This window comes from Burkholderia sp. NLJ2 (assembly GCF_049487195.1).
Taxonomy (GTDB): Bacteria; Pseudomonadota; Gammaproteobacteria; order Burkholderiales; family Burkholderiaceae; genus Burkholderia; species Burkholderia pyrrocinia.
In genome coordinates this window covers 229,473-287,143 of sequence record NZ_CP137808.1, presented here as the reverse complement: position 1 = coordinate 287,143, position 57,671 = coordinate 229,473, and the positions used below count along the sequence as shown (strand labels likewise).

The following is a 57,671-nucleotide window of genomic DNA, read 5'->3' as shown; positions in this document are numbered from 1 at the left end:
TGCAGACGATTGCGTTGTGGCGCATCGCCTTCATGTGATCGTGGCCGATCACGTGGAAGTTGCCGGTGGCCGTCACGAAGATGTCGGCCTTGTCGGCCGCGTATTCCATCGTCACGACGCGGTAGCCTTCCATCGCCGCCTGCAGCGCGCAGATCGGATCGATTTCGGTCACCCACACGGTCGCGCCAAGGCCGCGCAGCGACTGCGCGCAGCCCTTGCCCACGTCGCCGTAGCCGGCGACGACCGCGACCTTGCCCGCGATCATCACGTCGGTCGCACGCTTGATGCCGTCGACGAGCGATTCACGGCAGCCGTACAGGTTGTCGAACTTCGACTTCGTGACCGAATCGTTCACGTTGAACGCCGGGAACGGCAGGCGGCCGTCCTTTTCCATCTGGTACAGGCGGTGCACGCCGGTCGTGGTTTCTTCGGTCACGCCCTTGATGTGCGCGAGACGCGTCGAGTACCAGGTCGCGTCGATGTCGAGGTGCTTCGCGATCGACTTGTACAGCGCGACTTCTTCCTCGTTGGTCGGCTTCGCGATCACCGAACGGTCCTTCTCGGCCTTCGCGCCGAGGATCAGCAGCAGCGTTGCGTCGCCGCCGTCGTCCAGGATCATGTTCGCGAATTCGCCGTTCGGCCATTCGAAGATGCGGTGCGAGAATTCCCAGTATTCGTCGAGCGATTCGCCCTTGAATGCGAACACCGGCGTGCCGGCTTCGACGATCGCGGCCGCGGCGTGGTCCTGCGTCGAGAAGATGTTGCACGATGCCCAACGGACGTCCGCGCCGAGCGCCTTCAGCGTCTCGATCAGCACGCCGGTCTGGATCGTCATGTGCAGCGAACCTGCGATGCGCGCGCCCTTCAGCGGCTGCTGCGCCTTGTATTCGTCGCGGATTTGCACGAGGCCCGGCATTTCGGTCTCGGCGATGTTCAGTTCCTTGCGGCCCCAGCCGGCCAGCGCCATGTCGGCGACGACGTAATCCTTGGAAGCTTGCGAATCGATAATGGCGTTCATCACGCCCTCCTTTCTAAAAAAGTTCTAGATTGGTGACGTGAGCGCCGTTCAGGAAGCGGGGCCGGCGCGACGGTCGCGAAACGCGCGCCGCACGGCTGCTTGGTGAAGCCTTCCGAGCCTGGCGGACGCAGGATGGTCCGTCGCAACGCTCCTCGGAAAACGGGAGGGATTGTAGCAAATCGGCGCGCAAAATGCGCAAGCGGACGAAGCGCGCGGCGTCGGCGCGCGTTGTCGTCGAGAAAGGGTCAGGACTCCGCGCCGACCCACGCCTGTTCGCGCAGCCGCGCGCGCAGGCGCGCGACGGCCTGGCTGTGCAGCTGGCACACGCGCGATTCGCTCACTTCGAGCACCGCGCCGATCTCGCGCAGATTCAGACCCCGTTCGTAGTACAGCGACATCAGCAGCTTCTCGCGCTCCGGCAGCCGCTCGATCGCCTCGACGAGCGCCTCGCGCAGGTGCTCGTCGAGCAGCGACGACAGCGGATCGGCGTGATCGACGCGATAGCGGTCGAGGAACGGCTCGTCGTCGGCCGCGCGGTCGAAATCCTCGTAATAGATGAGCTGGCTGCCGTGCAGGTCCTGCAGCATCCCCTGGTATTCGTCGAGCGGCATGTTCAGGTGCTGCGCGATCTCGGTCTCGCTCGCCGAGCGGCCGAGATGCTGCTCGACCTGGTGCACCGCGTGCTCGACCTCGCGCGACGTCTTGCGCAGGCTGCGCGGCAGCCAGTCGTTGCTGCGCAATTCGTCGAGCATCGCGCCGCGGATGCGCTGCGTCGCGTAGGTCTCGAACTGCGCGCCCTGGTCTTCCTTGTAGCGGCCGGCCGCGTCCATCAGGCCGATCATGCCGGCCTGGATCAGGTCGTCGAGGTCGACGCTCGCCGGCATCTTCGCGACGAGCTGCAGCCCGAGGCGACGCACGAGCGGCGCATATTGCGCGAGCACGTCGGACTGGGACATCTTTCCTTGAGCGTTGTACATCATGGCTCTCTCCTTCCGGTAGCGCTCACGCGGCGTGTGCCGCGCCCGCCTCATACGACGGCTTGCCGCCCGCATGGACGGCGCGGCCCGCGCCCGAACGCGGGCGCATCGGCCAGTACAGCAGGTCGGCGGCAATCTGCCGGTAGTCGCGTGCGGCCGACGACGACGGGAACGCGTCGACCACCACATGCGTCAGCTCGCGCGCGTGCTCGACGAGCGGATCGGCACTCACGCAGCCCGCGTCGGCGATCGACACCGTCAGGTAGCGGCTCGCGACGCCCGCGAGGTTGTCGAAGGCCGTCTTCGCGTCCGCATGGCTGCCGACGTGATTGGTCAGCACGCGGAACTGCGCGAACGCATGCGCGAAATGCAGCCGCTTCATGCACGCGTACGCCTCGGTGATCGCCTGCGCGGCCACCCGCGTGACGACCAGCACGTCGTGCGCTTCGCGCGCGAGCGCCGAGAACGAGCCGTCGGCGCCGAGCTGCGCGTCGACGAGGACGATGTCGGCCGGGCCGTCGATGAAGTCGCTCAGTTGCGCGTCGCTGTAGCCGGCCCGCGCGAGCCGCGCGGCCGCGCACAGGCCGAAGCCGGCAGTCACCCGCGTGCGTTCGCCGTCGCGCAGCCACGCGCCCGCGAGCGTCGCGCTGGCCGAATGCACGTCGGCGCGCTCGTCGACGACGAGCACATCCTTGCCGAGCGACGCGAGCGCCGCCGCCAGGTTTACGATGGTGGACGTGCAACCGACACCCGCCGGCCCGCCCGTCACCGCGACGATGCGCGACGCGCGCCCGGCCAGCAGGCGCCTCAGCCCTTCGGCCTGATCGATGATTTGTTTATCCAAATCGCACCTCGTGCAGCTCGGCAGTGGAACGTGCGGTCAGGGCGGAAAGCAGCGTCGGCATGTCTTCGTCTTGCGGCACGAAGGGCGAGCCGTCGCGCGGCACACAAAATGCGCTCTTCAGCAGGAATTTGGTCGATGCGACATACAGGTTCTCCGGCACCTTCTGGCCGGTCGACACGTAGTGGATCGGCAGCTTGTAGCGGATCACCGTGTCGAGCACGCCGCCGAGGTGGGTCGCCTCGTCGAGCTTCGTGAGGATGCAGCCGGCCAGGTCCGGATGCTCGCCCGCGCTGCGGTACGCCTGCACGACCTCGTTGAGGGTGTCGCCGTGGCTCGTCGCGTTGAGCAGCAGCAGGCGCTGCACCGGCGCGTTCGCGCCGTGCAGCATCGCGATCTGGTCGGACACCGCGCGGTCGCGCTGGCTCATGCCGATCGTGTCGATCAGCACGATGTGCTTGTTGCGCAGCTCGGACAGCGCGAGCGCGAGATCGCCCGCATCCTTCACCGCGTGCACCGGCACGCCGAGGATCTTGCCGAAGATGCGCAGCTGCTCGTGGCCGCCGATCCGGTAGCTGTCGGTGGTCAGCAGCGCGACCTTGCTCGCGCCGAAGCGCATCACGCAGCGCGCGGCCAGCTTCGCGGTGGTGGTCGTCTTGCCGACGCCGGTCGGCCCCATCAGCGCGAACACGCCGCCGCGCTCCATCAGCGCGTCCTCGCTGTCGAGCACCGGCAGGTTCGCCGCGAGCACCGACTGCGCCCATTCGGCGGCTTGTTCGAAGGTCTGCGTGCCGTCGCCGGACGGCAGGTTGTCGACCAGCATCCGCACGAGCTGCGCGGAAAGACCGGCCGCGAACAGGTGCTTCGTCAGCGCGCCATGCACGGCGCTGCGACGCTGGCGGTCGTGCCACATCAGGCTGTCGAACTGCTCTTCCATCATGCCGCGCAGTTCGCCAAGTTCCTGCATCACCGTATCGTTGACGATCCGCTCGATGCGCGACTTCACCGCATCGGCCACCGCGGCGGCCGAGTCGGCGGACAGGCGCGTGCGCTCCGAGGCTTTCGCCGCGTTCACGGCGCTCGTGTCGGGCATGCGCGGCGCGGCTGCCGGCATCCGGCGTTCGGCATCGCGCACGATGTCGCGTGCCCAGTCGGGCGACGGCGCACTCGCGGCGCCCTGCGGTGCGGGCGCGCCGGCTTGCGGTGCGGCAGGCGTCGCCTGCGCACGCGCGATCAGCGCGTCGCGCTGCTGCGTCAGGCGCTTCGCGTGCTCGACAAGCCACGGTGCGGGTTCGGAAGTCGGGGCCGGCCATCCGGCGGCCGGCGCTCCGGGGGCCGGCCAACCGGTCGCGGGCGAACCGGCAACGGGCATCCCGGTGGCCGGTGCGGCGCTCGACGGCGAACCCGCAGCCTGGGCATCCGCATCGATCGTCGAAGGTTGCGCCGCCGTTTCATCCGCTTCGGCGCTGGCGCCGAACACGGACGAGAACACGTCCGGCAGCCCGCCTTCGCCCGCCGCATACGGATTGACGCTCGGGCGCGCGAACGTGGCGCCCGGGCGCGACACGATGCCCGGCACCGCGGCGGCCGGCACGGATTCCGGCACGCGCGGCGCGGCGATCCGCGGCCGTGCGGCGGCCGGCGGCGTCACCGCGGCGAGGTCCGAATCGGCGAGTGCGACGATTTCGACGCTGCCGTCATCGAGCGTGCGGTTCGACAGTACGACCGCGTCGGCACCCAGCGCCTCGCGCACGAGACGAAGCGCGTCGCGGCTCGTTGCGCCGGTGAATTTGCGAATGTTCAAGCGGAACCCCCGATGACGTTAACGACTTTGATCGTGCGTGTGTCCGGCACTTCGGCATACGACAGCACTTTCAATTGCGGCAGGCTGCGGCGCAGGAAACGCGCGAGCATCGCGCGCAGCGCGTGCTGCACCAGCAGCACGGGCGGCAGCCCGAGATTCTGTTGACGCAGCATCGCTTGTTGCGTGCCGGTCAGAAGGTTGTGCGCGAGGCCGGGTTCGAGGCCCGGGTTCGCGCCGGTGGCGAGCGCCTGCGACAGCACGCGCTCGAGATTCGAGTCGAGGCCCATCACCTGCATCTCGCCCGCGCCCGGATACCACTGCTGCGTGATCGCACGGCCGAGCGAGAGCCGCACCGCGGCGGTGATCTCGAACGCGTCGCCGCGGCCCGCATGTTCGGACACGGCCTCGAGGATCGTGCGCATGTCGCGGATCGGCACGCCTTCCTCGAGCAGGTTCTGCAGCACCTTCTGCAGCGTCGTCAGCGAGATCGTCTTCGGCACGAGGTCCTCGACGAGCGACGGCGCGTCCTTGCCGGTGCGCTCGACGAGCGCCTGCACTTCCTGGCGGCCAAGCAGCTCGGCCGCGTGCTGGACGACGAGATGGTTCAGGTGCGTCGCGACGACCGTGCTCGCGTCGACCACCGTGTAGCCGTACACCTGCGCCTGTTCGCGCAGCGCGATGTCGATCCACACGGCCGGCAGCCCGAACGCGGGATCCTGCGTCAGGGCGCCCGGCAGCGCGGCCGTCACCTGGCCGGGGTTGATCGCGAGCCACTGGCCCGGGAACACTTCGCCGACGCCGATCTCGACGCCCTTCAGCGCGATCCGGTACGCGTTCGGCCGCAGTTCGAGGTTGTCGCGGATATGGATCACCGGCGGCAGGAAGCCGATTTCCTGCGCGAATTTCTTGCGGATGCTCTTGATGCGCTTGAGCAGCTCGCCGTCGCTGTTCTTGTCGACGAGCGGGATCAGCCGGTAGCCGACTTCGAGGCCGAGCGGGTCGATCAGCTGCACGTCGTCCCAGGTCGCTTCGTGGCTGTCGGACGGCAGCACGGCGGGCGGCGCGATGTCGGTCACGTCGCCGGCCGCCTTGCGGGCCGCCGCGCGCTTCGTCTGCGTGCGGGCCAGCCAGATCGCGCCGCCGCCGAGCGCGAGGAACGCGAAGTGCGGCATCCCCGGGATCAGCCCCATGATCACGATGATCACGCCGGTGATCGTCAGCACGCGCGGGTTCGTGAACAACTGGCCGGTGATCTGCGTGCCGATGTCCTCGTCGGTCGCGACGCGCGACACGATCACGCCGGCCGCGGTCGAGATCACGAGCGACGGGATCTGCGCGACGAGGCCGTCGCCGATCGTCAGCAGCGTGTAGTTCGTGCCGGCCGCCGCGAAGCTCATGTCGTGCTGCACCATCCCGACGATCAGCCCGCCGATCACGTTGATCGCCATGATGATCAGGCCGGCGATCGCGTCGCCGCGCACGAACTTCGACGCGCCGTCCATCGACCCGTAGAACTCGGCTTCCTGCGACACGGCCAGGCGGCGCTTGCGCGCCTGTTCCTCGTTGATGAGGCCGGCGTTCAGGTCGGCGTCGATCGCCATCTGCTTGCCAGGCATCGCGTCGAGCGTGAAGCGTGCGGACACTTCGGCGATCCGCCCCGCGCCCTTCGTGATCACCATGAAGTTGATGATCATCAGGATCACGAACACGACGATACCGACCGCGAAGTTGCCGCCGACGAGGAAGTGGCCGAACGCCTCGATCACCTGGCCGGCCGCGTCGGGGCCCGTATGGCCCTCGAGCAGCACGACGCGCGTCGACGCGACGTTCAGCGACAGGCGCAAGAGCGTCGAGAACAGCAGCACGCTCGGGAACGCCGCGAAATCGAGCGGCTTCATCGTGTACATGCTGACGAGCAGCACCATCACCGACAGCGCGATGTTGAACGTGAACAGCAGATCCAGCAGCATCGGCGGCAGCGGCAGGATCATCATCCCCAGGATCATGCAGATCAGGACGGGGCCCGCGAGCGAGCGCAGGTTGGCGCCCGCGAGCAGGTTCGTGCGCTTCGAGAGCAGGCCGGTCGGGGTGCTCATGCCGAGGCTCCTTGCTTGCCTTGCTTGCCGAGCGTGTCTTCGGCTTCCTCGCGTTCATCGTCGGCGGACACCGACGTGCCCTTGTCGAGTTCGGCCGGCACGTCGAGATCGACCGGCACCGCGGGGAACGCGCCGCCTTCCGAACGGAAGCGCTTGAGCTGGTAGACCCACGCGAGCACTTCGGCGACGGCCGAATACAGCGAACCGGGAATCTCGCGTTCGAGTTCGACGTTGTGATACAGCGCACGCGCGAGCGGCGGCGCCTCGAGCAGCGGCACGTTGTGCTCGGCCGCGAGTTCGCGGATGCGCATGGCGACGAGGTTCACGCCCTTCGCGACGACCTTCGGCGCGCGCATGTCGCCGTCCGTGTATTGCAGCGCGACGGCGAAGTGCGTCGGGTTCGTGACGACCACGTCGGCCTTCGGCACGGCCGCCATCATCCGGCGGCGCGCGATCGCGCGCTGCTGCTGGCGGATCCGCCCCTTCACGTGCGGATCGCCTTCGTTCTCGCGATGCTCGCGCTTCACTTCTTCCTTCGTCATGCGCAACTTCTTGTTGTACTGCCAGATTTGGTAAGGCACATCGAGCGCGGCGACCACCAGCATCCCGGCGACCGTCGTGCCGCAGCACACGGCGACGAGATGCAGCGCGTCGGGGAGCGCCGTGCCGAGCGGCTGCGTCGCGAGGCTGAGCAACTCGTCCTTGCTGCGCCAGATCGCGATGCCGCCGATTCCGCCGACGACCAGCGTCTTCGCGAGCGACATGCCGAGCTGGATCGGCCCCTGGATCGAGAAGATCCGGCCGAGGCCCGAGATCGGGTTCAGGCGGTCGAACTTCAGTTCGAACGTTTTCTGCGAGATCAGCCAGCCGCCGAGCGCCATCGGCGCGAGCAGCGCGGCGAGGCCGGTGAGCACGAGGATCGGCAGCAGCGCGGCGAAGCCTTCGAGGCTCGCGCTGCCGGCCGCCGACAGCATCCGGTTCGTGTCGAACGCGGTCGCGCGGTCGAACGTGAACGCGCCGCGCAGCATCGCCTGCAGATGCGCACCCGACGGGCCCGCGAGCAGCCACGCACCGTAAAACCCGGCCGCGAGCAGCGCGAACGAAGCCAGTTCGCGCGAACGCGCGACCTGCCCCTCCTCGCGCGCCTTCTCGCGGCGCCTGGGAGTGGCGGCTTCGGTCTTGTCGAGATCGCTCTCGTCTGCCACGGGGCCTCCAGTCGGGTACGGCGGAATGCCGCTTTCCAGTGACACCGATTATTCATGGAGGCGTCAAACGCCGATCGGTCGAGCAAAGCCGGGAAAGGGGGGTATTTCGGGGAATCGGGCGAGCCGGCGCAAACGGGGCTGGAAGGGGGACGGAGCGGCGCGCGACGTGGTGCGATGCGGCGAAAAAAACGCGGCGTCCGACGCAACGATGAAGCGCGGTTCCCGGGCGGGACGGTGACGGCGTGAAGCGGTGAACGGTGAGGCGGATGAACGGGAAAAGCGGGGAAGTCAGGCCCCGACGCGACGGCGTCGCGCGTCGGGGCAGGCGGCGCTCAGACCGCCGGGATCGGATCCGCACCGAAGCGGTTCGGGCCTTCGGTGCCACGCGAGCACATCCACACGAGCAGCAGGATCGCGCCGACGATCGGAATGAGCGCGAGCAGCAGGAACCAGCCCGAGCGGCCCGTATCGTGCAGGCGGCGCACGCTGACCGCGATGCCCGGAATGATCAGCGCCAGCGAAACCAGGAAGATCACGCCCAGCAGCAGCAGCGTGACCAGGCCCGCATCGCGGCCGACCGCGCCGATCACCTGGGAGGCGACCGAAAGAATGCAACTCAGCAGCGCGAAATACCAGTATTCGGCACGACGTGCACGACCGCCGAATTTCGCGTATTGATTGAGTACGGAACGAACAGCCTCGGAAAAATTCATCTTTATTACCCTCCTGTTTTATATTGTCGACCCCGGAAACAACGCACGCATTATAGGTTTTAGTTTCAACAGGCTCCATCTCTTTTCATATGCCGGGCAATGCACACACCCGTCGCACCGGCGCTGGAATGGCTGTCATGGCTTGTTGCGGCGCCACAGACTTGCATGCCACGTCATTTTAATAATCTTTAAGACCTGACAGAAACCACAGCCTCAGATAATCCAGCATTTGATTACAACCAAATGAATCCGGGCTCGATCGATAATCGCTCCAGTCGCGTGGCATTCGATTTACCGGCCGGCCGGCATGACGCGGGCGCACCCGTCCCACCAGCCGACGCGGCACGCATCGAAAGCACCGCGTACGGGCCCGGCCACCGCTTCCTCGACCCTACGACGGCGGTACGCGCCGGGGCCGGCCTCCGGCCTGGGCCCTAACCGGCCGCCGCCCGCTGCAGCGCGCCGAGATCGAGCTTCTTCATCGTCATCACCTGCGCCATCACGCGCTCGGCGCGCGCCGGATCGCCCGTCATCAGCTCGGACATCTGCACGGGCACGACCTGCCACGACACGCCGAAGCGGTCGCGCAGCCAGCCGCACTGCTGCGCACGCTCGTCGCCGCCTTCGGACAGGCGCGCCCAGTAGCGGTCGATCTCGTCCTGGTCGCGGCAATTGACGACGAACGACACGGCCGGCGTCATCTGGAACACGGGGCCGCCGTTCAGCGCGACGAACGCCTGCCCGTCGAGCTCGAACGCGACCGTCATCACCGCGCCCTCGGCCTGCCCGGATGCGTGCGCGCCGGCCTTGCCGTAGCGCGCGACGTGCACGATGCGCGCGTTGTCGAACACCGACACATAGAAACCGGCGGCCGCCTCGGCGTCGCGGTCGAACCACAGGAACGGCGTGATGCGTTGGATACCCGGGCTCATGGCGCTGTCTCCTCGATGTCGTGCCGGCACCGGTGCCGGTCTTACATCGTAGGCGCTGCGCGCGCGCCCGGCGGCGATCCGATCCGTAGTGCGCGCGCGGCCTCCGGATAAAAAAAGGGGGCGATCGCTCGCCCCCTCTTTGCTGCCCGCGGCCGTGCCGCGTCAGAACGCGACGAAAGGCGCCGCGCCGCCGCTCGAGCGCTTGTCCATCCCGAAGTAGATCGCCTTGCCGTAGAAGTGCGGCATGCCGATGTCGAGCCATCCGGACGAACCGAACGGGCCCGCGATGTCGTTGAACGCGAACGTCGACGCATTCGAGAACAGCGTATCCGCGTTCGCGACGGGCATCGACACGGTGCCGCTCGCGCTGTTCTGGCCGGTCAGCGTCGCCGTATAGGTGGTCGTCGAGGACGGGCAGTAGAACTGCGTGTTCCTCGAACAGACCGTCTGCGCCGAATCGTTGAAGAAATACGCGTTCGAACCGGTATCGAAGAACGCCGTCACCGTACTGCCGAGGAACGACGCGCTGACATCGCCCGTCGTGGTCGACGTCATGACGGTCGACGCACCGAGCGCGTTGTTGCTCTGCGTGCCGATCCCGAACGTCAGCGTCCCCGTCGCGCTGGCCTGCCCGCTGCTCGAGATGTTCGGCATCTGCACGATCACGCCGTTGTTGTCGGTCGCGAAACGATGAACCGGATTGGCCACCTGCTGCGCGACCGGCACGAGCGCAACCGCGCAGCTCGCATTGCCGTTCGGGCATGCGTAGTAGTTGTTGCTCGACGACGTCGACGTCGCGCAGGTCGTACCGCAGTCGACCGGCGCCGGCCCGATGCCGAGGATCCCGTTCGCACCGAGCGCGCTCGCCGAGTTGGCCGACGCACCGCCGTTCGTGCACGAGCTCGGCACGCTCGTCGTGCCAAGGTCGCCGATGATCTGCACGGGCAGCGAGCTCGCCTGTTCGGTACCGATCGACAGATCGACCGTGCGCACCGAGCCCCACGTGAAGCTCGACACGAACTTGCCGCACTCGGCGACCGGCGCGCCGCCGCTCGTCACTTGCGGCAGGCTGCCGAGCACGCCCGACACCGCGCTGCCGACGAGCCGCAGCCCGTAGGACGCGGTATCGACGAGCACGTTGGTGACCACCTGGCAGGTCGACGTGCCCGGCGCGCAGACCTTCACGCTGACGGTCGGGATGTTGATCACGTTCGCGGCGCCGGTGCCGACCGTGATGACGGCCGTGTTCGCGGTATTGCCGTCCGACACGGTCGAACCGTTCCCGTTGCCGTTGCCGCCGCCGCTGTTGCCGGAGCTGCCGCCGCCGCCGTCGCCGCCGCCGCATGCCGTCACGAGCACGGCCGTCGCGGCCACGAGGCCCAGCACGCCGAGCCCGCGCTTGAATGTACGAGGAATTCTCAAGATCGCTCTCCCGCTGTCACTGGATGTCGTTGCCGGCGAGGCCGGCAGGCAGCGCCGCCGGCAGCCACGCCTGGCCCGAGAAGGCGCCCATGTGGCCGCCCGTCCGGATCACGAGGCCGCTCGTCGCGACGGACACGGGCGCGCGCCACCCGCGCGCCGCGTGCGCCGCCTGGACGCCGGCGGTGTACTGCGGGAAATAGCTGCCGAGCAGCGACGCGAGATCCGGCATCGTCGGCCCGCGCCATGCGAGGCCGAACACGCTGCCGGCGGCCGACGTGTATTCGTGGATGACGGTGCCCGATCCGAGCGTGATCTCGCGGACGGTATAGGCGGCCGTGCTCGTCTGCACGCCGTCGGCCGAACGCATCGCGCGCTGCATCGCGCGCACGGTTGCGGCCTGATCGTCCGCCGGCGGCGACATCGGCGCACCGCCCAGTTCCGCGTGTGCGTGGACGGTCCACAGCACACCCATTGCAGCCGCCGCGTGCGCGACGGCCCAGCCCAAGCGTTCCAGCTTCACGTTCCCTCCCACGGGACTGGCTTCGTTGCCGGAGGCGCAGCCATCGTGCCCGCGCCGCCAGTCAACTTATGAAATTCGTATGAGTGACGCTCCGTTGCTGCTGACGCGTAGTATGCCTGCTGAGTGTGTCCGGATGTCAATTCGACACAGCCCGTATAGGGTCGTGCGTGCGGGGCGAGCGGGGGTAAACGTGGCGGGAACGGCGCGACGCATGCATCGGGCGGCCCCGCGAAACGGGGCGCGCCGACGCACTGCGGCAAGATCAGAAGCCCAGGCTCGCGAGCAGGTCGTCGACCTGCCCCTGGTCCTGGACCACGTCGGATTTGCCTTCCGGCGCGATCTGCGGGCCGTTCAGCAGCGACTCGGGGCTGCCGGTCGCGCTCATCTGCTCGGCCGCGAGCGCGGCCGCGGTGGCCGCGAACTGCTCGCGCCGCTCGGGCGCGATGTTCTCGACGAGCACGGTGAGGAGCTGCTGCTCGATCAGGTAGACCATGTCCATGATCTTCTTGATCACCTGCCCGGTCAGGTCCTGGAAATCCTGCGCGAGCATGATCTCGAGCAGTTGTGCGCTGGTCGCCGACGTCGACTCGGGCAGCGCGCGCAGGAATGCGCGCGTATCGTCCATCAGCTCGCGCACTTCCGCGTGCTCGATCGGTGCCGCGTACCATTGCGCCCAGCGCGCGTCGAGCGCCTCGGCCTCGTTCTGGACCCGCTCCTGCACGGGCTTCGCGACCTCGATCGCGTTCAGCACGCGCACGGCGGCCTGCTCGGTCATCGTCGCGACGTAGCGCAGCCGGTCGCGCGCATCGGGCACGGCTTCCGCCGCGCGCTCGACATGCTTGTCGAGCCCGAGCTCGCGCATCGAATCGCGCAGCGCGCGCGTGACCTGGCCGATGCGCGCGAGAATGCGGTCGCTCGCGAAATCGGCGCCTTCGGGGTGGCTGTCGGCGCTGAACCCCGCGCCGGCGAGCGCCGCATGGATCGGCTCGTTCACGTCAGCTCCCGGTCTTCGCCATCTTGTCGATGATCTTGTTCAGCTTCTCGTCGAGCGTCGCGGCCGTGAACGGTTTCACGACGTAGCCGCTCGCGCCCGCCTGCGCGGCCGCGATGATGTTCTCCTTCTTCGACTCGGCCGTGACCATCAGCACCGGCAGGTGCGTGAGCGTCGCGTCCGCGCGGATTTCCTTCAGCATCGCGAGGCCGTCGAGGTTCGGCATGTTCCAGTCGGAGATGACGAATTCGAAACCGCCGCCGCGCAGCCGCGCGAGACCGGCCGCGCCGTCCTCGGCCTCGTCGACGTTCGTGTAGCCCAGTTCCTTGAGCAGGTTGCGGACGATCCGGCGCATCGTCGGGAAATCGTCCACCACCAGGATTTTCATGCTCTTGTCCATCGTCGTTCCTTTCCAGATTCGTTTCCGTCGGGACGCGTATCGTGGCACGCGCCCCGTGACATTCCATTCAAACGCGCTGCACGCGGTCGCCCATCGTCGCCAGTCGCGCCATCACGCGGCGGCTCATCTCAGCGAGCGGCGCGATCTCGTCGGCGCCGCCGAGCGCGATCGCCTCGCGCGGCATCCCGAACACGATGCAGCTCGCCTCATCCTGCGCGAAAGTGTGCGCGCCCGCACGTTTCATTTCCAGCAGGCCGGCCGCGCCGTCGCGACCCATCCCGGTGAGGATCACGCCGATCGCGTTCTTGCCCGCGTGCGTCGCCGCCGAGCGGAACAGCACGTCGACCGACGGGCGGTGACGGTTCACCGGCGGCTCGTCCGACAGTTGTGCAATATAGTTCGCGCCGCTTCTCGCGAGCAACAGGTGCGCGTGGCCCGGCGCGATGTACGCATGCCCCGGCAGCACGCGCTCGCCGTGCTCCGCTTCCTTCACCGCGATCCGGCACAGGCCGTTCAGCCGCTGCGCGAACGATTTCGTGAAGCCGGGCGGCATGTGCTGCGCGATCAGCACGGCCGGCGCATCCGGCGGCAGCGGCGTCAGCACCTCGCGGATCGCCTCGGTGCCGCCCGTCGACGCGCCGATGATGATCAGCTTCTCGGTACTGACGAGCGGGTTGTTGACCATCGGCGCGGCCGCGGGGCTGTCCGCCGCGCGCGCGACGGCCTGCGGCTGCGGCGCCTGGCGCACGCGCGCGCGCGACGCCGCGCGGATCTTGTCGGCGAGCTTTTCCGCGTAGTCGAGCATCCCGTCGCGAATCCCGACGCGCGGCTTCGTGACGAAATCCACCGCGCCCAGTTCGAGCGCGCGCAGCGTGATCTCCGAGCCGCGCTCGGTCAGCGACGACACCATCACGACCGGCATCGGCCGCAAGCGCATCAGCTTCTCGAGGAAGTCGAGCCCGTCCATGCGCGGCATTTCGACGTCGAGCGTAAGCACGTCGGGGTTGTGCTGCTTGATGAGATCGCGCGCGACGAGCGGATCGGGCGCGGTCGCGCACACCGTCATGTCGGGCTGGCTGTTGATGATCTCCGTCATCAGGCTGCGAATCAGCGCCGAATCGTCGACGCACAATACTTTGATCTTCTGCACTGCGGTCATGCCTCCTGCTTTTTCGATAGATTCGTCGCGTACGGGCTCCCGGCATAAGGGCTCCCGGCGGACGGGTTCGCTGCCCGCACGCCGCCCGCACTGCCCGCGCTGCCGGTGCCGCCCGGGCTCGCGCCGCGCGCGCCGAACAGCTCGATGCGCGGGCGTGCCGGCTGCGGCGCGGCCGGCCGCTTCGCCGCGAACAGCTCGACATGCGGGCGCGGCCGCGCGGCGCCGGCACGATCGGCCTCGCGCGCGAGCGCGGCTTCGCGCTCGGTGACGCCCGGCACCTGCAGCCGCAGCTTCTTCACCATTGCGCGCCCCGTGTGCGGCATGAATGCGACCTTGCGCGGATGGACATCCTGCAAGTCTTCCGCCGTGATGCGGATGCGTTCGAGCGCGAGGTAGCGGCGCACGAAATCCGCGTTGCGATCGCCGATGTTGATGGTCGTCATCCCGGCCAGCACGGCCGCGCCGCCGAACACCTTCGCCTCGAGGCGCTCGCGGCGCCCGCCGGCCTTGATCAGCTCGTTGATCAGCACTTCCATCGCGTACGCGCCGTAGCGCATCGATTCCGACGCGGCCGCGCCCGCATCGGCGCCGTCGTCGGGCAGCATGAAGTGGTTCATCCCGCCGATGCCCGCGTACGGGTCGTGCAGGCACGCGGCGACGCACGAGCCGAGCACGGTCATCAGCACCATGTCCTCGGACGTCGTGTAGAACTCGTTCGGCAACAGCTTCACGCCGGGACGGCCGAAGTGGTTGTCGAAATAGCGATTGGTCGCGATCGGCAGTGCGCTCATCCCCGATCTCCATAGGCGGGCGCGGCTTCCGCGGCCCGTGCACGCACGGGCGACGGCATGGCCGCCGCCGCGGGCGCCTGCGCGCCGTGCGGCCGCGCACCCGGTGCGGCGTCGCGTGTCAGTTCGTACACCGTCTGCCCGCGCAGCCGGAACGCCTGCGTGACATACGTGAAGTTTTCCGAATGGCCGGCGAACAGCAGCCCGCCCGGCTTCACGAGCGGCGCGAAGCGCGACAGCACCTGCCCCTGCGTCGGCTTGTCGAAATAGATCATCACGTTGCGGCAGAAGATCGCGTCGAACGGCTTCGCGATCCCGTAGTCCGCATCGGTCAGGTTCAACTGCTCGAAGCGGATCATCGCGCGCAGCTCGGGGCGCACCTTCACGCGGCCGGCCTGCGCGCCCGTGCCCTTCAGGAAGAAGCGCTTCAGCCGCTCGGGCGACAGGTGCTTGACCTGGTCGTACGTGTAGATGCCGGCTTCCGCCTTCGCGAGCACCTGCGTATCGAGATCGGTCGCGAGGATCGACGCGCCGCGCGCCGCCGATTCGCCGAGCGCCTCGATCAGCGTGATCGCGATCGAGTACGGCTCCTCGCCGGTCGACGCCGCCGAGCACCAGACCGACACCGGCGCCGGCCGCCCCTTCACGAACTCGGACAGGATCGGGAAGTGGTGCGACTCACGGAAGAACGCGGTCAGGTTGGTCGTCAGCGAGTTGGTGAACGCTTCCCACTCGAGCGGATCGTCTTCCTGCTCGAGCAGGTCGAGGTAGTCGCGGAACGTGTCGAGGCCGCGCGCGCGCAGCCGCCGCGCGAGACGGCTGTACGCCATGTCGCGCTTGTGCTCGGACAGCGAGATCCCCGCGCGTTGGTGGATCAGCGCGCGGATGCGTGCGAAATCCGCGCCTGTGAACGCGAAGTCGCGCCCCGGCTCGCCCGCGCGAGGCGAGGCATCCGGTGCATCGGGTCGAAACGGCGCGCGCGCGTTCGGCATGGCTTAGAAGGTCTCCCAGTCGTCGTCGGACGTGCCGGCCGCGGCCAGCGCCGGCTTCTCGCCGTTCAGCGCGGGGCGCACGAGCGCGGGCTTCGCGGCCGGCTTGTCCGCCGGGGCGGCGGCCGACTTCGCGAGACGCGGCCCGTAGCCGCCGGCAGCGCCGCCGCGGGATGCGGGTGCGTCCTTCGGCGTGCGCGCGCCCGAGTCCGCTGCGCGCTTCGGCTGGCTCGCGCCCGTCGCAGCCGACGTGGCCGCATGCGACGCCGATGCGCCGCGCCGTGCCGGTTGTGCGGCAGCCTGCGGCGCCGGCAGCGCGGCGACCGGCGCAGCGTCGCGACGCGGTTCCGACGGCAGTGCCGGCACGGCCGCCGCTTCATGCGCGCCCGGCCGCGCGGCGCCGCGCGCCGGCGCGAGCACGATGCCGCCCGCCACGCGCCAGCTCGACACGATCGTCTTCATCTGGCGCGTCTGCTCCTCGAGCGACGCGGCCGCGGCCGCCGCCTGCTCGACGAGCGCCGCGTTCTGCTGCGTGACCGAATCCATCTGGCCGACCGCGCGGTTGACCTGCTCGATGCCGGTCGACTGCTCTTCCGACGCGGCGCTGATCTCGCCCATGATGTCGGTCACGCGGCGCACGGCCTGCACGATCTCGTCCATCGTCGAGCCCGCGCGCGCGACGAGCGCCGACCCGCTGTCGACCTTGTCGGCCGAATCGCCGATCAGCTGCTTGATTTCCTTCGCGGCGCTCGCGCTGCGCTGCGCGAGCGAGCGCACCTCGCCCGCGACCACCGCGAAGCCGCGGCCTTGCTCGCCCGCCCGCGCGGCTTCGACCGCCGCGTTCAGCGCGAGGATGTTGGTCTGGAACGCGATGCCTTCGATCGTGCCGATGATGTCGACGACCTTGCCCGAGCTCGCCGCGATGTCCTGCATCGTCGACACGACCTGGCCGACCACCTCGCCGCCCTGCGTCGCGATGTCCGACGCGTTCACCGCGAGCTGGCTCGCCTGCCGCGCGTTCTCCGCGTTCTGCCGCACGGTGCCCGTCAGCTGCTCCATGCTCGACGCGGTTTCCTGCAGCGACGCGGCCTGCTCCTCGGTGCGCTGCGACAGGTCGATGTTGCCGGTCGCGATCTCGCGCGCGCCGACGTCGATCGATTCGGTGCCGCGATGCACGGCCTGCACCATCGTCGTGACGGCGTCCTGCATCCGCTTGATGCCGCCGAACAGGCGGCCGATCTCGTTCGTGCTGAACACGTTCACCGGTTGCGTGAGGTCGCCGCCGGCGATCCGCTCGAAGTGCGCGATCGCGTCCTCGAGCGGCTGCACGATCAGCCCGCGCATCGCGAAGCGGATCGCGATCACGACGACGAACGCGATCGCGATGCCGGCCGCGATCAGCGCGACCATCAGCGAGATCTGCGACTGCGTCGCGGCCTGGCGATCTTCCGCGCGCTTCTGCAGCGACGCGACCACGGCCGACGCGGCCTGGTCGTACGCGACGAACATCGGGCTGATCTTGGTGTCGGCGACCGCGTGGTACGCGGCCATGTCGCCGGCGCGCGCGGCCGCGAACTCGGGCTCGACGCCTTCCTTCACGATCGTCGCATAGCGTGCGGTGAGCTCGTCGACGAGCGCCTGCTCGACCCCGAGCTTCGCGGTCGACTGGAACGCCTGCCAGTTCTGGTTCGACTTCGCGTACAGCTCCTGCGCGCGGTCGAGCACCTTGCCCGCGTCGGCCGTGTTGCCGGCTTCGGTCAGCGAACGGAAGCGGTCGAGCGACACGCGCGTGCGCAGCAGGTACGACGACGTGTCGTCGAGCGTATGGATCGCCGGCAGGTCGACGTGCGCGATCTCGTCGAGCGAGCGGCTCGCGTGATTGAGCGCGTAGAGGCCGAGCCCGCCGACCGCGGCGGCCAGGCACACGAGGATGAGTCCGACCGCCGTCAGCGTCGTGCGGATCGACCAGTTATGCAACATTGCAGATTCTCCCGAAATTCCTGCGCGCGCGGCGCGCTTACCCGCCGAGTGTTTCGATCAGCGCCATTTCACGGCTCGACATCAGCTTCTCGATGTCCATCAGGATCAGCATCCGGCCGTCGACCGTGCCGAGGCCCGTCAGGTACTCGGTCGTCAGCGTCGCGCCGAATTCCGGCGCCGGCATGATCTGGTCGGTCTGCAGCGTCAGCACGTCCGACACGCCGTCGACCACCATCCCGACCACGCGGTGCGCGACGTTCAGGATGATCACGACGGTCTGGTGGTCGTACTCGACGCGGCCGAGATGGAACTTGATCCGCATGTCGACGATCGGCACGATGATCCCGCGCAGGTTGATCACGCCCTTGATGAACTCCGGCGCGTTCGCGATACGCGTGACGCTGTCGTAACCGCGGATCTCCTGCACCTTCAGGATGTCGATCCCGTATTCCTCGTCGCCGAGCGTGAACACGAGGAATTCCTGGCCCGTCGCGTCGCCTTGCGCCGCGTCGCGGCGGCTCGTCGCCGCGTTCGCCGCGGCCGTATTGATCATTTGGACTTCAGCAGACACGTTTGCCCCCAATCGGTTGATGGCGAGAGTCAGAACATCGCGAGCTCGGCGCCGGCACGGGCGCCGTGCATCGCACGGGTTTCTCGGTTCAGTGCCGCGACGTCGACGATCAGCGCGACGCTGCCGTCGCCGAGGATGGTCGCCGCCGAGATGCCATGCACCTTGCGGTAGTTGGTTTCGAGGTTCTTCACGACCACCTGCTGCTGGCCGACCAGTTCGTCGATCAGCATCGCGAAGCGGCGTCCCTCGGTTTCCATGATCGTGACGATCCCCTGCGTCGGGTCGGTGCGCGCGTCGTCGACCGAGAACACCTCGTGCAGCGCGACCAGCGGCAGGTATTCGCCGCGCACGCGCACCACGCGCTCGCCGTTGCCGACCGTGTAGATGTCGTCGTTCGACGGCTGCAGCGACTCCATCACGAAGTTCAGCGGCAGGATGAAGATCTCGTTGCCGACCTTCACCGACATCCCGTCGAGGATCGCGAGCGTGAGCGGCAGCACGATCCGCGTGGTCGTGCCGCGGCCGGCCTGCGACGTGATCTCGACGTGGCCGCCCATCGACTGGATGTTGCGCTTCACGACGTCCATCCCGACGCCGCGGCCCGACACGTCGGTCACCGTCTCGGCGGTCGAGAAGCCCGGCGCGAAGATCAGCTGCCAGACTTCGTCGTCGCTGATGTTGTCGGACACCGGCATGCCCTGTTTCGCGGCCTTCGCGAGGATCCGCTCGCGGTTCAGGCCCGCGCCGTCGTCGCTGACCTCGATCACGATGTTGCCGCCGTGATGCGCGGCCGACAGCACGAGCTGGCCGACCCCGTCCTTGCCGGCCGCGACGCGTTTGTCGACGGTTTCGATCCCGTGGTCGAGACTGTTGCGCACGAGGTGCGTGAGCGGGTCGATGATCCGCTCGATCAGGCTCTTGTCGAGCTCGGTCGCCTGGCCGAACGTGACGAGCTCGACCTGCTTGCCGAGCTTGCCGGCGAGGTCGCGCACGAGCCGCGGGAAGCGGCTGAACACGTAGTCCATCGGCATCATGCGGATCGACATCACGGCTTCCTGCAGGTCGCGCGCGTTGCGCTCGAGCTGCGCCATCCCGTTGAACAGGCGATCGTGCAGCGCCGGGTCGAACGCGCTCGCGGTTTCCGCGAGCATCGCCTGCGTGATCACAAGCTCGCCGACGAGGTTGATCAGCTGGTCGACCTTCTCGACGCCGACGCGGATCGAGCTGCCTTCCGCGCCCGATGCGGCCGCGGCGGCCGGGCGCGCACGCTTGTCGTCGTGATGCGCGGCGGCCGGTGCCGCGTGTTCGGCTTGCGGCTGCTGGGGTTGCTGCTGCGGCTGGGTTGCTGCGGCGGCGACCGGTTCGACGGCTGCGGGAGCCGGTGCGGCCGGTTGCGGCGCGGCGGCCTGCGGCGTGAATACCTCGACCCGCGCGGGTTGCGCGGCGGCGGCCGGTTCGGCCGCCGGTGCAGCAGCGTCCTGCGCGGCAGCCGGCGCGGCCGGCGCCGTGCCGTGCGCGACGCGGATCTGGCTTTCGTCGATCACGAAGCAGCACACGGCGACGATGTCGTCGGACGGCACGTCCGATTCGAGCCACAGCGTCAGGTCGTCGCCCGCTTCCTCGCGACCGACGATCCGGCCGAGGTTGCCGAGTTCTTCGGTCAGCAGCTCCCGGTCCTTCGCGTCGACGCCCGCGAGCGTGATCTTCAGGTGCGGGCCGCCAACGCCTGCGTCGGCCGCCGGATGCGCGGCCGCGACGGCCTGCTCGACCACGTGATCGGGCGCGCGATCGCCGCTGGCGGCGGGTTCCGCGGCCGGGGCAACCGGCACGGCGGCAGCGGCGACCGGCGCGGCAGGCGCCGGTGCGGCCGCAGCGGCCGCCGGCGTGCCCGCGCCGCTCTCGGCCTTCAGCCGTTCGAGCTTCGCGCAGATCGTCGCGGCGGCGGCCGCGTCCGGTTCGGCGCTCGCGCGGTAGTCGACGAGCTGGTCGGACAGCACGTCCTTGGTCTCGAGGAACGCGTCGACCATGTCCTTGGTCAGCGTCAGTTCATGGTTGCGCGCGCGGTCGAGCAGCGATTCGAGGATGTGCGTCGTATCGGTCAGCGCGGAAAAGCCGAACGTCGCCGCGCCGCCCTTGATCGAATGCGCGGCGCGGAAGATCGCGGCCAGGTCTTCGGGGTCGGGCGAGTCGACGTCGAGGTTCAGCAGAAGCTGCTCCATCTGCGCGAGCAGCTCGTCCGCTTCGTCGAAAAAGGTCTGGTAGAACTGCGTGATGTCGAGAGTCATGCCCGGTCACCGGTTGGATTCGTCGCGTTCATGTCAGGAGGCAGCCGGTTCGGACAGCGTCGCGACCAGGTCGACCAGCACGACCGGGTCGATCGGCTTCTCGATCCAGCCGGTCGCGCCCGCGTCGCGCGCGGCGTCCTTGAAGGCATCGCTGCCTTCGGTCGTCAGCACGAGGATCGGCGTGTCCGCATACGCGGTCAGCTTGCGCAGCGCGGCGATCACCTCGAGCCCGCTCTTGCGCGGCATGTTCTGGTCGGTCAGCACCAGGTCGTACGGCGCGGTCGCGGCCAATTCGAAGCCGGCTTCGCCGTCCGGCGCCACCGTCACGTCGTAGCCGGCCTGCGCAAGCGTTGCCTGCAGCAGCGCACGCATGGTCGCGGAGTCGTCGATGGCGAGAATGGTTCGGATCATGTCTGTCTCGGAATCGTGGAAACGTCAGGGTTTCGGCGCCACGGCGGCGGCGCTCGCAACCACCGGACGCGCGGCCGGCGCCGGGCCGGCGAGCTGCTGCGCGAGCAGCTTCGAGCCCGCCGCGTCGGCCGACAGCGTCGTGGTCGTCGCGTCGTCGCGCATCAGCGCTTCTTCGGATTTGCGGTTCAGCACGATCACGCTGATCCGGCGGTTTTCCGGATCGAGCGGGTCGGCCTTGTTCAGGTTCTGCGTCGACGCGAGACCGAGCACGCGCAGCACTTTCGCCTCGTCCATCCCGCCGGCGATCAGCTCGCGGCGCGACGCGTTCGCGCGGTCGGCCGACAGTTCCCAGTTGCTGTAGCCGCCCTCGCCGCCCGCGTACGCCACGGCGTCGGTATGGCCCTGGACGATGATCCGGTTCGGCACGTCGTTCAGCGTCTTGCCGATCTCGCGCAGGATGTCGCGCATGTACGGCTCGACGTGGTCGCTCGACATCGCGAACATCGGCCGCTTCTGCGTATCGACGATCTCGATGCGCAGCCCCATCAGCGTCGAATCGATGCGGATCTGCTGCTTGAACTGGCGCAGCGTCGGGTTGGCCTCGATCGCGGCCATCAGCTTGATCTGCAGGTCGTGCAGGCGCGCCTGCTCGCGCCGCTCGACCGCGCCCTGCGCCTGCGCTTGCGCCTGCTCGTCGACCGGCTTCGCGACGCGCTCGGCGAGCGACGTCGTGCCGTCGGTGCGGCGCAGCGTGCCGGCGTCGGCGCTCGACAGGTCGCGGCCGCCGCCGTTGATGATGCTGGAGTCCTGCGAGCTGCGGTCGCCGCTGCCGAACAGCGCGGCCTTCAGCGGCGTGTTGAAGTATTCGGCGATCCCCTTCAACTGCACCGGCGTGACCGAGCTCAGCAGCCACATCAGCAGGAAGAACGCCATCATCGCGGTCATGAAGTCCGCATACGCGAGCTTCCATGCGCCGCCGTGGTGGCCCTTCTTCGCCGGGGCCACCCGCTTGACGACGATCGCGCGATCCTTGCTCTTGCTCATCGGTCGCTCCGCGTCACTTTGCCTTCACGCGGCGCACGTGCTCTTCGAGCTCGGAAAACGACGGCCGCTCGGTCGAGAACAGCACCTTGCGGCCGAACTCGACCGCAATCGCCGGCGCATAGCCGTTCAGCGTCGCGAGGATCGTCACCTTGATGCACTGGAACATCTTGGTCGACTCGGCGACGCGCTGCTCCGCGAGGCTCGCGAGCGGCCCGATCAGCCCGTACGACAGCAGGATCCCGAGGAACGTGCCGACCAGCGCCTGCGCGATCATCGCGCCGAGCACCGCGGGCGGCTTGTCGGCGGACGCCATCGTGTGCACGACGCCCATCACGGCCGCGACGATGCCGAACGCCGGCATCGCGTCGCCGACGCGCATCAGCGCGTGCGCGGGGCCTTCGCCTTCCGCGTGGTGCGTCTCGATCTCCTCGTCCATCAGGCTCTCGATCTCGAACGCGTTCATGTTGCCGCCCACCATCAGGCGCAGGTAGTCGGTCAGGAATTCGACGATGTGGTGATCGGCGAGGATCTTCGGGTATTGCGTGAAGATCGGGCTCTTTTCCGGATCGTCGATGTCGGCCTCGAGCGTCAGCGTGCCTTCCTTGCGCGCCTTCGCGAGCAGCACGTACAGGAGCGCCATCAGCTCCATATAGACGTCCTTCGTGTATTTCGAGCCCTTGAACAGCGTCGGCAGCACGCGCAGCGTGGCCTTGATGGTCTTGCCGCCGTTGCCGAGGATGAATGCGCCGACGCCGGCACCCACGATCATCAGGATCTCGACGGGCTGGATCAATGCGCCCAGATGCCCGCCTGCCAGCGCATAACCGCCGAAGACGGACAACAGCGTCACGAGTGTTCCCACGATAATCAGCACTGCCTGTCCCTCATGAAAGACCGGCGGGAAGATCGCCGTTAAACAGGTTTACGGCAGTCGGCAGGAAAACTTTCGTGGCCGCCCGGCGGCGGCCCGACGGTGTTTACCGGCAAGCGGCAGACGGTTCGCGCGGCCCGCGGCAGCCGCTCGCGCCCCGCCCGGCCCGCCCCTCAGGCCGCGGCGCCGGCCAGTTCGGCGCGCGCGGCGGCGGCCTTGCGGGTCTTGCCCGCACGTGACGGCGGCTGGCACAGGCCGCAGACGAAACCTTGATGCGGATCATGCGCATGCGCGACGAAGTGGCCGCCACAGCGCGTGCACGGGGTCATCTGCAGCATCCCCGAATCGAAGAAGCGCACGAGCGTCCACGCGCGCGTGAGGCTCAGCGCGGCCTCGTCGCCGGACAGGTTCACGTGCTCCTGATAGAGCCGGTACGCCTTCACGATCGACTGGATCGGCTCGCAGCGGCCGTGGTCCTGCATGAACCGGTAGATGTTGTAGAACAGCGACGAGTGGATGTTCGGCTGCCACGTCATGAACCAGTCGGTCGAGAACGGCAGCATCCCCTTCGGCGGCGACACGCCCTTCAGTTCCTTGTACAGCTTGATCAGACGGTCCCGCGACAGGCTCGTCTCCGCCTCCAGCAACTGCAGCCGGGCGCCCAGTTCGATCAGTTCGATGGCGAGGGTGATTTCCTTCACCTCGATCACGACACTTTTGCTTGCCATGGTGAAAACAGTCCGCTTGACGTGATTCGGATGAATGGCCAATACGCTGCCGGCCGGCGCGGCACGCCGGGACAAACGCAAGGCGGGATGGATCAGCGGACGCCTTCGACCTGTTGCCCGGCCATCAGGATGGCCGAGTGGGCATGCGCGACGACATCGCTACGGCCCTTGTCGGCGAGCGACGACAGCAGCGCGTGATCGTCGAAGCGGAAGCGGCACAGCATCTGGTTCGACGCGGCGAGCTTCACGGTCTGGGCGAGCGTGAGGTTCGCGAGCACATCGGCCAGTTCCTGGGAAATTCCCATGCGGAACATGCCCATCGCCCTGTCTTCCCGCAGCAGGCGCTGCGCGAGGAGGAGGTACGACAGGTTGACCTCTTTGATCTCACTGAGCATTTCGCTGGTAGCGCTCATGATTCCCCCGTTAAAAGGCGTTGCTTTGGCCATTCGTGTTATGACAACGTTTGCTCGATCAGGGCGCGCTGGGCGCTCAGTCGGCTCGTTTATAGTCTTACAGGGCGAATTTTGGCCAAACGGCATTTATGTCGGTATCAGCGAAGTGGCGTATGCCATGCAGGATTTGTCTGTAAACCGTGTAGGAATTTTTCCGACAAGGCGAATTGAAAGGGAGCGATCGGGAAAGCGGTGACAGCGCGGATTCGGCTGAGATGGGCCCGGCAGCGGCCTTGATGCGGCGAAAAAGGCGGCCGGCAAGGCTGCCGGCATTCGGGTCGGTAAAAATTATAGTGGTTTTTCACGATGGCGCAACAATAGATGCGTCTATCTCGATTTATGTATCCGCACCCTTTTTCTCGGGGTTTTCGCGTATTTCATCGTGTAACAAGCCTTAAGTGTTTGAAAAAACACTCGAACCCCTCGGGGCGATATCGATAATGGACTCCAATGGGCGGCGGCGCGAGCCGTGCCGGCCCGCCCCGCAGCTCGCCGTCCGGCGCCCCGCGCACCGCGCCCAGGGCCCGGCCACGTACCGCCAACAGCATGTGTCGGCGAGTTCCGCAACCTTGTACGGGATCCGTATCGGCGCCAAAGCGGCCCCGCGGATCGACACAGGAGATCACCCATGCGAATTGCCCAGATCGCGCCGCTTTACGAAGCCGTCCCGCCGAAACTCTACGGCGGTACCGAGCGTGTCGTGTCCTACCTCACCGAGGCGCTCGTCGAACTCGGCCACGACGTGACGCTGTTCGCCAGCGGCGACTCCGTCACGTCGGCCCGTCTCGAGGCGGCCTGGCCGCGCGCACTGCGGCTCGACCCGTCTATCCGCGATTCGATGGCGCCCCACATGCGGCTCCTCGAACAGGTCGCCCGCGTCGCGCACGAATTCGACGTGCTGCACTTCCACCTCGACTACCTGCCGTTCCCGCTGATGTCGCGCCTCGACACGCCATACGTGACGACGCTGCACGGCCGCCTCGACCTGCCGGAGCTGCAGCCGGTGTTCGACGCGTTCCCGGACGCGCCGGTCGTGTCGATCTCGAACAACCAGCGCAAGCCGCTGCCGCAGGCCGCATGGGCCGGCACCGTGTACCACGGGCTGCCCGACACGCTGCTCACGCCGCAGCCGGGCGTGAAGCCCGAATACCTCGCATTTCTCGGCCGGATCTGCCCCGAAAAGCGCGTCGACACGGCGATCCGGATCGCCGCGCAAAGCGGACTGCCGCTGAAGATCGCCGCGAAGGTCGACAAGGCCGACGCCGACTACTTCAAGGAAGTGATCGAGCCGCTGCTCGGCCAGGCGCACGTCGAATTCATCGGCGAGATCAACGAAGCGCAGAAGCCCGCGTTCCTGTCCGGCGCGAAAGCGCTGCTGTTCCCGATCGACTGGCCGGAGCCGTTCGGCCTCGTGATGATCGAGGCGATGGCGTGCGGCACGCCGGTCGTCGCGTTCAACCGCGGCTCGGTGCCGGAAGTGATCGAGGACGGCGTGACCGGCTTCATCGTCGAGGACGTGCAGGGCGCGGTCGGCGCGCTGCACCGGATCGACAGCCTGTCGCGCACCGCGATCCGCGAACGTTTCGATACGCGTTTCAGCTCGAAGGCGATGGCGCAGCGTTATGTCGAGACCTACGAATCGCTTTGCGCGACGACCAGGCAACCGGCATTGCGCCGGGTCGCGGGCGCCTGACGCGGAAATCCGCGCCGAAATATTCCGTAAAATCCGCGCCGAAATCGGCGCGCAAACCGCAAAACAAAAGAGCCGCATCGACGATGCGGCTCTTTCTATTTGGCTTTCAGTCATTCGATCAGGAAACGATCGCGGTTTTTCCCGACGATCCAATTCGGCGGTTTGCCACGCCCGCTCCAGGTCGCGCCGGACTTCGGATCGCGGTATTTCGGGGGCAGCGGCGCCTTCTTCGGCGGGCGGCCGCGCCGCGCTCGCTCCGCGAAGCCCAGATCCTGGGCCGTCAGGCCGTATTCGGCAATCATTCGCTGGACGTCGGCAATCACCGCCGCCACTTCCTGGCGACGCACGTCGTCCGCCTGCGCCTGCAGATCGGCGATCTGCGCCTTGAGTTTCGCGTATTGAGACATTTTTCGACTCCCCTTTTCGATGATGCGGCCCCGGCGAATCCGGCCGGGACACAAACATCCGTTACGTCATCCGCACTGCCGCCCTGCCCTTCGAAATAAATGCTGTCATCTTTAACCGATTCGACTATATCGAGAATGCGGACTTATTCTAATAAAAGGCATTCGTCAGCCATTCAAATTTAACAATCGTTGACCCTCCCGAACCCGATTCATTTCCTATAATCCAGACCAATTCCGGGTGACGGAATAAATCCGTTGCGTCGCCCGGTCGTTTTCAACGCACTTGTACAAGGTCCTTACATGAAGCTTTCCCAGCGTCTCGCTGCAGAGGTATTCGGCACGTTCTGGCTGGTGCTCGGCGGGTGCGGAAGCGCCGTGCTGGCCGCCGCCTTTCCGGGCCTCGGCATCGGCTTTGCCGGTGTCGCACTCGCCTTTGGCCTGACCGTGCTGACGATGGCATTCGCAATCGGCCACATCTCGGGTTGCCACCTGAATCCGGCGGTGAGCGTCGGCCTGACGGTCGCCGGCCGGTTCCCGGCACGCGATCTCGCGCCGTACATCGTCGCGCAGGTTGTCGGCGCAACGCTCGGCGCGTTCGTGCTGTACCTGATCGCGACCGGCAAGCCGGGCTTCGACGTGGTCGGCAGCGGTTTTGCGACGAACGGCTTCGGCGAGCGCTCGCCCGGCCACTACGCGCTCGGCGCGGCGTTCATCTGCGAAGTCGTGATGACGGGCTTCTTCCTGTTCGTGATCCTCGGCGCAACCGACAAGCGCGCGCCGGCCGGCTTCGCGCCGATCGCGATCGGCCTGTGCCTGACGCTGATTCACCTGATCTCGATTCCGGTCACCAACACGTCGGTGAACCCGGCGCGCTCGACCGGCCCGGCGCTGTTCGTCGGCGGCGAGGCGATCGGCCAGCTGTGGCTGTTCTGGGTCGCGCCGATCATCGGCGCGGTACTCGCAGGGATCATCTACCCGCTGGTCGCGGGGCGTGACAACGCCGTCGACCAACTGCCGGCATCGGCTCGCACAAGCGAATAAAACACTACGGGGTCAAGCGAGCAGAGCAGCGAGCCTCACGCTGTCGAAGAAGACGAGGCAGGTAATTTCGACGGGCGCCATTGGCGCCCGTTTTTCATTGCCGCCCGGAAAGCGCATCCGGGCTGGTCGCTCAGGAAGCGGCGACGTTGCCCTCGAGCGAGAACAGCGTGCGCAGGTGGCGGGCGACGCCCGCGTCGAAGTTGTTGCCGATCCGCGGGATGTGCGGCAGCCGCGCGACCAGGTCGGGGTTCGCGTTGTTCATCATGAACGCGTGACCGGCGGTTTCGAGCAGGTCGATGTCGTTCATGTTGTCGCCGAACGCGATGCAGTGGCCGGTATCGACGCCCAGCCGTGCGAGCACCGTGCGCAGCGCGCGGCCCTTCGACACATTCGCGGTCATCACTTCGAGACAGTCGGGCAGCGAGTACGTGACGTACAGCGCATCGCCGAACCGCACCCGCATCTGCTCGGCGAGCACCGCGAGATCGGCCGGCTCGCCGATATACAGCACCTTCGCGATATCCGCGCCGTCGTGCTCGGGCATGTCGATCACGTCGTACCGGAAGCCCGAATCCTGGTGGAACTCGAGCAGGTGCGGCGCATCGCGGTCGATCAGCCAGCCCTGGTCGGTAAACAGGTTGACGATCACGCGGCCGTGCGCGCCGACGATGTCCGGCTGCACGAGGCCGCGGACGATCGCGGGATCGATGTCCTGCGCGTGGATCGTCGTGTCGTCCGGTGCATGCACGCGCGCCCCGTTCGACGTGATCAGGTACGGCCGGATGCCGAGCACGTCGCGAATGCCCGCGACATCCGCGTAATGGCGCCCCGTGGCGATCACGAACTGCAGGCCGTCGCGCTCGAGCCGGCGGACGGTGTCGATCGTGTACGGGTCGAGCTGGTGGTCGCTGTTCAGCAGGGTACCGTCGAGATCGGTGGCGATGACTTTGTACATGGGACGGAAGAATGGCGCTCAGGGCTCTGCGGAACGGCCATTCTAACGTCGTGCCCGGCTGCGCGCCGGACGGTTCCCCGTCAAGCGCCGCCTTCGGCGCTGCCGCGGCGCGCCTTCAACCCGCTTCAGACACGTTCAGCCACAATCACGCTCCTTCCGCCGCCCGCAGCGCCTGCAGCGCGAGCCGCAACGCGCCGTGCGCGGAATCGTCGAGCGGCGCGCGCAGCCGCGCGGCGTGACGCGCCGGCACGGCCGGCGCCAGCGCGTCGGCAAGCCCGCCGCACAGTGCGACCGGCAGCGCGTGCTGCGGATCGAGCGCATCGATCATCTTGCCGATTTCGTCGCCGGCCTGCGCGATCAGCGCGCCCGCGACCGGATGCGAGCGATGCGCGAACACGATCGGCGCGAGCCGCGCGTAGATCGTCTGGTTCGCATCGCACGACCACTGGACGAGCGCATCGCGATCCTGCGCGCCCGTTTCCGCGAGTAGCGCTTCGGCGAACGCGTCGCGCGGCACGCGGCCGTCGAGCGCTTGTTGCGCGTATGCAAGCGCACGCACGCCGAGCCACGCGCCGCTAGCCTCGTCGCCGGACGGAAAGCCGAAACCGCCTGCGATCCGGCACGCGCCGGCAGCATCGAGCGCCGCTGCGATGCTGCCGGTACCGAGCGCGACGATGAGCCCCGGCGCGCCGCCGTGCGCGCCGACGACCGTCGTATACGCGTCGCTCTCGATCGCGAGCGCGCCGAGCGGCGCCTGCGCGCGGAACGCGGCGAGCCACGCCGCATTGTTGACGCCCGCGAGCCCGCAGCCGAGCGCGCACTGCGACCACTCGAACGCGAAACCGGCCTGCGTGAACGCGTCCGCGCAGGCCGCGCCGATCGACGCCCACGCGCGCTCGATGCCGAGACCGAGCCCCGACGGGCCGCCGCGCCCCTGCGCGAGCTCCCGCCCGTGCCGGTCGGCCAGCACCGCACGCGTGCCCGTGCCGCCGCCGTCGATGCCGATCGCAAAAAGTAATGCCGCCATGCCTTCATCCCGCTGATTCGAACAGGCGCCAAGCTTAACCGGATCGGCGCCGCGCGCCCATCTGCCGTTCGGCCGGCTATCCCGCGAAAAGGGCTTCCGCTATGCTGGCGCGATCGAATCGACACTGAAAACGAGGCAGACGATGTCGCAGCGGTGCAACTGGGTGAAGACGGAAGCGGACGCTCACTATCACGATACCGAGTGGGGCGTGCCGTCGCACGACGATCGCCACCTGTTCGAAATGCTGATCCTGGAAGGCGCGCAGGCCGGGCTGTCGTGGTCGACGATCCTGAACAAGCGTGCCGGCTATCGCGAAGCGTTCGCCGATTTCGACGTCGACGCCGTCGCGCGCTTCACGCCGAAGCGCATCGAGAAACTGCTGGAGAACCCCGGCATCGTGCGCAACCGCGCGAAGGTCGAATCGGCGGTGACCAACGCGCGCGCCGTGCAGCGCATCCGCGACGAGCACGGGTCGCTGGCCGCATTCCTGTGGTCGTTCGTCGGCAACACGCCGGTCCAGAACGCATGGCAGTCTTACCGCGACGCCCCCGCGTCCACCGAGCAGTCCGACGCGCTCAGCAAGGCGCTGAAGGCGTACGGCTGCAAGTTCGTCGGCTCGACGATCTGCTATGCGCTGATGCAGGCGACCGGCATGGTCAACGATCACGAGGTCGGCTGTCCGTGCCACGCGCAATGTGCGGCGCTCGGCGGCAAGCAGCCGGCACGCCGGCGCAAGGCGGGCTGACGGGCGCCAACCGTCGCCCGGAGCCTGCAACGGCTCCGCCCCGCCCGCTCACCGCGCCGCGCGTGACGACGCCGGCACGACCGACCGCGCGCTCCGCGCGGCCCGCACGCGCGCACTGCGCTTTTTCACCCAGATGCAGATGCCCGTGACACTCAGCATCGCGATGACGATGCCGAGCGCGCTCACCGCGACGCGGCCCGCGATGCCGGCGATCCGCCCCGAATGCAGCGGAAACTGCGCCTGCATGAACAGGTCGCCGGCCGAGCCGCAGCCCGGCACCTGGGCGGCGACGGGCTTGCCGGTCACCGCGTCCCAGTAAAGCCACGCATTGCCGAGCCCGACGTCGCCGTGGTCGTTGCCGGGCGTGAAGAACCCGACCGCGTAGACGTTCATCGCCGGCGCGAACAGCAGCGCGCCGGGCGGCGCGGCGATCCCCGCATCGCGTCCGGCCGAACGCGCGATCCCGACGATCCGCTCGCGCGGCAGCACCTTGCTGCCCGCCGGTGCGGGCGGGAAGTGCTCGGGATTCGTATAGGGCGTCTCGGCAAGCGGCGAGAACAGCGACACGAGCGGTCGCACGAGCGGATTGCCGAGATTCATCGAGATCGACGTGACCGCGACGACGAGCAGCAGCCCCCACACCCACGCGCCGCCCGAGCGGTGCAGGTCGAACACGAGCGGATAGCCACCGCGCCGCACGCGGAACGCGAACGACTTGCGCCAGCTTTTCAGGTTCGGAAACGCGAGCACGAGCGCGATCAGGCTGTCGATCGCCCACACGATCCCGACGACGCCCATCACCCAGAACCCGAAGTTGATCCCGCCGTACATGGGCAGGAACAGCGAGTAGTGCAACCGGTAAACGAACGGCATCAGGTCGAGCCGCGCAAGCGACGGCGCGCCCCATTCGCGGCGGCCCTGCACCGCACCGGTCGCGGGATCGACGGCGATCTGGTTGAAGTCGAGCGCGGGCGGCTGGCCGGCGGCCGCAACGGCGCGCGGCATCACGCCCGCCTGCAGCGTGCGCCCCGGCTCGACCGCGAGCGGCAGATAGGTCACCTGCACGCGCGGGTCGGCGGCCTCGATGCGTCCCGCGAGCGCGAGCGGATCGAGCGGCGCCGCGTCGCTGCGCGCGACGTAGAAATCCGGGTTCAGCGCCGCGTCGAGTTCGTGGTCCCACGCGATCAGCGCGCCGGTGAGCCCCGCGACGAACAGGAACAGCGCAATGGCGAGCCCGAACCAGCGGTGCAGGCGGACGAGAAGCGGTCGCAGGAACGCATTCATCGCGTGCACAGCGAAAGGAAAGCGGGCCGGCACGAACGGCGGCCCCGATTCGACGGGATACAGGTCATGGGATGTCGGGTGCCGCGCGAGCCGTCCCGCCGTCGCGCGGCAAGGCCGGATGTCCTTGCGCGCGCCATGGAATGGTTGCGCGCGTGGCGGGTTTCGATACGATGCGCGGCATTTTAACGCAATGCGAATGATTCTTACTTGCGTTTTTTGCGCACCCGTCGTGACCGTCAGCCTCGCCGCCACTCTCCTGTCCGCCCACGCGGCGTGGTCGCCGCCCTCGCCTGATCGCGAAAATCGACTTCTGAACGTTCCGACGATGTACCGACGGCCAAAAACCGCCGGCCATCAGCCGGAACAGCCGCGCCGCGCAGCGCGGCTTCGGGCCTTTCCCGGCCCCAAAAGCAAAACGGCGGAGCGGCCTCTTTCGAGGCACACTCCGCCGTTTCGCGGCAAACCCTAAGACGCTCTTAGTGGAGCTTCTTCGGCAGCATCTGGCTGCGCAGGCGCTTGTGCAGGCGCTTGACGGCTGCTGCCTTCTTGCGCTTGCGGACTGCGGTCGGCTTTTCGTAAGACTGGCGTTCGCGCAGTTCAGCGATCAGGCCATTTTTTTCGATAGCGCGACGAAAGCGGCGAATCGCCACTTCGAACGGCTCGTTTTCTTTCAGAAGAATCGTCGTCATGTCGTTCCTAAATTGCTTAAACGGTCAAAAACGTAGCGGCCAAGCGCCACGCACCGGCCAACCGAGCGTCCCCCAAACAGGCGAAACGAGCGGAAATACGGCCTCGGAGGCCGGAAAAGAGAGGCGGAAAGCACCGCGAGTACGCTTCACAACCGCGTGCAGCGCCGCGTTTGACTGCCAGCAAACATGCCGAAAACGGCAAAGGCGTGACAGAAATCTCAATTCAGCCCGCCATCATAGCAGGGAATCACAGACAAAACCATCCTTTTGTCGATCGCGTGTGCACAGCCTTGCCACTCCGTCGACAGGCCGGTCTCTGCCTCCAGTTGATCGGGCAGCTGGCCGGCCCTATCCGAAATGACAAAGAACGATAAAAAATCGGGCCGAATCTCAACTCGGCCCTCAAGTTTTGTTTTGGTACGCCGAAATCCTGCTCTGAGGCGGCCAGCAATGAACGAGTGCTTCCGCCGACGCCAAAAACGGCAAATCGGCTTCCCAGGGCTTTCGGCTTAAACAGGAGATTTTTCCATGCTCGGAATCAATAGCAACATCAACTCGCTGGTTGCACAGCAGAACCTCAACGGCTCGCAAAACGCACTGTCGCAAGCCATTACGCGTCTGTCGTCGGGCAAGCGTATCAACAGCGCAGCCGACGACGCAGCCGGCCTCGCGATTTCGACGCGGATGCAAACGCAGATCAACGGCCTGAACCAGGGCGTGTCGAACGCGAACGACGGCGTGTCGATGATTCAAACGGCATCGAGCGCTCTGTCGTCGCTGACGAACAGCCTGCAGCGTATCCGCACGCTGGCCGTCCAGGCGTCGACGGGCACGATGTCCACGACCGACCAGGCAGCACTGCAACAGGAAGTCGCGCAGCAGATCCAGGAAGTGAACCGTATCGCGTCGCAAACGACGTACAACGGCACGAACATCCTGAACGGCAACGCGGGCATCGTGTCGTTCCAGGTTGGCGCGAACGTCGGCCAGACGATCTCGCTGGACCTGAGCCAAAGCATGTCGGCCGCGAAGATCGGCGGCGGCCTGGTGCAGACGGGTCAGACGGTCGGCACGGTGACGGGCCTGAGCCTCGACACCGCCGGCAAGTACACGTCGTCGGGCGCAGCGATTACCGCGATCAACGTGATGTCGGACGGTCAAGGTGGCTACACGTTCACCGACCAGAACGGCGGGGCCATCGCGCAAACCGTTGCCCAGTCTGTGTTCGGCGCAAGCGCAACGACCGGCTCGGGCACGGCAGTCGGCGCTCTGTCGATCCAAACGAGCGCAACCAGCTCGAGCATGTCGGCAGCGGCGCTCACCGCGATCACGAACGCCGTTGCGCAGATCAACGCCGTCAACAAGCCGGCAACCGTGTCGGGCCTCGACATCAGCACGGTCAGCGGTGCAAACGTCGCGATGGTATCGATCGACAACGCGCTGCAAACGGTGAACAACGTTCAGGCACAACTGGGCGCGGCACAAAACCGCTTCACGGCAATCGCCACGTCGCAGCAGGCAGAATCGACCGACCTGTCGTCGGCACAGTCGCAAATCACCGACGCGAACTTCGCGCAGGAAACCGCGAACATGTCGAAGAACCAGGTGCTGCAGCAAGCAGGCATCTCGGTGCTCGCACAGGCGAACTCGCTGCCGCAGCAGGTCCTGAAGCTCCTGCAGTAATCGCGTAGCAACCGACGGCCGGGCCCCGCGTAACGCGCGGCCCGGCCGCAAGCACTTGGCACGCGGGGCCCTGCCCCGCGGCCAGGTCTTCACCCAACATTCCACGGATCATCCGCCGCACGGAGCAATACGATGTCGACGATCAATTCCGCCGTCACTTCCGCCAACAACTCGGCCAACAGCCAGCTGCAGCAGGCTGCGCAATCGATCATCAGCGGTTCGACCGGCAACTCGTCGATGGACGTCAACTCGCTCGTGACGGCGCTCGTCAATGCCAAGACCGCCGGTCAGGCCGCCGCGCTCAACGCGCAGCAGAACAGCGACAGCACCCAGATTTCCGCGTACGGCGCCCTTTCGGCCGCGCTGAGCGCACTGCAGGCCAGCGTCACGACGTTGTCGAACGGCTCGCTGCAGAACACCTTCACCGCGACCGCGAGCGGCACCGGCCTCACCGCGACCGCGGGCGTCGGCGCCGTCGCCGGCAGCTATTCCGTCGGCGTCACGCAGATCGCGACGTCGCAGTCGCTGTCGTCGGCCGCGTTCGGTTCGTCGACGGCGCTCGGCACCGGCACGATGACGCTGTCGCTCGGCAGCAAGTCATTCACGGTCAACGTCAACAGCACGAACAACACGCTGTCCGGCATCGCCGCCGCGATCAACAGCACGGCCGGCAACCCGGGCATCGTCGCGTCGGTCGTCAACGGCAGCGACGGCGCGCACCTCGTGCTCAGCTCGACGCCGACCGGCGCGGCGAACACGATCAGCGTCGCGCTCAGCAACGTGTCCGGCGACAACGGCCTGTCCAGCCTCGGCGTCACGTCGACGGCCAGCACGACGGGCGGCCAGTCGACGTTCACGTCCGCGAACGGCAGTGCCGCGTGGAAGCAGAGCACGGTCGCACAGGACGCGGCGTACACGATCAACGGCATCGCCGGCATGAGCGCGAGCAACACCGTGTCGAGCGCGATCACCGGCATCACGCTGAACCTGACCTCGGCCGCGGTCAACGCAAGCCAGACCCAGACGCTGACGGTCGCCACCGACACGAAAACCCAGGCCGCCGCGGTCAACAACTTCGTGACGCTCTACAACACGCTCGTCACGACGATGGGCTCGCTGTCGAGCTTCACGGCCGGCGCGTCGTCGCAAGGCGCGCTGCTCGGCGATTCAACGCTGAACACGATCAAGAACTCGCTCGCGTCGATCGTCGCGAGCGGCGTGAACAACAACGGCTCGACGATCAACCTCGCGTCGATCGGTGTCACGCTGCAGGCCGACGGCACGCTGAAGACCGACAGCACGGCGCTCAACACCGCGCTGCAGACCAACCCGTCGGGCATTGCGTCGCTGTTCAACTCGACGAACGGAATCGGCCAGCAGTTGACGACGAACATCACGAACTACACGAAGACGAACGGGCTGATCGCCACGCGCACGACGGCGCTCGGCAACGACCAGAAGAGCGTCACGACGCAGCAGACGAACCTGTCGAACTACGCGGCACAGCTGACCAGCCAGTACCAGGCGCAGTTCACCGCGCTCAACAAGGTGATGGCGACGATGAACAGCAACTCGCAGTACCTGACGCAGCTGTTCGGCGGCGCGAACAGCGCCGGCGCGATGTCGAACAACAAGGGCTGACCGCCAGCCGGACAGGAGCGCCACGATGGAACAGACCGAATTGATCGCGCAGCTCGACGCGCTCACGGACGCAATCGAACATGCGGCCGCGATGGCCGACTGGATCGAGGCGGTGCGCCTCGTCGATGCGCGCTGGTCGCTCGTCGTATTGCTCGCGGCCGACCAGCCGCCCGCCGGCATCGCCGCGATCCGCCGCATGCAGACCAGCAACGACCGCATCTTCGCCGGCGCGCAACGCGCGCAGCAGGAATTGACCGACGAATACCAGGCTGCGATGGGCCGTGTGCAGGCGGTCGGCCAGTACCAGAGCGTCGCGAGCCGCTGAGACGCACCCGGCAGCGCGCCAGGCCGCGCGCGCCAACCCGACAACAAGAACTACGCGCTGATGTGAGGGCGTGCTCGTTCGCCTCCGCCCGCCTCGTGCGGGCGTTTTTTTTGCACGCCGCCGGTGCGTCTCCCGTGCCGCGGCGGCCCGTTCAATCGGCCAAACTGACCGGGCTTTTACCGTCATCTCGCGGCATCGGCGCAGCGGCGCGCTACCCATAATGGTATCGACCGACTTTCCGCAGATTCCATCATGCTCTCGCTCGACCTGTCCGCCTCCGCCACGCTTACGCCCGAACAGCAGCTTGCGCAGGACATCGCGCTCGTCCTGGACAACGCGCTCGAGCGCCAGCGCGCCGGTGCTTTCGACGACGCCCGGGCGCTGTACGAGGCCATCCTCGACGCAGTGCCCACGCATGGGGACGCGCACTACAACCTCGCGGTCCTGCTGGTCGATACGGGCCGCCCGGCCGACGCGATACCGCATTTCGAAGCCGCCATCGGCTCGAATCCGGCCAACGGCTACTACTGGGTCAGCTACATCCACGCGCTGCATCGCAGCGGACAAACGGCCGCTGCATGGATCGCCGTCGAGATCGCGCAACAGCGCGGCGTGCACGGCCCCGCACTGGACGGCCTGATCGCGCAGTTGGCATCGCCCGACATCGTGCTCGCGACTGCAGCGGTCACCGTCGCCCCAAGCGGCATCGACGCGGCGATCGTCCTTGAAACCGCGGCCGGCCCGGCCGGGCGGAACGACGCCGGCAAGCCTGTCCGCCGCCCCAGCCAGACGCTGCTGCAAAAGCACGCGGCGCTGTTCGACAAGAACAAGCACGCGGAAGCCACCGCGCTTGCGCGGAAACTGGTCGCCGACTACCCGGAAGACGGCGCATGCTGGCGCGCGCTGTCCGCATCGCATCACCGGGAAGGCCGCTTCGCGGAGATGATCGAGGCCGGCTTTCGCACGGTCGAATTGCTGCCGAACGAAGTGCTCGTGCGCATCCTGCTCGCCGATACATTGCGGGCGATGAACCGTCTCGCGGAAGCCGACGAACAGTGTCAGCGCCTGTTCGAGCTCCAGCCGGATCACCCTGAGGCAATGCGGGTCCGCGCTCTCGTGCTGTTCGCGATGCGCCGCACGGACGAAGCGATCGCGGCCTGCCGGCGCGCAGTCGAACTCGCACCCGGCGCGGCCGCCCCGATGAGCACGCTCGGCTTCGTGCTGCTCGAACTGGGCGCCACGCAGGAAGCGGTGGGCTGGCTGAAGCGCTCGATCGAAATCAACCCGACCGACAGCGTCACCCACAGCAGCATGCTGTTCTGTATCGCGCACAGCAGCGAATTCGATCCGCAGGCGCTCGTTGCGGAACACCGCAAGTTCGGCGAGCGCTACGACAATCACAAACGCAAGCGTGCGGCCATGTTCTCGAACCCGCGCGACCCGGCGCGCAAGCTGCAGGTCGGCTTCGTGTCGGGCGACCTGTTCAGCCACGCGGTTTCCTCCTACGCGGTGCCCGTGATCGAGCAGCTCGCGGCCGATTCCGGCATCGCGATGCACTTCTATCACAATCACTTCGAGGAAGATCAGACGTCCGAGCGCTTCAAGGCCCACGCCACGACCTGGCGCAACGTCGCCGGCATGAGCGACCAGGCCTTCCTCGAACGCGTGCGCAACGACCGCATCGACATCGTGATCGACCTGTCGGGCCATACCGGCCGCAACCGGCTCGTCGCGCTGGCGCAACGCGCGGCGCCGGTGCAGGCGTCGTGGATCGGCTATCCGGCCACGACCGGCCTCGGCAAGATGGACTACTACCTGACGGACCGCTTCGTCGCGCCGCACGGCGCATTCGACGACCAGTTCGTCGAGCAGATCGTGCGGCTGCCCGCGATCGCGCCGTTCATGCCGCCGCCGAACTGCCCGCCCGTCAACGTGCTGCCGGCGCTGCACAACGGCTATACGACCTATGCCAGCTTCAACCGCCTGAACAAGCTGAGCCAGCACGTGATCGAGGTCTGGGCGCGCGTGCTGCATGCGGATCCGACTGCGCGCATGGCGCTCGGCGCGGTCGGCAACGACCGCGACCAGGACGCGCTGACCGCATGGTTCGCCGCCGCGGGCATCGATGTCGGCCGCCTGACGTTCCACCGCCGTTCGAACATTCCGGTCTACATGCAGCAGCACCACGGCGTCGATCTCTGCCTCGACACGTTCCCGTACACCGGCTCGACGACCACGCTGAACGGGCTGTGGATGGGCGTGCCGACCGTGACGCTCCCCGGCGCGACGATGGCCGGGCGCGGCAGCGCGGGCTGGCTGCAGCACGTCGGGCTCGACGAATACATCGCGACGGACGAAGACGATTTCGTCGCGAAGGCGCTGGCGCTCGGCCGCGACACCGCCGCGCTGCAGACGCTGCGCGCAGGCCTGCGCGCGCGCTGCTTGCAATCCGCCGCGTTCCGACCGGCCATCGTCGCGGCCGGGCTGTCGTCCGCGCTGCGCACGATGTGGGCCCGCTGGTGCGCGGGCGAACCCGTCACCGCATTCGACACGCCGCTGTTCGACGACACGGCCACCGCACAGGCCGCGGCCGAGGCCTGAACGCCACGCGCTATCGAAAAAGAGAGACCGCCATGACCGCCAGCCTGCCCGCGTCGTCCGTCGCGCAACTGCCGCACGAACGCATCTACGTCACGCAGCCGCACCTGCCGCCGCTCGAAGAATTCCTGCCGTACCTCGAGAAGATCTGGGAGAGCCGCACGCTGACCAACGGCGGCCCGTTCCATCAGCAGTTCGAGCGCGCGCTGTGCGAGTACCTCGGCGTGCCGTACCTGTCGCTGTTCGCGAACGGCACGCTCGCGCTCGTCACCGCGCTGCAGGCGCTGCGCATCACCGGCGAGGTGATCACGACGCCGTACTCGTTCGTCGCGACCGCGCATTCGCTGCTGTGGAACGGCATCAAGCCGGTATTCGTCGACGTCGCGCCCGGCACGCTCAATCTCGACCCCGCGCGCATCGAGGCGGCAATCACGCCGCAGACCACCGCGATCATGCCCGTGCACTGCTACGGCAATCCGTGCGACGTCGACGCGATCCAGAAGATCGCCGACAACTACAACCTGCGCGTGATCTACGATGCGGCGCACGCGTTCGGCGTACAGAACGCCGACGGCAGCGTGCTCGCGCACGGCGACATGTCGGTGCTGAGCTTCCACGCGACGAAGGTGTTCAATACGTTCGAGGGCGGCGCGATCATCTGCCCGGACGCGAAGACCAAACAGCGGATCGACCATCTGAAGAACTTCGGTTTCGTCGACGAAGTCACGGTCGTCGCGCCCGGCATCAACGGCAAGATGAGCGAGATCAACGCCGCATTCGGGATGCTGCAATTGCAGCACATCGACGGCGCGCTCGCGCGCCGCCGCGAAATCGACACGCTGTACCGCACACTGCTGAGCGACGTGCGCGGCATCCGCTGCGTGCCGCTCGGCGGCCAGACCGTCGCGAACCACGCGTATTTCGCGATCCTCGTTGACGAAGACTATCCGCTCGACCGCGATGCGCTGTACCGGAAGCTGCGCGACTACGACGTGTATGCGCGCCGCTACTTCCATCCGCTGATTTCGGAATTCCCGATGTACCGTGGGCTGCCGTCCGCAAACCGCGACAACCTGCCCGTCGCTACCGAGGCCGCGCGCAAGGTGCTGTGCCTGCCGATCTACCCGGCGCTCACCGACGACATGGTTCGCCGCATCGTCGGACTGATCGCCGCCTGACGCGCGGCGCTTACAGGTAGCGCTCGCCGGCCGCGCGCGCTCGGATCCGGCGCGCCGGGTTGCCGTACACGACCGTGTACGGCTCGACGTCGTGCAGCACGACCGCGCCCGCGCCCACGACGCCGTGCTCGCCGACCGCGATCCGGTGCCGCAACATTGCGCCGAGGCCGATCGCCGCGCCGCGGCCGATCCGGCAGTTACCGCCCGTGACGACGCCTGGCGCGAGGCTCGAGAAATCCTCCATCGCGCCGTCGTGATCGAGCGACGCATTCGTGTTGACGATGCACCCGTCGCCGATCGTGCAGCACGGGTTGATCACCGCGCCGGCCATCACGACCGTACCCGCGCCGATCGTCGACGCCTTGCCGATGCGTGCTGCCGGATGCACCGCCGACACGCTCGGCAGGCACGGCACGAGCGCCGCGAGAGCGGCCGTCACGTTCTCGCGCGCGTGGTTGTCGCCGATGGCGACCAGCAGCCCGGCGATTCCGTGCGCATCGACCAGATCCGGCAGGTCGCGTTCGGCGCCCAGCACCGCGTAGCCGAGCGTCTCCTCGCCGCGGGGCCGGAACGAATCGATCAGCCCGGCGATCCGGTACCGGCCGACCTGTTCGACGATGTCGATCACGACCTTGGCGTGACCGGACGAGCCGACGATGACGATGTTTTCCACGAGGGCCTCGATTGATCTGATCAGCAGGTAAGGCATGGCCGCGTTCCGCGCAGTATGCCGCGTCGTCGCGCCCATTCGGCACGCGCCATTACGTTAGGACGATAGGCGCCATTTCGTCCGCCGTCGCGCAACGGGCTGCAAAATACGCGGCAAACGCCTCGCGCAAGCGCTCGGCCATCTGGATCCAGTTCTCGTCGCGCCCTCTGCGGAACAGCCGCACCGTGCCGGGATACCACGGCGAATCGTCGCGGTCGTGCATCCAGCGCCAGTCGACGTCCTGATTCGGCAGCAGCACCCAGCAACGCTTGCCGAGCGATGCGGCCAGATGCGCGATCGACGTGTCGACGCACACCACGAGATCGAGCTGCGCGACGATCGCGGCCGTATCCGCGAAATCGTCGATCTCCGAACCGAGATGCAGCAACGGCAGACCGCCCGGCGGATCGCGCGCCTCGTCCTCGCCCTGCCCCTTCTGCAGGCTCACGAAATTCACGCCCGGCACGCTCCACAGCGGCGTCAGCAACGCGAGCGACGGCAGCGAGCGGTGTGCATCGTTGCGATGCTTCGGGTTGCCTTTCCACACGAGCCCGACACGCGGGCCGGCCGGCAGCGCGTCGAGGCGCGTGCGCCAGCGCGCGACGCGGGCGGGATCGGGTGAGAGCTGCGCCGGCGGCGGGATCGTGTCGAGCGTCGTGCCGGCATGCATCGGTGCGCTCAGCAGGCTCGTCCAGTAATCGAATTGCGCCGCACGCGCCGTGGCCACGTCGTGATCGAGCACTTCGTCGACGCCGTCGAGCGTCTCCATCAGCCGATGCAGCGCGGGCTGGCACGCAAAGACCACGCGCGCCGCATGCCGCGCGCGAAACTCCGCGAAATAGCGGCTGAACTGCAGCATGTCGCCGAGGCCGTCTTCCTGCCAGACGAGCAGCGTCTTGCCGGCAAGCGGCTCGCCTTGCCACTGCGCACACCGCAGCACCTCGCGCGTCCGGCGATGTACGAACGCCGACTGCGCGTAGCGCGATTCGTAACGGCGCCAGCCTTCGTCGAACCGGCCAACGGCGAGCAGCAGCGTCGCCAGCCCGAAACGGGCATCGCCATGGTCGGGTCGCAGTTCGAGCGCGCGGCGGTACGCGCGTTCGGCGTCGTCGTGGCGGCCGGCATGCGCGAACGTCGCGCCCAGGTTGGCGTGCACTTCGGCCATCTGCGGCGCGAGCGCGAGCGCGTCGGCGAACGCAGCCGCCGCTTCGTCGTGACGGCCCTGCGCGCGCAGCACGCAGCCGAGATTGTTGTGCGCTTGCGGCAGTCCGGGACGGCAGCGGATCGCATCGCGATAGGCCGCTTCCGCTTCGGGCAGGCGATCGAGATTCTGCAGCGCGATGCCGAGGTTGTAATGCGCCTCCGGGTGGTCCGGGCACAGCGCGAGGGTCTGCCGACTGGCCGCTTCCGCTTCCGGCAGCCGCTGCATGTCGATGAGGATCGCGCCGAGATTCGCGTGCGCGAGCGCGTGGTCGGCGCGCACCGCGATCGCGAGCCGGTATGCGAGCTCCGCCTCGGCCGGCCGGCCGAGAACGCGCAGCACGTTGCCGAGATCGGTCAGCACGTCCGGCGACTGCGGCTCGATCATCAGCGCCTGTCCGAACGCCTGTTCGGCATCGTCGAACCGGCCGAGCATGTCGAGCACCTTGCCGAGCCGGTGATGGTGCGACGCCCGCAACGGCGTGACGGACGCAAGTTGCCGGCGGAAGATCGCCTCGGCGTCGGGCAGGCGGCCCTGCGACACGAGCAGCGCGCCAAGGCCGTCGTACGGCGGCTCGAACGCCGGCATCGCGTCGGTCGCGCGCCGCCACCAGGCTTCCGCGTCGGCCAGCCGGTTCAGGCCGAGCGCGCAGACGGCCGCGACGTGCAGCGCCGCACCGGCCGGCTCAGGCGCGTCGAGCAGCGGCGCGACAAGCGACAGCGCGTCGGCGAACTGTCCGTTCTGGCACAGGGCCGCGGCATGTTGAACGGGCGCGGATTCGTCGGAAGCAGGCGTCATGTCATGCGGCGATGCGTGGCCCGCATCGCGAACGAACGGTCAGATGGGGGTCGGTGCAGCGGCCGGGTGCCCGGACGTACTTACCGCACGGTCCTTGGCCTCCTTGAGCGCCGCGAGGGTGTCGAGCGCACGCCCTTCGTCGGCAGTGAGATCGACAAGAAATGCGTCGTTGTTCTGCTTGATCCAGTCGAGCGGCATATCCCACCACGCGAGCTGCAGCAATTGTTCGCGCACTTTCTCCGTGAAGCGGAAGCGAACCAGACGGGCCGGCGAGCCCGCATAGATGCCGTAAGCCTCGGTGCGGAAATTGGGCGGAATGACGGCCCGCGCGCCGATCACGCATCCGCTCTCGATCTGGCTGCCGCCAAGGAACAGCGCTTCATCGCCGATCCAGACGTCGTTGTGGATCACGGTATCCGCGTATTGCGGCATCGGCGCGTTGACGAGATCGTTACCGTAGATGCTGAACATGCTCGTGGAAATGGTGCGCATCTCGTGCTGACCGTTCAGCAGGAATCGCAGGCGCATTCCGCCGGCCACGTTCTTGCCGATCACAAGTTTCTGATGGTCCTGGTCGTACTTCGCGATCGAGCCCACGCCGAGCCCTGAGCAACGGCCGATATGAAAGGTGCCGACCTGCGCCTCTTCGTCGAGCCAGTTGCGGAAAAAGTTGTTCGGAATCGTCGAAAAGGCACCATCCCGGTAGCCCAGCACGATGAAATGCTTCGCCCACGGATGGTCGGGCAGCACGCCAATACAGTCGTCGGAGGTCGTAACGTTCATTCGCGGTCGCAAGTGTGCCGGCGCTGCGGCTCGATGCCGAGGCCGCCTGGCAGGAACGGGGAAACGATGCGGCACATCGGCCGCGATCATGGACGATGCAGTATAGGAAGCGCGCGGCAACGATCGACAACGAATAAGAACGGCGTTCTGACTTCTGTTCCGCCGATGGGGCCGGTGTGATCCCGAGTCCGCCGCCTGGATACGCCAGGCGTCGAAGCGGACTTGCCTTCAGCGCTCGACGGCAGGCGCTTTTCCATCACGGCGCCCCGGCGTCGGCTTCCGCAGAAGCGTCACCCCGATCCGGCCACCCCGTTCCGCCGGCAGGGCCCGGCCGACCCGATGGCGTGTTATCGCTGCGCCGCCTGCGACGCGCTGCCCGCCATCAGTGGCCAGCGCCGCACGGCTCGTGCTCAGCTGCTCGACGAGCACCCGCCGCAACTGCTCGAACTGCATGAGCTGGAACTGCACGAACTCGACGAACTGCAGCTCGACGACGAGCCGCTGCTGCCGGACGAATCCGAACCGCCGGTACGCGCCGCCATTGCGGCCCGCATCAACGGCGGCTCCATCAGTGCACTCGAATGCACGGCCCACGCGGTACCGGCCAGCGCTCCCGCGCCGAACAGCGCGGCAGCCCACAACAACTCGTCCGGCGAATCGGACTCGCCGCGACGCGCGCTCCGGTGCGCGGCAAGCGACGCCTGCGCACCCGCCGTCAGGCCAGTCCGCCCGAAGCCGGTCAAGCGCCGCGCGACGCCGCCGTATGCGATCGCGAATGCCGCCATGCCGATGACGAGCAACAGGACCGGCCGCCCTCGACTCAGCCCGACCGCCAGTTTCGCCGCGCCCGTGCCAAGCACCAGCAGCGCAATCGCACGCGCAGCGATGCGTGCCGTCCACATCTCGCCGGGCGCCCAAATCCAGCCGCGTTCGCGCAACGAACCCGCGCATTCGGAAACCCGACGTGCCAGAAGCTGCCGGAACGCGCCGAAGCTGGCCTCCCCGCCAGGTTGCCCATCCAGCCAGTAGCATTCGTCCGCGTATGCACCGGCGCGCCTCACATCGACACTCTGCACGCGCGCACCCAGCCGCCCCGCCGTCCTCAAGTCGATTGCGCCCGCATGGATGAGCGACAGCGTCGCGACTTGCACGGCCCGCGATTCGTCGCCGGCGAGATACGCGACCTCCTCGACGGTCAGGTTCGACGACGCTTCGCGAGCGCGCGAGCCCCTGCGCCGGCAGCGATATTCGATCTGTTGCAGGCCTGCGATCAGCAACAACGCGACGACGCAGGCCGGCACGTAGAACGCGAGAAACTGCGGCCCCGTGTAGTTCAGCACGTTGAAGTCCTGCGCCGACGCGCAGGTCGCGGCAACGCTCGCGGCGGCCGCCGGCAACACGAGCTTCGGCAGCCGGTTGCGCCAGGCACTGCCGGCCGGCGAGGCGGCCGGCGAATCCGGTTCGACCGGCTCGTCCGCGGCCGACAGGGGCGGCTCCGGCGACCCGGGTGCAACACGCAGGTCCGCAGGCGGCCAGATCGACTCCGGCGGCTCGCAGCCGAACAGCCGGCGATAACTGTCGAGCGTATCGCGATAGCGCCGCGCATACACGGCGGCCTCGTCCGGCGCGCCCGTGCCGGGCATGTGATGCAGCTGCGCGCGCAGCACGCCGGCGCAGAAAACGTCCCAGTATTCGAGCGTGTATTGCAGGTGGAAATGCCAGGCGGCATCGACCGCCACCGATGGCGTGACCGGGTGGCCGGCCGCCTGCGCGAGAAACGCGAAACGCTTGTATTCGTCGATCACGGCCAGCGCGTGCGTGTGCGACCAGCCTTCGGTATCGGCAAGGCGCCGGCTGTACGGCAGCGGCGCGTCAGGGTCGTCGGGGGAATAGGCTTGCAGGCGCGCGAGCAGCGCCTGCTGCGTATCGGTCAGGGTCAGCGCGCGGGCATCGACTGCGGTCGAGGTAGACGGGATGGCAGCCATCGGGAGTCGGCGCGATGCGCGGACGGCCGCCGCGATCGACGCTTGGAGTTGTCGTTGCGGGGGATTCTCGCATAACGACGAGGCCGCGCGACACAGGTCCGCCGGCTGCCTCCGGGGCCGCTTGCTGCGTCGCGCCGCGCGTCAGAAATCGAGCTGCGCCAGCGTGATGTCGAGCGCGGCCGCGACCTTCCTGCGCATCGGCTTGCGCAGCTTCTGGCGCTTTTCCCGTTTCGCGTAGTCCGATCGACTGATGCCGATTCGCTGCGCGACCTCGGCCCGTGTCAGCCCGAGATACTCGCGCCACGCCCGCGCCGGCGAGCTTCCGTCGAACACGGCGCGCGTCACGACCTCGTGCGGAATCAGATCGCGCGCGCTGGACTGCTGCGCGACATAGTCGGCGTAAGGAATCACGACGAAGGCCGGCGCACCGTCCGGCCCGTTGATGATCTGAACAGAAAGGGATTTGCTCATCCGGTGATCGCCGCCCGCGATGCGACGCGGCTATTCCTCGTTTCGGTCGACATTTTCGATCGGCGTTTTCGAGCGGGCTTCGAGCGCGTCGTACCGGACCGGCGAATGGGGTCGCCCGGTCGGATACGCACGCGATCGAAAACCGCCACGCCGACAGCCGGCCGGGATGTTACTGCAAACGGGAAAACAATGATGCGGTGAGACCGACGAGAGCCTGAACAGGCATGTTTTGGCGCGCCCGGCTGGGATCGAACCAGCAACCCCTGCCTTCGGAGGGCGGGAAATTCAATCCACGACCATCCAAGAGCATCTAGAACACCATCGTAACTTGTTGATTTTCCTAAATAACAAGTACATTGCCGTCTAACAAGATCCAGCCTAAAATTTCCGTACCATTTCCGTACGAAAATCATGGCTACTTCTATCGTCAGCAAGACCGCACGCGACAAGCTACCTCCACGCCGGGAACCTTACTTTGCTCGGGTTCAATCTGGTCTTTATGTGGGGTTCCGTAAACTCGCCGAAGGCGATGGAACCTGGATCGCTCGCAGACGCAACGAGGCCGGCAAGCAAGAATACAAGGCGCTCGGTACCCTCTCGAGCTTCGATGACGCGGTGAAAGCTACCCTCGAATGGTCGAAGGCGGCGGATGCCGGGGTGTCCACCAAGACCACAACCGTCAAGGACGCCTGCGAGCACTACGTCAAGCATCTGGGGCTGCACAAAGGCGCCTCCAGCAAATCGGACGCCGAGGGACGTTTCAAGCGGCTGGTCTACGACGACAAGATCGGACGCATCGACCTGGCGAAGCTGCGCACGTCACACGTGAAGGACTGGCTCGCCGAGCAAATCAGTGAGATCGAGGAGTCCGCCGAGGACGAAGACGACCTGCGGCGCGCCAAGGATTCGGCGAACCGCAATCTTGCGTCGTTGAAAGCAGCCCTGAATCTTGCACTACATGACCGCCTCGTTGCGACAGATGCCGGATGGAAAACAGTCACGAAGTTCAAAGATGTCGGGCGTCGTAGACAATCGTTTCTCCCAGCGGAGCAGCGAAGCGCTCTGATGGACGCCTGCGCCGAAGACTTACGGCAGTTGGTCAAAGCCATGTTGTTCACCGCAGCTCGCCCAGGCGAACTCGCACGCGCATGCGTCAAACATTTCGATCGTCAGCAAGGCACACTCGTCCTTGACGGGAAAACAGGGCATCGCATCGTTTCGCTGTCGTCAGCCGCCATCAACTTTTTCGAGGAGCGGACGAAGGGCAAAATCGCCAACGCTCCAGTCTTCTCGACGGAATACGGGCAGTCTTGGAACAAGGACTCATGGAAAAAGCCCTTCAAGGACGCGGTCAAAGCCGCCGAGCTTCCCGCTTCAGTCGTGATGTATTCGCTTCGCCATACGGCAATCAGCGAAATGATCGCGAGCGGAATCGACAGCTTCGAGGTGGCACGGATGGCCGGGACATCGACTGAGATGATCGACAAGCATTACGGACATTTGCGACATGACCGGATGCGCGCAAAACTCGATGCGATCGCCATTATCTAAGATAAATAGGGTTCGACCACGGGCAGCGCAGCTCGCCCGTGTCGATCGAGATCGACGTGAATCCTAGCATCCGCCTCCCGGGTTTTCGATGTCTGGCGATCGCGAGCACCTTCGCCATTGCGTCAAAAAACGATGTGAGTCAGCAACATCGATGCCGAGTAGTGATTGCCTCTGCAAAATCTTCGGCGCAGAATTCGAACGCATAGCGAAGCAAAAATATTAACGAGGGGACTAATGGCAGCGGCTAATTTGCAGGCCGCGCCGGCGGACGCCGAGCTAGGCGCGAGCGCGGGGCGACAGATCGATGCGACCGGAGAAGCGACGGCGAGCTTGACACCGGAGTTGGTGATTGCTCTGTGTGGGCCCATCGGATCACCACTTCACTCTGCCGCGGAACAGATTGCGAATGCCCTCGGCGAATATGGTTACCGGACAGAAAAGGTCCGACTGAGCGAGTTCATCCGCCTCAATGCGAAGGAAGGTGGGATTGACTCGACCAGCGAATTTTCCAAAATCCAGTCGTTGATACGCGTGGGCGACGAGCTTCGCCACACCTACGACAACGACATACTAGCCAAGCTGGCAATCGCAAAGATCGGCGCTGACCGGCGAAAGACGTTTGGCAAGTTTAAGGACATCGCCAGCGAAGCGAACGCGGCCAAAGGAACACAGATCCGCGAGCATCGGATCTGCCACGTAATCGACTCGATCAAGAACAGCTCCGAGCTCGATCTGCTACGGCTCGTGTATGGCGATGCGCTTTTTGCTATTGGAATTTTCTCGCCACTTGAAGTAAGGCAACGGAATCTTGAAAAGCCTGGCGCGTTACGCCCCGACGAGGTCGAGCAACTCATTGATACCGATTCAGGGGAGGAGTTCTCACACGGCCAGTCGGTTAGAGACACGTTCCCCCGTTGCGACTTCTTTTTGCGGGTGGACCATGCGATGGTCGGACCGTCCGAGCCCAAAGCAGTCGGGCAGTTGGTGGAAAAGCTACGTCGCTTTTTCAACTTGATTTTCAGGGTATCGATCGAAACACCTTCGCCCGAGGAAACTGCAATGTACGCTGCGGCATCTGCGGCGAGAAATTCAGCGTGCATTTCCCGACAGGTGGGCGCCGCGGTCACGACGACATCCGGCGAGTTGTTGGCCGTCGGTTGGAACGATGTGCCGAGAAGCGGTGGCGGATTGTATGGAAAACCACCACTCGACGTCAGGGTCCGCGGGCTACCCGTCGCCGGCACCGAGGAGCGCTGTTTCGCTCAGACGGGCGCCGCCTGCCACAACGATCTTGAGAAGAAAATGATCGCGTCAAAGATCGTCGAGTCGCTCATTACGGCCGAAATGTTGCCAGCGGAACACCAAGAACTCGCCACCCAGGCCATACTCGGTGACTCCCGCGTCAAAGACCTCATTGAGTTCTCACGTGCCGTTCACGCCGAGATGCATGCCATCTTGGGCGCCAGTCGTGTTGCGGGCGACCGCGTGATCGGCGGAAAGCTCTATGTAACCACCTACCCGTGCCACTCGTGCGCTCGACATATTGTCGCGGCTGGAATTTCAGAGGTTCACTACATCGAACCATATCGAAAAAGCTTAGCAACACGGCTTCACACGGACGCCCTCACTGAATCCAGCGAGGCGGGCGAGAAAGTTCGCCTTCTCCAGTTCGATGGCGTCGCTCCGCGGCGGTTTATCGAGTTGTTCGAGGGCGGCTCTAGGAAGAAGAGCGGCGTGCTAAACTTGCCCTCGCGCTCGGAGGCAGTACCCTCGACACGTGTCAGTCTGAGGGCGATTCCCCGACTTGAGGAAGTTGTTGTTGCGGAAATCACCAGCAAGCAACTGAGATTTCCCGAGCTTATTCAACAGGAGAATGCGCATGAGCAAGAGCCCAACCCGCAGGCACCAGCTTGAATTGCCGGTGCTGGTTACCCTTAGTGGTGGCCGCCCCCAGAGTTCCGGTATCGAGACGAGCCGTAGCGTTAACATGTCCGCGAAGAGCGCGAAGTTGCCAGCGCAAGCGTCAGCTCAGGACGAAGCCATCTACAAAGCGATCAGCGACAACTACTTTCGCGATCTCAAGTAGGACCGCAGCGCTGCTGTCGGAATCTCGTTTGGCGCGCACTGTTATCTCTGCCTTGCTACCTGCAGAGGTCAGCCGCTCCGCTCGTCGAACCTGGCCCGGCTACAGGGATCGGCGAGCGCCCTGTCCCACTGACGAAACGTTGTAGCCGATCCCATGCGGCCAGATAGCGATGCTTCGGCACTGCGGCTAATTGCTCGTCATGCAGGAGCAGAACGCGCTCCACATCGGCCAGTTCGTCCTCTACCAGTGTCCACGTGTTGCCGCTTTCGGCACGTGCGATGCAGGCGTCTAGTACAGCCTCCGCTTGCCGGTACACGTCGAAATCCGAACCAGAAGCAGTCTCACCACGCATAAAGAACGCGAGATAGACGACTCGCAGCAGGCAAATGACCTGATCACAATCTCCGCTTCCCGAGCGAACCACGGCCAGCGCCATGTGGTTCTCCAGCGACAGAGAACGCACCTTCTCAGTGGGCAACGGCAACAGCATTTCCTTCGTCAACGCTGGCCGGCCAACTCGTCGCATCGTACTGCGTCTCACCGAATTTTTCCTCCCGCTACGTCCAGTTTCACAAATCCACCGCAAGTTTCACCCCGTCGCAAAGCACGCCGTATTAGCGGCTTCCTGCTTACGATCTACGACGCAGCCCCGCGGTCGATGGCAGACAACCACGTTCGACCATGACGCGAACAATTGCCACACCGGAATCTGTATTGGCGATCTCCGTTCGCCGCAGGCGGCCTATTCGTCGGACCCAACAGCAGGATCGGTCCAGCATTCCCACATTTCTCGCACGTTCGCACGATAGGTTCCCGGCCACTCCCTAGCCTCACCCTTGCTTCCATTCGACCACTCGGATCAAGCATCAGCAGCCACCGACGGCAGGCGCGCACCCAACGATGACCAGTCGTTGGGTCAATGCCAAGCTCGATGGCCGCAGCCCTACTGGTCTCCCGCCATCCCAACATCCGCACCAGCTGCAGAGCGTACTTGCGCATGTGCCGGCCATTCAGCGGTGTGTTCGATATTCGCGTGAAATAGGCCAGACATGTGCGGCATCGAAAGCCCGGCAATCCGTTCGGCCGCTGCTGCGGATGATATTCCGTTTGCTCGCTGCTACACCACGGGCACGGCGAAGGTATGGAACTTTGACTCAATGCGGCCTCGATCCGCTCGAGCAGGAACTTGCTCAGCACAGTATCCTCAACTCGCTCGACAGGTCCCGGGGGCAGTCGACGATCTGGCAGTTCCAGCTCACTCCACAGAACGCGATCCGGAGCCTTCACTTCGAGCGCTGCATCACTGACGCTTGCCGCACGCACCACGACTGGCACCGGCATCTCTGGATGCACCTTATGGCGCGCTCGAATTGCCGTATCGATAGCATCGTGGATCACTTCGCCTTTGATGCCCTCGCCCTGGTCCTGCAATACATCCAGGAGCCGGCTGCGCCCGCACTTCGGGCAACGAATCCGCCGCCGCCGCTGAGGATCAAATCCACCCGCAAGGAAGCCACCCTCGAAGCCGCATCTCGTACAACGCGCACGTGGCGCGACCCGCACGCCGAGCCGAACACGGGCCTCCCACCGCCCGGACGGATCGAGTTCGAGCAGATAGCGGCGAAACGCTAGCAACCACGAAAGTACGGCCTTCTGGGTGCGCCCCAACCGTTCGCCTGCCTGCAACAACGACATCTGCCGCGACAGCAGCGGGATCATTACCGTGCCCTTTGCGAGGTTCTTGAGGTTTGCAAACGGCGTACCGGTCAGCCGGTTGAAGCTCTTCTTGCACGCATGACAAAAATAGATCGGGAGCTTACTCTTGCCGGACGGTCGATCGGGACGAATGCGCAGCCCGTCGCAATGCGGACATCGCGGCACTGGCGTCGGCGAAAGATGAATCAATTCGTACCACGCCCGCATCAGGTAATCCGTTAGATCCACGTCTTCGGTCAGCGCGTCATCGACGGGTTCCTTCGCGGTGATCGCGCCAACCGTGGCATCGAAGCGCCGTGTCGGTGTCGTCTCATGATTCGTTCGACGTGTACCGGGCAGCAATGACTTGACTGTTCTGGACATCGCGATCGTCAAAACTCTAGATATTTAGGGCAACGGGCGAATTGATGTGGGGCATGGCAGCGCCGATCCGTAACTTGGCACCCGTTCTCAGTTGTCTGCTCCATGGTCAACGTAACCTTACGATCGAGCAGCCGCGGAGTTCATTGAATCAGCGCATTGACGGCATCGATGCAAATTTCCGATGCGTCAATACGCGATCCTTCGATGGGAGTCCGGTAATGCGTGACGATCACGCGCTGAAACTGCTGCCACGCATCCGCAAATCGATACGCGGGCGCAGCCGCGAGCTGAGCATCGTACAAGAGCAAGATACGCTCGACAGCGGCAAAGTCCTCGTCCTTCAACACCCATCGTTCGCCGTTGAGTGCTCTGGTCACGCAGTCTTCTACGATAATCTCGGCGATCCGAAATTGCTCGATGTCGGAACCAGCTGCTGTCACGTCACGCATGAAATACGACAGATAGACGATCTGTGCGAGCCGGCCGATTTGTACCGCATCGCCTTGGCCGCTGCGCAGAACGGACAATGCGACATGACCTTCAAGCGACAGCGTTCGAATTGTATCGTTCGACATCGGCAAAAGCTGCTCCTTGGTGAGCGGCTTACGCTTCGTTCGACGGGGGGAGTTTCGAGCCATATCAGTCAGCCAAGCAACATTTGAGCAATCGGTACAGCAACATCAACGGGGGGTCGTTTCATCATTTTGAAGAAGCGACTAAGTAACAGCCGCCGCGGTGGTCTGTCTTGCGGTACCCTCCATCACACCATCGACGCGGTAACCGCCTTGCTGCGGTGACTTTCTCCAACGTCCTCTCTCCTCACCTTCTGCTGAACGGCCGTCGGCTTATGAGGCCGCGCCGAGGCTGGCCGAGATTTCCGCTGCTCATGAGCGCCACGGTCGTCGCGAGCATATGCCGCGATTGGATCTGAAGGCGGCTGGTTCGAAGGACGTCCTTGGGATCGCGACGAAGATGCTTGCTGCTTCGATCCTGTTACAGGTGCCGTTTTAGCGCGCGCACTCTTGTGCCCCGCCTCCAAACTCTTCAATTCGCCTGGACTCACCCAGGTCTCGCTATACTCAGCGAACGCCGCCGTGGTGGAGAACATCACCAGACTTCCGATTACTACGTTGCGCATCAACGGAATCCATATCTGAAAGAGGGACGCAGACTCGACAACTGCCGCGTCCGGAGCACCTAAACGAGGCACATCAAAATAGAAATCGAGGCGTTACTTCGTGAGACGCACCACGTAGTAGCCAGCGACCTGTGCGTTTGCCGACAGGCTGTAGTTCGGCGCAACCGAGACCGATGCACCCTGGAGCACCGACTGGTAAGTTACGGTGCCGCCCGACACGTTCGCGTATTCGATAACCGGTGGGTTTTGGGTGGGTTTGACATTCGTCGTAAAGTTCAGAGCCAACGTCGAGGATGCCATTGAGCGGAGATCGCCTGAGGACTTCACCTCGTAGATGTAGTCTGCCGTCACTCCAGCGGGCGTCGGATTCGGCTTCCCAAGGCACACCGTGAAATCACCGGTAATGCCGTTGGACGGCGTCTTGATTGTCAGTGTCGCAATGCCGTCGTCGGTCGTCAGATTCATATTAACGTTCGCGACGACGCTGCTGTTTGTGAGCGTCAGCTTCTTGTAGTCAGTCGGGCAGGAAAACGAGGCGTCCGTATTCGACGCGGTTTGCGAGGTCGAACCCGTCGAACTTCCCGACGTCGCGCCACCGCTGCTTCCATCACCGCCACCACATGCGGCCAGCAGAACCGCCGAGCCCATCAGACCAACCAGTACCAGCTTCTTCATTTTTTTCTCTCAATTGTTAAAGATAACTAACAAAAAAACACCCCACCTGTACGACTTGACCGAAGCCACCCGGGGTAGTTTCTGCATAAAAAGGCGCGGAGACACTGCTTACCGCGCAAAGCATCTAGACCCGGAGGGGAGCCTAGATGCGGCCAATCAAACTCGAAATATCAATCGAAAACCGGCCGCCGCTTCCGCTTCACGATAATTCGTGGCTCGGTAGTAGGAACAGCCGTCCGCTCGCGTGTGGGCGGCTTGACGGATGCCTGTCGCACTTTCTCCATCGCGCGACGCTTAAGGTTCAACCACGGGTGACGTGGAGGAAGCCGTACCGGTTGCGTGACGTTCGACACATTCGATTCATCCAACCGCCTGTCTTCCATTACAAGAGACTCCCCATTTAAAACTGCGAAGTCAGCTGGAACCCAACCGTGACGCGTGCAGTCGGAAAGCCTGACGGCTTATACACAGGCGTGCCCGCAAACAGGTCATACGCGTAGGCACCGAAGCGCGTCCCGATGCTTCCCTTCACACCGATGACAGCGCCGGCCAACTGCGTACCGACGAGCGCAATCGGCTGAGGCCCCCACACGCGCCCGTAATCCAGCCCTGCATACACCGCTTGCCCCGTCTGGCCAATCTGCATTTGCAACTCGTTACGCCAGTAGAACCCGCGCGACGCCGCCAGCATCGTTTCTCCGTCGAAGCCGCGCACGGTGTATCGGCTGCCGATCGTCAGGTCATCGAGGTAGTACAGCGTATCTCCCGTGTACTGGCCATGAATCGTGCCGACATAGCGAAACGGCTGCTTGCCGATCGCGAACGGGACCGACAGGTTCGCGTCGAGTACGGCCATCTTGAAGCGATAAGTCGGGCCGCTCGTCGCCAGTGTGTCGTCCTGCGCGCCGAATCCGCCAACGCCTTGACGATACGCGAGCGAGCCATCGAATTGCGCGCCGTCGAAGTAGTGCCGGTCGGTCAGACCGAGTTCGATGAGCGTGTTGTTACGGTGCTGCTGCGAAATCTCGGTATCCTCAATAAAGCTCTTACCAAAACGGCGGGATAGCCGGAAGTACGCGCCGAGCACGTCGCTCTTGCTGCGCGCCAGTACCCGGGCCAGCTTGAAGTCGGCCGTCTTCGAGTTGCCGCTCGCGACGAACGTCTGATTCACGCCCGCGATCTGCTGGTAGTAGGTGTTCGTGTACGCCGATAGCGTGGCCGTCCAGTAACCCCACGGAATCGAATAGAAGCCGTTCCAGCCGTGCGAGCCGAGCCGCTTGTCGCCGAACTCAAGGTCTTGGCTCACGCCGACGTTGAAGGTGTCGTTCAGGCCGAGCGGGTTATCGATGCCGACCGACAGGTTGCCTTGCAGCTTGCCGGTAGCACGCGTGCCCGAGTTGTCGATCGATGCGACGACCGTCCACGGCTTGCCGCGCTTCACGTCGAGCACGACATCGCTTTCACCGGGCAGATCCCCCGGTACGATTTGCATAGAGACATCCTGACTCGATACGCGTTTCATTTGCTCAAGACCTTGTTCCAGGTCGCGCAGGTTCAGCACTTCGCCATCGCCGGTCGGGAATGCAGTTTTCCACGTGCCGCGCAGCTTTTCGTCGGCGAAGCGCACGTGACGAATCACACCGGGAATCAGCGATAGTTTCAGCGTGCCAGCCGACAGGTCTTGCTCGGGGACGAGCACGCGAGTCGTGACGTAGCCGCGCGCCAGAATCGCTTGTGATAGCCCTTTGACAAGCACGTCAACGCCTTGCTTGCCGACGCATTTCCCGGCGTAGTGGCTCAGCCATTCGCGGGCGAACGCGAAGCGATCCAACGGTAGCGCGGACGCGCCTTGAGCCTTCGCTGCATCGGGCAACGAGCCAGGGACGTCGAGCGTAAAGCGGTCAATGCGGAAGCATGGCGTTTCGACAGGAAGGGCCGGATACGCTTCAATGCGTGGTACTTCCGACCGAACGGAAGGGGCACGCACGGTCGCGTCGCGCTGCTGTGCGTCCCGTTGCTGCTGCGCCTGCCGATCCTGTTCGGCGTTCGCCCTCGCGGCAGCCGCTTGGTCGGCAGGGGACGGTGCCTGCTGTGTATATCCTGTCAATGGCACGAGGGAGGCAATCGACAGTAGGACGGCGGACGAACGAATTCTCATTCGGATGCGTGTGTTGAAGTTGTTTTAAGGCTTGGGGGCAAGGTGACCGGGAATCCAGACCCATTCCGTACCGCTCCATTTCCAGAAGCCCATCACCCACGTCATGGTCGACCATGAGGGGAGGACGGGCGACATTTCCGGTTTCGGCGGCGGGCGCGGAGGTGCGTCGGGCGGCACGGTCTCACATGCCGCAAGCGACACCGCCACGACGAGCGACACTACCGAAAATTTTTCATTCAATATCGCCACGTTTCCTCCTCACACAATTATTTCCATCTGGCGGCATCCAATTTCATTTTCTCGTCAATATAGTCATTGGATTCTTGATCCAGAGGCTCGTCAGCAGAAAGTTCCACGACCTCTTTGACCCCTTTAAAAGGAAGCAATGAGGCCAATGTGTCGTGATCGGAAATTTCCAAAAGCCCCCACTCAAGAAGTGCAGTTAAATAGCCACGCCACACAGACGCGACCTCGGTCGTAGGACCTCGCCATTCCAATTGGCGTAAAATCCTATTTCTTAGTTCTTCTACTGTCGGATATCCATTAACCATAGCTATCATTTCGGCAACCTCGGGGTGTACACCGTCCCCTGTGAAGTAATAATAGTAATGCTTTGAATTTTTTCTCCACTCCCACTATCGCGGCTCAATGCTCGACTGATTCCCCGCGCTGCAATTTCCGGCGTCATACCCGGTTGATTTCTGGCGTCAATGATGATGTCGCCGGATTGCCCGCGTGCATCCATTGCCGTGCTCGAAATCGCCTTGGACAACCCATCGGAATCCTGCTTGACCACATTGGTCATCGTCTTGAGTTCATACTTCTTTCCATCGATGAGGAAGTCGCCGGACCGACCAACGTTGCTTGACGGAATCACTTCGACCGTTCGGCCACCGCTCACCATCTCGTTGATGAAGCCCCGTTCGGCTGCGGTTAGGTTCTCTGTCGAGCCGATCAGCTTGCCAGCGGCTGCCGCCCCAGCGCCCGCTACAGCCGCCCCCGTCCCTGCGGGCATCGCGCCGCCAGCGGCCAAGTCACCGACAGCGATCGCGGCCTGATTTCCGCAAAGTACCGGATTCGACGCGCACGCCTTGATCGCCGATCCAATGGCCGTCGCTACATCCGGAAACAGTGCCACACCGCCCGTTACCAAAGCGGCTACCGCTGCGGCAGAGGAAGTTAGCGTGCTGTACTTTTCCTGCTGGGCCTTGTCTCGATTGGCCGAACTCGCGACCGCTTGCGCAGACGGTACGTTCATGCCTACGCCATTCGGATAATACTTCGCGTACATCGCCACGTTGGCCTTTTGATCCGGGGTCGCGTAGAACATATATCCGGGGCCACTGTTTCCGTCAGCCGGAAGCAACCCGTGCGCTTGATTCAGAAATGCGCTTGCGGTTTGATCCCATGCGCCCGGCGAACCGTTCTGCACCTGGCGATTGGCCTGCGCCGTGAGGTCGCTAATTGCCTGCTCAACCGTGATGCCTTGTTGCTTCGCATACCGCGTCGCGTTGTCGCTGATCCATTGTCGCTCAGTCGGATGCAACTGCCGGTTGTAAAGTTCGTTGTTCGCCGCCGCGCCCGCACCCGCGAGCGTCCCCGACGAACCGCCTCCGGCCAGTGCTCCGCCCGCCGCACCGCCTGCTGTCGCGACAACCTCGTTCAGTGCCTTGCGTGCAGCCGCCTGCGCATCCAGCGGCAACTGGCTTACCGCCTGATCGATAATCGGCTGCGCCAGCGACTGCAAGACATCACCCGCCAGCGAACCCGCCACCGCGCCGCCGATGTTGCCGCCCGACAACGCCGCGCCGATCGCGGCCACCGCCGCGTGCAGCGCATCGCGTCCCGCGCCGCCTTCGCCGAACAACGCCTTCATCTGCGGACTGCTGTTCTCAAGCTGCGTGGCCGCTTCCGCGACCGCGAACGTCGCCGCCTTGCCGAACGCCTGCGCAAACGCCAGATCGTTTTGTGTCTGCTGCAAGTTGAACGTGTTCTTAACGGTCTGGTTCGCGTTCGCCGTATCGCGCGACAAACCTGCAGTGCTGTCGGTGCCATTCTGTTGATCGGACTTGACGGTAATCGTTGCCGGACTCACCGCCGCCTTCGTCACGCCGCTCGCACTGTCACCCGTGTGCGCAAAGCTCGGCCCGCTCGAAGTCGAAAATCCTTCCGACGAAGCCGAGTACGACATCGAATTCTGGACGTCCTTGAACCCGAGGCTGCCCGTCGTCAGCGTATTGCTTTCGGCAGGGGCGGCGCTTGCGATCTGAGCGCCGTTGAGCTGCGTATGGTTCGCCACGTTCACGTCGAACCCGCCCTTGCCGGCAACGATACCGGTCTGCTGAATGACCGAAGCATAGTTCGCATCGATGCCGGTATGCCCGATCGACACATCCGCACCGCCGCCGTAGCCGAACGTAAAGCTACCGCTCGCGCCCGCGCTATGCTGGTTGCTCGCGTAGTTCGACGTATCCTGAACGCTCGTCATCGTGAGATTGCCGCCCACGTCAGCCTTCACCTTGTCGCCTGACACTTGCGCGCCCGTCAGCGTTGTGTCGCCGCCCGACTTCATCG

52 protein-coding genes and 1 riboswitch (2 of these 53 cut by a window edge) are annotated in these 57,671 nt (G+C 65.7%); of the genes, 11 read left to right on the top strand and 41 right to left on the bottom strand.

Annotated features, from left to right (window positions below):
* The 23 genes from ahcY to flhD form a co-directional block, all read right to left on the bottom strand.
* Window positions 1-1,018 carry the 5' portion of an adenosylhomocysteinase gene (gene ahcY, locus R9B84_RS01225; protein WP_423758962.1) on the bottom strand. Its footprint begins 401 nt before the window's first position, so only the first 1,018 of its 1,419 coding nucleotides appear in the window; the start codon lies at window positions 1,016-1,018; its stop codon lies beyond the left edge, outside the window.
* 32 nt (window positions 1,019-1,050) lie between these two features.
* Window positions 1,051-1,178: riboswitch (S-adenosyl-L-homocysteine riboswitch) on the bottom strand.
* A gap of 85 nt (window positions 1,179-1,263) precedes the next feature.
* Window positions 1,264-1,998 carry an RNA polymerase sigma factor FliA gene (locus R9B84_RS01220; RefSeq protein WP_047899528.1) on the bottom strand — a complete coding sequence of 245 codons (735 nt, stop codon included), beginning with the start codon at window positions 1,996-1,998 and terminating at the stop codon, window positions 1,264-1,266.
* 22 nt (window positions 1,999-2,020) lie between these two features.
* Window positions 2,021-2,839 (bottom strand): flagellar biosynthesis protein FlhG, encoded by an 819-nt coding sequence (locus R9B84_RS01215; protein WP_047899527.1) that lies wholly within the window; start codon window positions 2,837-2,839, stop codon window positions 2,021-2,023.
* Window positions 2,832-4,640, bottom strand: a complete 1,809-nt coding sequence (gene flhF, locus R9B84_RS01210; RefSeq protein ID WP_423758961.1) for a flagellar biosynthesis protein FlhF — start codon at window positions 4,638-4,640, stop codon at window positions 2,832-2,834. The genes R9B84_RS01215 and flhF overlap by 8 nt, the downstream gene beginning before the upstream one ends.
* Window positions 4,637-6,736 carry a flagellar biosynthesis protein FlhA gene (flhA, locus tag R9B84_RS01205; protein WP_423758960.1) on the bottom strand — a complete coding sequence of 700 codons (2,100 nt, stop codon included), beginning with the start codon at window positions 6,734-6,736 and terminating at the stop codon, window positions 4,637-4,639. Before flhA ends, flhF begins: the two co-directional genes overlap by 4 nt.
* Window positions 6,733-7,941, bottom strand: coding sequence for a flagellar biosynthesis protein FlhB (gene flhB, locus R9B84_RS01200; protein ID WP_423758959.1), 1,209 nt, complete (start codon window positions 7,939-7,941; stop codon window positions 6,733-6,735). Before flhB ends, flhA begins: the two co-directional genes overlap by 4 nt.
* A 332-nt stretch (window positions 7,942-8,273) precedes the next feature.
* Entirely contained in the window at window positions 8,274-8,654 is a 381-nt protein-coding gene (locus tag R9B84_RS01195; protein WP_423758958.1) for a DUF805 domain-containing protein, read from the bottom strand.
* A 434-nt stretch (window positions 8,655-9,088) separates the two neighbouring features.
* The gene (locus R9B84_RS01190; protein ID WP_423758957.1) at window positions 9,089-9,586 is read right to left on the bottom strand and encodes a VOC family protein; all 498 of its coding nucleotides are present in this window, start codon (window positions 9,584-9,586) and stop codon (window positions 9,089-9,091) included.
* Window positions 9,587-9,748: 162 nt separating this feature from the next.
* Window positions 9,749-11,008, bottom strand: coding sequence for a DUF3443 domain-containing protein (locus R9B84_RS01185; RefSeq protein ID WP_423758956.1), 1,260 nt, complete (start codon window positions 11,006-11,008; stop codon window positions 9,749-9,751).
* Window positions 11,009-11,024: 16 nt separating this feature from the next.
* A complete protein-coding gene (locus tag R9B84_RS01180; RefSeq protein ID WP_047899520.1) occupies window positions 11,025-11,528 on the bottom strand; it encodes a DUF2844 domain-containing protein in 504 nt (167 codons plus the stop codon).
* A gap of 262 nt (window positions 11,529-11,790) precedes the next feature.
* Entirely contained in the window at window positions 11,791-12,522 is a 732-nt protein-coding gene (gene cheZ / locus R9B84_RS01175) for a protein phosphatase CheZ (RefSeq protein WP_262539614.1), read from the bottom strand.
* 1 nt (window position 12,523) lies between these two features.
* Window positions 12,524-12,919 carry a chemotaxis response regulator CheY gene (gene cheY, locus R9B84_RS01170; RefSeq protein WP_034183905.1) on the bottom strand — a complete coding sequence of 132 codons (396 nt, stop codon included), beginning with the start codon at window positions 12,917-12,919 and terminating at the stop codon, window positions 12,524-12,526.
* A gap of 67 nt (window positions 12,920-12,986) precedes the next feature.
* Entirely contained in the window at window positions 12,987-14,078 is a 1,092-nt protein-coding gene (locus R9B84_RS01165) for a protein-glutamate methylesterase/protein-glutamine glutaminase (RefSeq protein WP_423758955.1), read from the bottom strand.
* Entirely contained in the window at window positions 14,075-14,869 is a 795-nt protein-coding gene (gene cheD / locus R9B84_RS01160) for a chemoreceptor glutamine deamidase CheD (protein ID WP_423758954.1), read from the bottom strand. The genes R9B84_RS01165 and cheD overlap by 4 nt, the downstream gene beginning before the upstream one ends.
* Window positions 14,866-15,858 carry a CheR family methyltransferase gene (locus tag R9B84_RS01155; protein WP_423758953.1) on the bottom strand — a complete coding sequence of 331 codons (993 nt, stop codon included), beginning with the start codon at window positions 15,856-15,858 and terminating at the stop codon, window positions 14,866-14,868. Before R9B84_RS01155 ends, cheD begins: the two co-directional genes overlap by 4 nt.
* Window positions 15,859-15,861: 3 nt before the next feature.
* A complete protein-coding gene (locus tag R9B84_RS01150; protein ID WP_423758952.1) occupies window positions 15,862-17,835 on the bottom strand; it encodes a methyl-accepting chemotaxis protein in 1,974 nt (657 codons plus the stop codon).
* A gap of 37 nt (window positions 17,836-17,872) precedes the next feature.
* Window positions 17,873-18,388: a chemotaxis protein CheW gene (gene cheW / locus R9B84_RS01145; protein ID WP_096472199.1), complete on the bottom strand. Its 516-nt coding sequence runs from the start codon at window positions 18,386-18,388 to the stop codon at window positions 17,873-17,875.
* Window positions 18,389-18,435: 47 nt separating this feature from the next.
* Window positions 18,436-20,691, bottom strand: coding sequence for a chemotaxis protein CheA (gene cheA / locus R9B84_RS01140; protein WP_423758951.1), 2,256 nt, complete (start codon window positions 20,689-20,691; stop codon window positions 18,436-18,438).
* A 33-nt stretch (window positions 20,692-20,724) separates the two neighbouring features.
* Window positions 20,725-21,102, bottom strand: a complete 378-nt coding sequence (locus R9B84_RS01135) for a response regulator (RefSeq protein ID WP_423758950.1) — start codon at window positions 21,100-21,102, stop codon at window positions 20,725-20,727.
* Window positions 21,103-21,126: 24 nt separating this feature from the next.
* Complete coding sequence (gene motB, locus R9B84_RS01130; protein ID WP_338638821.1) at window positions 21,127-22,146, bottom strand: flagellar motor protein MotB; 1,020 nt, start codon at window positions 22,144-22,146, stop codon at window positions 21,127-21,129.
* Window positions 22,147-22,159: 13 nt separating this feature from the next.
* A complete protein-coding gene (gene motA / locus R9B84_RS01125) occupies window positions 22,160-23,020 on the bottom strand; it encodes a flagellar motor stator protein MotA (protein ID WP_011350592.1) in 861 nt (286 codons plus the stop codon).
* 170 nt (window positions 23,021-23,190) lie between these two features.
* Window positions 23,191-23,745, bottom strand: a complete 555-nt coding sequence (gene flhC, locus R9B84_RS01120; RefSeq protein WP_047899511.1) for a flagellar transcriptional regulator FlhC — start codon at window positions 23,743-23,745, stop codon at window positions 23,191-23,193.
* Between the two features lie 92 nt (window positions 23,746-23,837).
* A complete protein-coding gene (gene flhD, locus R9B84_RS01115; RefSeq protein WP_279613412.1) occupies window positions 23,838-24,158 on the bottom strand; it encodes a flagellar transcriptional regulator FlhD in 321 nt (106 codons plus the stop codon).
* A gap of 667 nt (window positions 24,159-24,825) precedes the next feature.
* Here flhD and R9B84_RS01110 point away from each other — a divergent pair.
* Entirely contained in the window at window positions 24,826-25,890 is a 1,065-nt protein-coding gene (locus tag R9B84_RS01110) for a glycosyltransferase family 4 protein (RefSeq protein WP_096472193.1), read from the top strand.
* 110 nt (window positions 25,891-26,000) lie between these two features.
* On the opposite strand, the gene R9B84_RS01105 is transcribed toward R9B84_RS01110, so the two are convergent.
* Entirely contained in the window at window positions 26,001-26,297 is a 297-nt protein-coding gene (locus R9B84_RS01105) for an H-NS histone family protein (protein ID WP_006489320.1), read from the bottom strand.
* 300 nt (window positions 26,298-26,597) lie between these two features.
* Between R9B84_RS01105 and aqpZ the strand changes: the two genes are divergently transcribed.
* On the top strand, window positions 26,598-27,338 hold the full coding sequence (gene aqpZ / locus R9B84_RS01100; protein WP_423758949.1) for an aquaporin Z: 741 nt from the start codon (window positions 26,598-26,600) through the stop codon (window positions 27,336-27,338).
* Window positions 27,339-27,468: 130 nt separating this feature from the next.
* Here aqpZ and R9B84_RS01095 read toward each other — a convergent pair whose 3' ends face one another.
* Both R9B84_RS01095 and R9B84_RS01090 read right to left on the bottom strand, forming a co-directional pair.
* Window positions 27,469-28,293, bottom strand: coding sequence for a Cof-type HAD-IIB family hydrolase (locus R9B84_RS01095; protein ID WP_423758948.1), 825 nt, complete (start codon window positions 28,291-28,293; stop codon window positions 27,469-27,471).
* Window positions 28,294-28,438: 145 nt separating this feature from the next.
* Entirely contained in the window at window positions 28,439-29,320 is an 882-nt protein-coding gene (locus tag R9B84_RS01090) for a BadF/BadG/BcrA/BcrD ATPase family protein (protein ID WP_423758947.1), read from the bottom strand.
* 142 nt (window positions 29,321-29,462) lie between these two features.
* On the opposite strand from R9B84_RS01090, the gene R9B84_RS01085 reads away from it, so the two are divergent.
* Window positions 29,463-30,065: a DNA-3-methyladenine glycosylase I gene (locus tag R9B84_RS01085; RefSeq protein ID WP_262539590.1), complete on the top strand. Its 603-nt coding sequence runs from the start codon at window positions 29,463-29,465 to the stop codon at window positions 30,063-30,065.
* A 48-nt stretch (window positions 30,066-30,113) separates the two neighbouring features.
* Here R9B84_RS01085 and R9B84_RS01080 read toward each other — a convergent pair whose 3' ends face one another.
* Together R9B84_RS01080 and rpsU are read right to left on the bottom strand one after the other, a co-directional pair.
* The gene (locus tag R9B84_RS01080) at window positions 30,114-31,349 is read right to left on the bottom strand and encodes a PepSY-associated TM helix domain-containing protein (protein ID WP_423758946.1); all 1,236 of its coding nucleotides are present in this window, start codon (window positions 31,347-31,349) and stop codon (window positions 30,114-30,116) included.
* 476 nt (window positions 31,350-31,825) lie between these two features.
* Complete coding sequence (gene rpsU, locus R9B84_RS01075) at window positions 31,826-32,038, bottom strand: 30S ribosomal protein S21 (protein ID WP_006401410.1); 213 nt, start codon at window positions 32,036-32,038, stop codon at window positions 31,826-31,828.
* Window positions 32,039-32,566: 528 nt separating this feature from the next.
* Here rpsU and R9B84_RS01070 point away from each other — a divergent pair.
* From R9B84_RS01070 to vioA, 5 genes are all read left to right on the top strand, one after another.
* A complete protein-coding gene (locus tag R9B84_RS01070) occupies window positions 32,567-33,721 on the top strand; it encodes a flagellin (protein ID WP_423758945.1) in 1,155 nt (384 codons plus the stop codon).
* 132 nt (window positions 33,722-33,853) lie between these two features.
* Window positions 33,854-35,362 (top strand): flagellar filament capping protein FliD, encoded by a 1,509-nt coding sequence (gene fliD, locus R9B84_RS01065; RefSeq protein ID WP_423758944.1) that lies wholly within the window; start codon window positions 33,854-33,856, stop codon window positions 35,360-35,362.
* Between the two features lie 25 nt (window positions 35,363-35,387).
* Window positions 35,388-35,687 (top strand): flagellar protein FliT, encoded by a 300-nt coding sequence (locus tag R9B84_RS01060; RefSeq protein WP_423758943.1) that lies wholly within the window; start codon window positions 35,388-35,390, stop codon window positions 35,685-35,687.
* 252 nt (window positions 35,688-35,939) lie between these two features.
* Window positions 35,940-38,288, top strand: coding sequence for a tetratricopeptide repeat protein (locus tag R9B84_RS01055; protein WP_423758942.1), 2,349 nt, complete (start codon window positions 35,940-35,942; stop codon window positions 38,286-38,288).
* Between the two features lie 32 nt (window positions 38,289-38,320).
* Window positions 38,321-39,463 (top strand): dTDP-4-amino-4,6-dideoxy-D-glucose aminotransferase VioA, encoded by a 1,143-nt coding sequence (vioA, locus tag R9B84_RS01050; RefSeq protein WP_423758941.1) that lies wholly within the window; start codon window positions 38,321-38,323, stop codon window positions 39,461-39,463.
* A 10-nt stretch (window positions 39,464-39,473) separates the two neighbouring features.
* On the opposite strand, the gene R9B84_RS01045 is transcribed toward vioA, so the two are convergent.
* From R9B84_RS01045 to R9B84_RS01025, 5 genes are all read right to left on the bottom strand, one after another.
* Window positions 39,474-40,172: an acetyltransferase gene (locus tag R9B84_RS01045; RefSeq protein WP_423758940.1), complete on the bottom strand. Its 699-nt coding sequence runs from the start codon at window positions 40,170-40,172 to the stop codon at window positions 39,474-39,476.
* A 52-nt stretch (window positions 40,173-40,224) separates the two neighbouring features.
* Window positions 40,225-42,171: a tetratricopeptide repeat protein gene (locus R9B84_RS01040; RefSeq protein ID WP_423758939.1), complete on the bottom strand. Its 1,947-nt coding sequence runs from the start codon at window positions 42,169-42,171 to the stop codon at window positions 40,225-40,227.
* A 39-nt stretch (window positions 42,172-42,210) separates the two neighbouring features.
* Window positions 42,211-42,954, bottom strand: a complete 744-nt coding sequence (locus R9B84_RS01035; RefSeq protein WP_423759940.1) for an acetyltransferase — start codon at window positions 42,952-42,954, stop codon at window positions 42,211-42,213.
* 410 nt (window positions 42,955-43,364) lie between these two features.
* Window positions 43,365-44,939 (bottom strand): TIGR04222 domain-containing membrane protein, encoded by a 1,575-nt coding sequence (locus tag R9B84_RS01030; RefSeq protein WP_423758938.1) that lies wholly within the window; start codon window positions 44,937-44,939, stop codon window positions 43,365-43,367.
* A 141-nt stretch (window positions 44,940-45,080) separates the two neighbouring features.
* A complete protein-coding gene (locus tag R9B84_RS01025; RefSeq protein ID WP_423758937.1) occupies window positions 45,081-45,410 on the bottom strand; it encodes a helix-turn-helix domain-containing protein in 330 nt (109 codons plus the stop codon).
* Between the two features lie 411 nt (window positions 45,411-45,821).
* Here R9B84_RS01025 and R9B84_RS01020 point away from each other — a divergent pair, with 411 nt between their 5' ends.
* From R9B84_RS01020 to R9B84_RS01010, 3 genes are all read left to right on the top strand, one after another.
* The gene (locus tag R9B84_RS01020) at window positions 45,822-46,961 is read left to right on the top strand and encodes a tyrosine-type recombinase/integrase (RefSeq protein ID WP_423758936.1); all 1,140 of its coding nucleotides are present in this window, start codon (window positions 45,822-45,824) and stop codon (window positions 46,959-46,961) included.
* A 234-nt stretch (window positions 46,962-47,195) separates the two neighbouring features.
* A complete protein-coding gene (locus R9B84_RS01015; RefSeq protein WP_423758935.1) occupies window positions 47,196-48,875 on the top strand; it encodes an anti-phage dCTP deaminase in 1,680 nt (559 codons plus the stop codon).
* Window positions 48,841-49,047: a hypothetical protein gene (locus tag R9B84_RS01010; protein WP_060142619.1), complete on the top strand. Its 207-nt coding sequence runs from the start codon at window positions 48,841-48,843 to the stop codon at window positions 49,045-49,047. The genes R9B84_RS01015 and R9B84_RS01010 overlap by 35 nt, the downstream gene beginning before the upstream one ends.
* A gap of 55 nt (window positions 49,048-49,102) precedes the next feature.
* Here the strand turns inward: R9B84_RS01010 and R9B84_RS01005 are convergent, their stop codons facing one another.
* The 8 genes from R9B84_RS01005 to bcpA form a co-directional block, all read right to left on the bottom strand.
* Window positions 49,103-49,537, bottom strand: coding sequence for a hypothetical protein (locus R9B84_RS01005; protein ID WP_423759939.1), 435 nt, complete (start codon window positions 49,535-49,537; stop codon window positions 49,103-49,105).
* Between the two features lie 146 nt (window positions 49,538-49,683).
* Entirely contained in the window at window positions 49,684-51,126 is a 1,443-nt protein-coding gene (locus R9B84_RS01000; protein ID WP_423758934.1) for a DUF746 domain-containing protein, read from the bottom strand.
* Between the two features lie 140 nt (window positions 51,127-51,266).
* Window positions 51,267-51,701, bottom strand: a complete 435-nt coding sequence (locus tag R9B84_RS00995) for a hypothetical protein (RefSeq protein WP_243435323.1) — start codon at window positions 51,699-51,701, stop codon at window positions 51,267-51,269.
* Between the two features lie 656 nt (window positions 51,702-52,357).
* Window positions 52,358-52,939, bottom strand: a complete 582-nt coding sequence (locus R9B84_RS00990; protein WP_423758933.1) for a hypothetical protein — start codon at window positions 52,937-52,939, stop codon at window positions 52,358-52,360.
* A gap of 400 nt (window positions 52,940-53,339) precedes the next feature.
* Window positions 53,340-55,097: a ShlB/FhaC/HecB family hemolysin secretion/activation protein gene (locus R9B84_RS00985; RefSeq protein ID WP_423758932.1), complete on the bottom strand. Its 1,758-nt coding sequence runs from the start codon at window positions 55,095-55,097 to the stop codon at window positions 53,340-53,342.
* A 24-nt stretch (window positions 55,098-55,121) separates the two neighbouring features.
* Complete coding sequence (gene bcpO, locus R9B84_RS00980) at window positions 55,122-55,274, bottom strand: CDI system lipoprotein BcpO (protein WP_423759938.1); 153 nt, start codon at window positions 55,272-55,274, stop codon at window positions 55,122-55,124.
* Window positions 55,275-55,363: 89 nt separating this feature from the next.
* Complete coding sequence (locus R9B84_RS00975) at window positions 55,364-55,657, bottom strand: hypothetical protein (protein WP_423758931.1); 294 nt, start codon at window positions 55,655-55,657, stop codon at window positions 55,364-55,366.
* Window positions 55,654-57,671 carry the final stretch of a contact-dependent inhibition toxin BcpA gene (gene bcpA, locus R9B84_RS00970; RefSeq protein WP_423758930.1) on the bottom strand. Its footprint extends 7,306 nt past the window's final position, so only the last 2,018 of its 9,324 coding nucleotides appear in the window; the start codon falls outside the window, past its right edge; its stop codon occupies window positions 55,654-55,656. Before bcpA ends, R9B84_RS00975 begins: the two co-directional genes overlap by 4 nt.

Coding starts and splice junctions, on each gene's coding strand:
- R9B84_RS01190 (WP_423758957.1), bottom strand. CDS start 9,586: ATGAGCCCGGGTATCCAACGCATCACGCCGTTCCTGTGGTTCGACCGC.
- flhD (WP_279613412.1), bottom strand. CDS start 24,158: ATGAGCGCTACCAGCGAAATGCTCAGTGAGATCAAAGAGGTCAACCTG.
- R9B84_RS01000 (WP_423758934.1), bottom strand. CDS start 51,126: ATGTCCAGAACAGTCAAGTCATTGCTGCCCGGTACACGTCGAACGAAT.
- R9B84_RS00975 (WP_423758931.1), bottom strand. CDS start 55,657: ATGATAGCTATGGTTAATGGATATCCGACAGTAGAAGAACTAAGAAAT.
- rpsU (WP_006401410.1), bottom strand. CDS start 32,038: ATGACGACGATTCTTCTGAAAGAAAACGAGCCGTTCGAAGTGGCGATT.
- R9B84_RS00995 (WP_243435323.1), bottom strand. CDS start 51,701: ATGTCGAACGATACAATTCGAACGCTGTCGCTTGAAGGTCATGTCGCA.
- R9B84_RS01090 (WP_423758947.1), bottom strand. CDS start 29,320: ATGGCGGCATTACTTTTTGCGATCGGCATCGACGGCGGCGGCACGGGC.
- R9B84_RS01110 (WP_096472193.1), top strand. CDS start 24,826: ATGCGAATTGCCCAGATCGCGCCGCTTTACGAAGCCGTCCCGCCGAAA.
- R9B84_RS01005 (WP_423759939.1), bottom strand. CDS start 49,537: ATGCTGTTGCCGTTGCCCACTGAGAAGGTGCGTTCTCTGTCGCTGGAG.
- R9B84_RS01010 (WP_060142619.1), top strand. CDS start 48,841: ATGAGCAAGAGCCCAACCCGCAGGCACCAGCTTGAATTGCCGGTGCTG.
- R9B84_RS00985 (WP_423758932.1), bottom strand. CDS start 55,097: ATGAGAATTCGTTCGTCCGCCGTCCTACTGTCGATTGCCTCCCTCGTG.
- aqpZ (WP_423758949.1), top strand. CDS start 26,598: ATGAAGCTTTCCCAGCGTCTCGCTGCAGAGGTATTCGGCACGTTCTGG.
- R9B84_RS01030 (WP_423758938.1), bottom strand. CDS start 44,939: ATGGCTGCCATCCCGTCTACCTCGACCGCAGTCGATGCCCGCGCGCTG.
- fliD (WP_423758944.1), top strand. CDS start 33,854: ATGTCGACGATCAATTCCGCCGTCACTTCCGCCAACAACTCGGCCAAC.
- motB (WP_338638821.1), bottom strand. CDS start 22,146: ATGAGCAAGAGCAAGGATCGCGCGATCGTCGTCAAGCGGGTGGCCCCG.
- cheA (WP_423758951.1), bottom strand. CDS start 20,691: ATGACTCTCGACATCACGCAGTTCTACCAGACCTTTTTCGACGAAGCG.
- R9B84_RS01055 (WP_423758942.1), top strand. CDS start 35,940: ATGCTCTCGCTCGACCTGTCCGCCTCCGCCACGCTTACGCCCGAACAG.
- R9B84_RS01025 (WP_423758937.1), bottom strand. CDS start 45,410: ATGAGCAAATCCCTTTCTGTTCAGATCATCAACGGGCCGGACGGTGCG.
- R9B84_RS01105 (WP_006489320.1), bottom strand. CDS start 26,297: ATGTCTCAATACGCGAAACTCAAGGCGCAGATCGCCGATCTGCAGGCG.
- R9B84_RS01135 (WP_423758950.1), bottom strand. CDS start 21,102: ATGATCCGAACCATTCTCGCCATCGACGACTCCGCGACCATGCGTGCG.
- R9B84_RS01015 (WP_423758935.1), top strand. CDS start 47,196: ATGGCAGCGGCTAATTTGCAGGCCGCGCCGGCGGACGCCGAGCTAGGC.
- R9B84_RS01195 (WP_423758958.1), bottom strand. CDS start 8,654: ATGAATTTTTCCGAGGCTGTTCGTTCCGTACTCAATCAATACGCGAAA.
- cheW (WP_096472199.1), bottom strand. CDS start 18,388: ATGATCAATACGGCCGCGGCGAACGCGGCGACGAGCCGCCGCGACGCG.
- vioA (WP_423758941.1), top strand. CDS start 38,321: ATGACCGCCAGCCTGCCCGCGTCGTCCGTCGCGCAACTGCCGCACGAA.
- R9B84_RS01155 (WP_423758953.1), bottom strand. CDS start 15,858: ATGCCGAACGCGCGCGCGCCGTTTCGACCCGATGCACCGGATGCCTCG.
- R9B84_RS01060 (WP_423758943.1), top strand. CDS start 35,388: ATGGAACAGACCGAATTGATCGCGCAGCTCGACGCGCTCACGGACGCA.
- R9B84_RS01045 (WP_423758940.1), bottom strand. CDS start 40,172: ATGCCTTACCTGCTGATCAGATCAATCGAGGCCCTCGTGGAAAACATC.
- R9B84_RS01070 (WP_423758945.1), top strand. CDS start 32,567: ATGCTCGGAATCAATAGCAACATCAACTCGCTGGTTGCACAGCAGAAC.
- R9B84_RS01095 (WP_423758948.1), bottom strand. CDS start 28,293: ATGTACAAAGTCATCGCCACCGATCTCGACGGTACCCTGCTGAACAGC.
- R9B84_RS01080 (WP_423758946.1), bottom strand. CDS start 31,349: ATGAATGCGTTCCTGCGACCGCTTCTCGTCCGCCTGCACCGCTGGTTC.
- flhC (WP_047899511.1), bottom strand. CDS start 23,745: ATGGCAAGCAAAAGTGTCGTGATCGAGGTGAAGGAAATCACCCTCGCC.
- R9B84_RS00990 (WP_423758933.1), bottom strand. CDS start 52,939: ATGAAGAAGCTGGTACTGGTTGGTCTGATGGGCTCGGCGGTTCTGCTG.
- R9B84_RS01220 (WP_047899528.1), bottom strand. CDS start 1,998: ATGATGTACAACGCTCAAGGAAAGATGTCCCAGTCCGACGTGCTCGCG.
- cheY (WP_034183905.1), bottom strand. CDS start 12,919: ATGGACAAGAGCATGAAAATCCTGGTGGTGGACGATTTCCCGACGATG.
- cheD (WP_423758954.1), bottom strand. CDS start 14,869: ATGAGCGCACTGCCGATCGCGACCAATCGCTATTTCGACAACCACTTC.
- R9B84_RS01035 (WP_423759940.1), bottom strand. CDS start 42,954: ATGAACGTTACGACCTCCGACGACTGTATTGGCGTGCTGCCCGACCAT.
- R9B84_RS01150 (WP_423758952.1), bottom strand. CDS start 17,835: ATGTTGCATAACTGGTCGATCCGCACGACGCTGACGGCGGTCGGACTC.
- flhA (WP_423758960.1), bottom strand. CDS start 6,736: ATGAGCACCCCGACCGGCCTGCTCTCGAAGCGCACGAACCTGCTCGCG.
- R9B84_RS01085 (WP_262539590.1), top strand. CDS start 29,463: ATGTCGCAGCGGTGCAACTGGGTGAAGACGGAAGCGGACGCTCACTAT.
- R9B84_RS01165 (WP_423758955.1), bottom strand. CDS start 14,078: ATGACCGCAGTGCAGAAGATCAAAGTATTGTGCGTCGACGATTCGGCG.
- R9B84_RS01020 (WP_423758936.1), top strand. CDS start 45,822: ATGGCTACTTCTATCGTCAGCAAGACCGCACGCGACAAGCTACCTCCA.
- R9B84_RS01040 (WP_423758939.1), bottom strand. CDS start 42,171: ATGACGCCTGCTTCCGACGAATCCGCGCCCGTTCAACATGCCGCGGCC.